The 56,060-nt window shown below is 73.3% G+C and carries 50 protein-coding genes and 1 riboswitch (2 of these 51 running past the window's edge); of the genes, 23 read left to right on the forward strand and 27 right to left on the reverse strand.

Features of this window, described 5'->3' with window-relative positions:
- Window positions 1-442, forward strand: the end of a protein-coding gene (locus tag ACFYST_RS16470) for an ABC transporter permease (RefSeq protein WP_387862902.1). 1,175 nt of this gene lie to the left of the window's left edge; the window shows 442 of its 1,617 coding nt (coding positions 1,176-1,617); its start codon lies off the left edge, out of view; the stop codon is at window positions 440-442.
- Between the two features lie 81 nt (window positions 443-523).
- Here ACFYST_RS16470 and ACFYST_RS16475 read toward each other — a convergent pair whose 3' ends face one another.
- The 3 genes from ACFYST_RS16475 to ACFYST_RS16485 form a co-directional block, all read right to left on the reverse strand.
- On the reverse strand, window positions 524-2,026 hold the full coding sequence (locus ACFYST_RS16475; RefSeq protein WP_387862905.1) for an alpha/beta hydrolase: 1,503 nt from the start codon (window positions 2,024-2,026) through the stop codon (window positions 524-526).
- Between the two features lie 131 nt (window positions 2,027-2,157).
- Window positions 2,158-2,634, reverse strand: coding sequence for an OsmC family protein (locus ACFYST_RS16480; RefSeq protein WP_387862908.1), 477 nt, complete (start codon window positions 2,632-2,634; stop codon window positions 2,158-2,160).
- 4 nt (window positions 2,635-2,638) lie between these two features.
- Window positions 2,639-3,280 (reverse strand): GntR family transcriptional regulator, encoded by a 642-nt coding sequence (locus tag ACFYST_RS16485; RefSeq protein WP_387646213.1) that lies wholly within the window; start codon window positions 3,278-3,280, stop codon window positions 2,639-2,641.
- Between the two features lie 149 nt (window positions 3,281-3,429).
- Here ACFYST_RS16485 and ACFYST_RS16490 point away from each other — a divergent pair, with 149 nt between their 5' ends.
- Window positions 3,430-5,070 (forward strand): DUF4190 domain-containing protein, encoded by a 1,641-nt coding sequence (locus ACFYST_RS16490; protein WP_387646211.1) that lies wholly within the window; start codon window positions 3,430-3,432, stop codon window positions 5,068-5,070.
- A 117-nt stretch (window positions 5,071-5,187) separates the two neighbouring features.
- Here ACFYST_RS16490 and ACFYST_RS16495 read toward each other — a convergent pair whose 3' ends face one another.
- The 5 genes from ACFYST_RS16495 to ACFYST_RS16515 all read right to left on the reverse strand — a co-directional run bounded on the left by ACFYST_RS16495 (window position 5,188) and on the right by ACFYST_RS16515 (window position 11,856).
- Window positions 5,188-6,573, reverse strand: a complete 1,386-nt coding sequence (locus ACFYST_RS16495) for a cobyrinate a,c-diamide synthase (RefSeq protein WP_387646209.1) — start codon at window positions 6,571-6,573, stop codon at window positions 5,188-5,190.
- A 4-nt stretch (window positions 6,574-6,577) separates the two neighbouring features.
- Window positions 6,578-7,174, reverse strand: a complete 597-nt coding sequence (gene cobO, locus ACFYST_RS16500; RefSeq protein WP_387646657.1) for a cob(I)yrinic acid a,c-diamide adenosyltransferase — start codon at window positions 7,172-7,174, stop codon at window positions 6,578-6,580.
- A 5-nt stretch (window positions 7,175-7,179) separates the two neighbouring features.
- Entirely contained in the window at window positions 7,180-9,225 is a 2,046-nt protein-coding gene (locus ACFYST_RS16505) for a putative cobaltochelatase (protein ID WP_387863030.1), read from the reverse strand.
- A gap of 44 nt (window positions 9,226-9,269) precedes the next feature.
- On the reverse strand, window positions 9,270-10,817 hold the full coding sequence (locus ACFYST_RS16510; protein WP_387646207.1) for a cobyric acid synthase: 1,548 nt from the start codon (window positions 10,815-10,817) through the stop codon (window positions 9,270-9,272).
- Between the two features lie 97 nt (window positions 10,818-10,914).
- Window positions 10,915-11,856 carry a cobalamin biosynthesis protein gene (locus ACFYST_RS16515; RefSeq protein ID WP_387862911.1) on the reverse strand — a complete coding sequence of 314 codons (942 nt, stop codon included), beginning with the start codon at window positions 11,854-11,856 and terminating at the stop codon, window positions 10,915-10,917.
- Window positions 11,857-11,909: 53 nt separating this feature from the next.
- Window positions 11,910-11,992: riboswitch (cobalamin riboswitch) on the reverse strand.
- A gap of 175 nt (window positions 11,993-12,167) precedes the next feature.
- Between ACFYST_RS16515 and ACFYST_RS16520 the strand changes: the two genes are divergently transcribed.
- From ACFYST_RS16520 to ACFYST_RS16540, 5 genes are all read left to right on the forward strand, one after another.
- On the forward strand, window positions 12,168-12,677 hold the full coding sequence (locus tag ACFYST_RS16520) for a hypothetical protein (RefSeq protein ID WP_387862914.1): 510 nt from the start codon (window positions 12,168-12,170) through the stop codon (window positions 12,675-12,677).
- 94 nt (window positions 12,678-12,771) lie between these two features.
- Window positions 12,772-13,407, forward strand: a complete 636-nt coding sequence (locus ACFYST_RS16525; protein ID WP_387862915.1) for an RNA polymerase sigma factor — start codon at window positions 12,772-12,774, stop codon at window positions 13,405-13,407.
- The gene (locus ACFYST_RS16530) at window positions 13,404-14,459 is read left to right on the forward strand and encodes a CU044_5270 family protein (RefSeq protein WP_387862918.1); all 1,056 of its coding nucleotides are present in this window, start codon (window positions 13,404-13,406) and stop codon (window positions 14,457-14,459) included. The genes ACFYST_RS16525 and ACFYST_RS16530 overlap by 4 nt, the downstream gene beginning before the upstream one ends.
- A 154-nt stretch (window positions 14,460-14,613) precedes the next feature.
- Window positions 14,614-15,723 (forward strand): alpha/beta hydrolase, encoded by a 1,110-nt coding sequence (locus tag ACFYST_RS16535; protein WP_387862921.1) that lies wholly within the window; start codon window positions 14,614-14,616, stop codon window positions 15,721-15,723.
- Window positions 15,724-15,929: 206 nt separating this feature from the next.
- Window positions 15,930-17,426, forward strand: coding sequence for a hypothetical protein (locus ACFYST_RS16540; protein ID WP_387646191.1), 1,497 nt, complete (start codon window positions 15,930-15,932; stop codon window positions 17,424-17,426).
- Between the two features lie 115 nt (window positions 17,427-17,541).
- On the opposite strand, the gene ACFYST_RS16545 is transcribed toward ACFYST_RS16540, so the two are convergent.
- The 9 genes from ACFYST_RS16545 to ACFYST_RS16585 all read right to left on the reverse strand — a co-directional run bounded on the left by ACFYST_RS16545 (window position 17,542) and on the right by ACFYST_RS16585 (window position 28,951).
- Window positions 17,542-18,420 carry a CDP-alcohol phosphatidyltransferase family protein gene (locus ACFYST_RS16545; RefSeq protein WP_387862924.1) on the reverse strand — a complete coding sequence of 293 codons (879 nt, stop codon included), beginning with the start codon at window positions 18,418-18,420 and terminating at the stop codon, window positions 17,542-17,544.
- Window positions 18,407-19,084, reverse strand: coding sequence for a phosphatidylserine decarboxylase (locus ACFYST_RS16550; RefSeq protein WP_387646187.1), 678 nt, complete (start codon window positions 19,082-19,084; stop codon window positions 18,407-18,409). The genes ACFYST_RS16545 and ACFYST_RS16550 overlap by 14 nt, the downstream gene beginning before the upstream one ends.
- A 433-nt stretch (window positions 19,085-19,517) precedes the next feature.
- Entirely contained in the window at window positions 19,518-20,720 is a 1,203-nt protein-coding gene (locus ACFYST_RS16555) for an acyl-CoA dehydrogenase family protein (protein WP_380486031.1), read from the reverse strand.
- A gap of 136 nt (window positions 20,721-20,856) precedes the next feature.
- The gene (locus ACFYST_RS16560) at window positions 20,857-21,354 is read right to left on the reverse strand and encodes a MaoC family dehydratase (protein WP_387646653.1); all 498 of its coding nucleotides are present in this window, start codon (window positions 21,352-21,354) and stop codon (window positions 20,857-20,859) included.
- A 2-nt stretch (window positions 21,355-21,356) separates the two neighbouring features.
- Window positions 21,357-22,316, reverse strand: coding sequence for an HpcH/HpaI aldolase/citrate lyase family protein (locus ACFYST_RS16565; RefSeq protein ID WP_387646182.1), 960 nt, complete (start codon window positions 22,314-22,316; stop codon window positions 21,357-21,359).
- A gap of 23 nt (window positions 22,317-22,339) precedes the next feature.
- Window positions 22,340-24,364, reverse strand: a complete 2,025-nt coding sequence (locus tag ACFYST_RS16570) for a protein meaA (RefSeq protein WP_387646180.1) — start codon at window positions 24,362-24,364, stop codon at window positions 22,340-22,342.
- Window positions 24,364-25,701 (reverse strand): crotonyl-CoA carboxylase/reductase, encoded by a 1,338-nt coding sequence (ccrA, locus tag ACFYST_RS16575; RefSeq protein ID WP_387862927.1) that lies wholly within the window; start codon window positions 25,699-25,701, stop codon window positions 24,364-24,366. Before ccrA ends, ACFYST_RS16570 begins: the two co-directional genes overlap by 1 nt.
- A 368-nt stretch (window positions 25,702-26,069) precedes the next feature.
- The gene (locus ACFYST_RS16580; protein WP_387646174.1) at window positions 26,070-26,981 is read right to left on the reverse strand and encodes a TetR family transcriptional regulator; all 912 of its coding nucleotides are present in this window, start codon (window positions 26,979-26,981) and stop codon (window positions 26,070-26,072) included.
- A 194-nt stretch (window positions 26,982-27,175) separates the two neighbouring features.
- Window positions 27,176-28,951, reverse strand: a complete 1,776-nt coding sequence (locus ACFYST_RS16585) for a 3-hydroxyacyl-CoA dehydrogenase family protein (protein ID WP_387862929.1) — start codon at window positions 28,949-28,951, stop codon at window positions 27,176-27,178.
- Between the two features lie 367 nt (window positions 28,952-29,318).
- Here ACFYST_RS16585 and ACFYST_RS16590 point away from each other — a divergent pair, with 367 nt between their 5' ends.
- On the forward strand, window positions 29,319-29,885 hold the full coding sequence (locus ACFYST_RS16590; RefSeq protein WP_387862932.1) for a Uma2 family endonuclease: 567 nt from the start codon (window positions 29,319-29,321) through the stop codon (window positions 29,883-29,885).
- A 58-nt stretch (window positions 29,886-29,943) separates the two neighbouring features.
- Here the strand turns inward: ACFYST_RS16590 and ACFYST_RS16595 are convergent, their stop codons facing one another.
- The gene (locus tag ACFYST_RS16595) at window positions 29,944-31,431 is read right to left on the reverse strand and encodes an MFS transporter (RefSeq protein WP_387862935.1); all 1,488 of its coding nucleotides are present in this window, start codon (window positions 31,429-31,431) and stop codon (window positions 29,944-29,946) included.
- 123 nt (window positions 31,432-31,554) lie between these two features.
- Window positions 31,555-32,187 carry a TetR/AcrR family transcriptional regulator gene (locus ACFYST_RS16600; protein WP_387646164.1) on the reverse strand — a complete coding sequence of 211 codons (633 nt, stop codon included), beginning with the start codon at window positions 32,185-32,187 and terminating at the stop codon, window positions 31,555-31,557.
- Between the two features lie 209 nt (window positions 32,188-32,396).
- Here ACFYST_RS16600 and ACFYST_RS16605 point away from each other — a divergent pair, with 209 nt between their 5' ends.
- A complete protein-coding gene (locus ACFYST_RS16605; RefSeq protein WP_387862937.1) occupies window positions 32,397-33,707 on the forward strand; it encodes a glutamine synthetase in 1,311 nt (436 codons plus the stop codon).
- Between the two features lie 21 nt (window positions 33,708-33,728).
- Here the strand turns inward: ACFYST_RS16605 and ACFYST_RS16610 are convergent, their stop codons facing one another.
- From ACFYST_RS16610 to ACFYST_RS16620, 3 genes are all read right to left on the reverse strand, one after another.
- On the reverse strand, window positions 33,729-34,940 hold the full coding sequence (locus ACFYST_RS16610; protein ID WP_387862940.1) for a hypothetical protein: 1,212 nt from the start codon (window positions 34,938-34,940) through the stop codon (window positions 33,729-33,731).
- Between the two features lie 58 nt (window positions 34,941-34,998).
- Window positions 34,999-35,538 carry a SigE family RNA polymerase sigma factor gene (locus ACFYST_RS16615; RefSeq protein ID WP_387646155.1) on the reverse strand — a complete coding sequence of 180 codons (540 nt, stop codon included), beginning with the start codon at window positions 35,536-35,538 and terminating at the stop codon, window positions 34,999-35,001.
- A 117-nt stretch (window positions 35,539-35,655) separates the two neighbouring features.
- The gene (locus tag ACFYST_RS16620; RefSeq protein WP_387862942.1) at window positions 35,656-36,285 is read right to left on the reverse strand and encodes a hypothetical protein; all 630 of its coding nucleotides are present in this window, start codon (window positions 36,283-36,285) and stop codon (window positions 35,656-35,658) included.
- Between the two features lie 178 nt (window positions 36,286-36,463).
- On the opposite strand from ACFYST_RS16620, the gene ACFYST_RS16625 reads away from it, so the two are divergent.
- Window positions 36,464-37,009, forward strand: coding sequence for a GNAT family N-acetyltransferase (locus tag ACFYST_RS16625; RefSeq protein ID WP_387862944.1), 546 nt, complete (start codon window positions 36,464-36,466; stop codon window positions 37,007-37,009).
- A gap of 52 nt (window positions 37,010-37,061) precedes the next feature.
- On the opposite strand, the gene ACFYST_RS16630 is transcribed toward ACFYST_RS16625, so the two are convergent.
- A complete protein-coding gene (locus ACFYST_RS16630; RefSeq protein WP_387862947.1) occupies window positions 37,062-37,736 on the reverse strand; it encodes an NUDIX domain-containing protein in 675 nt (224 codons plus the stop codon).
- Window positions 37,733-38,122 (reverse strand): DUF4406 domain-containing protein, encoded by a 390-nt coding sequence (locus tag ACFYST_RS16635; protein ID WP_387862950.1) that lies wholly within the window; start codon window positions 38,120-38,122, stop codon window positions 37,733-37,735. Before ACFYST_RS16635 ends, ACFYST_RS16630 begins: the two co-directional genes overlap by 4 nt.
- Window positions 38,123-38,172: 50 nt before the next feature.
- Between ACFYST_RS16635 and ACFYST_RS16640 the strand changes: the two genes are divergently transcribed.
- From ACFYST_RS16640 to ACFYST_RS16655, 4 genes are all read left to right on the forward strand, one after another.
- Window positions 38,173-38,931 (forward strand): DeoR/GlpR family DNA-binding transcription regulator, encoded by a 759-nt coding sequence (locus ACFYST_RS16640; RefSeq protein WP_387862952.1) that lies wholly within the window; start codon window positions 38,173-38,175, stop codon window positions 38,929-38,931.
- Window positions 38,932-39,099: 168 nt separating this feature from the next.
- A complete protein-coding gene (locus tag ACFYST_RS16645; RefSeq protein ID WP_387862955.1) occupies window positions 39,100-40,266 on the forward strand; it encodes a damage-control phosphatase ARMT1 family protein in 1,167 nt (388 codons plus the stop codon).
- Between the two features lie 32 nt (window positions 40,267-40,298).
- Window positions 40,299-40,712, forward strand: a complete 414-nt coding sequence (locus ACFYST_RS16650) for a hypothetical protein (protein ID WP_387862958.1) — start codon at window positions 40,299-40,301, stop codon at window positions 40,710-40,712.
- Window positions 40,713-41,024: 312 nt separating this feature from the next.
- Window positions 41,025-42,515, forward strand: coding sequence for a S8 family serine peptidase (locus tag ACFYST_RS16655; RefSeq protein ID WP_387646134.1), 1,491 nt, complete (start codon window positions 41,025-41,027; stop codon window positions 42,513-42,515).
- A 183-nt stretch (window positions 42,516-42,698) separates the two neighbouring features.
- Here the strand turns inward: ACFYST_RS16655 and ACFYST_RS16660 are convergent, their stop codons facing one another.
- Window positions 42,699-43,601 carry a HipA family kinase gene (locus tag ACFYST_RS16660; RefSeq protein ID WP_387862961.1) on the reverse strand — a complete coding sequence of 301 codons (903 nt, stop codon included), beginning with the start codon at window positions 43,599-43,601 and terminating at the stop codon, window positions 42,699-42,701.
- 137 nt (window positions 43,602-43,738) lie between these two features.
- Here ACFYST_RS16660 and ACFYST_RS16665 point away from each other — a divergent pair, with 137 nt between their 5' ends.
- The 9 genes from ACFYST_RS16665 to ACFYST_RS16705 all read left to right on the forward strand — a co-directional run bounded on the left by ACFYST_RS16665 (window position 43,739) and on the right by ACFYST_RS16705 (window position 54,323).
- A complete protein-coding gene (locus ACFYST_RS16665) occupies window positions 43,739-44,179 on the forward strand; it encodes an SRPBCC family protein (RefSeq protein WP_387646129.1) in 441 nt (146 codons plus the stop codon).
- A gap of 133 nt (window positions 44,180-44,312) precedes the next feature.
- A complete protein-coding gene (locus ACFYST_RS16670; RefSeq protein WP_387646127.1) occupies window positions 44,313-45,476 on the forward strand; it encodes a glycosyltransferase in 1,164 nt (387 codons plus the stop codon).
- A gap of 235 nt (window positions 45,477-45,711) precedes the next feature.
- Complete coding sequence (locus ACFYST_RS16675) at window positions 45,712-47,223, forward strand: sugar transferase (RefSeq protein WP_387862963.1); 1,512 nt, start codon at window positions 45,712-45,714, stop codon at window positions 47,221-47,223.
- Between the two features lie 9 nt (window positions 47,224-47,232).
- The gene (locus ACFYST_RS16680; RefSeq protein ID WP_387862966.1) at window positions 47,233-48,600 is read left to right on the forward strand and encodes an O-antigen ligase family protein; all 1,368 of its coding nucleotides are present in this window, start codon (window positions 47,233-47,235) and stop codon (window positions 48,598-48,600) included.
- The gene (locus ACFYST_RS16685) at window positions 48,597-50,309 is read left to right on the forward strand and encodes a lipid II flippase MurJ (RefSeq protein ID WP_387862969.1); all 1,713 of its coding nucleotides are present in this window, start codon (window positions 48,597-48,599) and stop codon (window positions 50,307-50,309) included. Before ACFYST_RS16680 ends, ACFYST_RS16685 begins: the two co-directional genes overlap by 4 nt.
- Window positions 50,302-51,087: a polysaccharide deacetylase family protein gene (locus ACFYST_RS16690; protein WP_387646118.1), complete on the forward strand. Its 786-nt coding sequence runs from the start codon at window positions 50,302-50,304 to the stop codon at window positions 51,085-51,087. Before ACFYST_RS16685 ends, ACFYST_RS16690 begins: the two co-directional genes overlap by 8 nt.
- On the forward strand, window positions 51,084-52,238 hold the full coding sequence (locus ACFYST_RS16695; RefSeq protein WP_387862972.1) for a glycosyltransferase: 1,155 nt from the start codon (window positions 51,084-51,086) through the stop codon (window positions 52,236-52,238). Before ACFYST_RS16690 ends, ACFYST_RS16695 begins: the two co-directional genes overlap by 4 nt.
- 274 nt (window positions 52,239-52,512) lie before the next feature.
- The gene (locus ACFYST_RS16700; RefSeq protein WP_387862974.1) at window positions 52,513-53,145 is read left to right on the forward strand and encodes a Wzz/FepE/Etk N-terminal domain-containing protein; all 633 of its coding nucleotides are present in this window, start codon (window positions 52,513-52,515) and stop codon (window positions 53,143-53,145) included.
- Entirely contained in the window at window positions 53,142-54,323 is a 1,182-nt protein-coding gene (locus ACFYST_RS16705) for a GNAT family N-acetyltransferase (protein ID WP_387862977.1), read from the forward strand. Before ACFYST_RS16700 ends, ACFYST_RS16705 begins: the two co-directional genes overlap by 4 nt.
- Here the strand turns inward: ACFYST_RS16705 and ACFYST_RS16710 are convergent.
- Together ACFYST_RS16710 and ACFYST_RS16715 are read right to left on the reverse strand one after the other, a co-directional pair.
- Window positions 54,300-55,385 carry a glycoside hydrolase family 26 protein gene (locus ACFYST_RS16710; protein ID WP_387646108.1) on the reverse strand — a complete coding sequence of 362 codons (1,086 nt, stop codon included), beginning with the start codon at window positions 55,383-55,385 and terminating at the stop codon, window positions 54,300-54,302. The genes ACFYST_RS16705 and ACFYST_RS16710 overlap by 24 nt on opposite strands.
- A 104-nt stretch (window positions 55,386-55,489) precedes the next feature.
- Window positions 55,490-56,060, reverse strand: partial view of a neutral zinc metallopeptidase gene (locus ACFYST_RS16715; RefSeq protein ID WP_387646105.1) — the 3' portion only. 308 nt of this gene lie beyond the right edge of the window; the window shows 571 of its 879 coding nt (coding positions 309-879); the start codon falls outside the window, past its right edge; its stop codon occupies window positions 55,490-55,492.

Raw genomic sequence — 56,060 nt, forward strand, 5'->3', positions numbered from 1 at the left:
GGGCGGACACCTGCTGTTCCCGCTGCTCGGCACCGCCGTGCTGCTGGCCGCCGCCGGCCTCACCGCCGGGCTGGCGCAGGCCGCCGCGCTCGGCAGCGCCGCCGGCCACGGGACGGGCGACGCCGTCGCCCGGATGCTCGGTGCCACGCTGGTCCAGCTGCCCGCGGTGTGGCTGACCGCCGCCGTGGCGCTCGCCGTGTACGGCCTGCTGCCGCGCTGGACGGCGGCCGGCTGGGCCGGCTTCGGCGTGTTCGTGCTGGTCGCCTGGTTCGGCCCGATCCTGCAACTGCCGCAGTGGGTGCTCGACCTGTCGCCGTTCACGCACCTTCCGCACCTGCCCGGCGGTACGTTCACCGCCGCGCCGCTGCTGTGGACCACCGCGCTGGCCGCGCTCGCCGCCGGGGCGGGCCTGGCCGGGCTGCGCCGCCGCGACCTGGGCTGACGGACCGGGCGCGGCCCGACGCACCGCCACCGGCCGGACGAACCCCGGACGGACGGGTGCTGATCGGGCCGCGCACCGGCCTCACCCGGCCTTCGGGCAGAACGCGTCCCGGGCCGGGCGGCGGCCGGTGGCCAGGAACTCCGACACCAGCGCGTCGCCGCAGGCGTTCCCGTGGGACAGGTAGGAGCCGTGGCCGCCGGAGTCGACCGTGACCATCCTGGCCCGGTCGCCGAACGCCGCGCGCAGCTTGAGCGCCCCCGCGTAGGGCGTGGCCGGGTCGCGCAGGTTCTGCACCATCAGTACGTTGGACGGCCCGTCGCCGGTGACCCGGACCGGCGGCTCGGCGGGCTGCCAGTGCCAGAACGCGCAGGCCGAGGCGTTCACCGGCATGCCGGCCGTGAGCGGGTGCGCGACCCGGTCGGCGGCCACCGCCGCGGCGTACGAGCCGAGGTCGCGCGGCCAGTTGACGTCGTTGCACAGGGTGGCGACCGTGACCGCCGTGGAAGCCTGCATCTGCGCAAGCTCCGCCGCGTCCGGCGCGGGCCCCTGCTCGGGCAGCGGGCGGTGGCCCTGGGCGGCCTGGATCAGAGCGGCCGCGGCGGGGAACTTGGCGTCCGCGTACAGGCTGTTCAGCAGCGTGCCGCGCACGCCGTTGCCGTCCAGTACGCCCGGGTTGTGGCCGGGCCAGGGCAGCGGGGCCGCGTCCAACTGCTGGGCGGCCGTCAGGTAGGCGGTGCGGACCTGCTCGGGGGTGTCGGCGATCCGGAACTCGCCGGCCGTGGGGGAGGACGCCCAGGCCGCGAAATCCGGGAAGCGGTCCTCCGCGCCGGTGGCGAAGGCGGCCAGCCAGCTGCGCTCGGCCAGGACCGGATCCGGGTTGTCGTTGCTGTCCAGCAGGATCCGGTCGGTGCGGTCGGGGAACATCGTGGCGTACGCGGCGCCCGCGTAGGTGCCGTAGGAGACGCCCCAGGTGGAGATCCGGCGCTCGCCGAGGGACTGCCGGATCCGGTCGATGTCCCGCGCCTCGTTCCGGGTGGTGATGCTGCGCAGCACCGGGCCGCCGTTGGCCGCGCAGCGGTCGGCGATGCGTTGGCCGGTGGTCAGGTTGGCATCGCCGCCGTGCCCGTCGGGCGCGGGCCAGGGCAGCAGCTTGCCGGGCGCCAGGTCGGCGTAGTCGAGCCCGCAGGAGACCGGACTGGAACGCCCGACGCCGCGTGGGTCGAAGCCGATCAGGTCGTACCTGTCCAGCACCGACTGGGGTAGCCGTTTCGCGGCGCTGCTCGGCCCGTTCAGGCCGGAGCCGCCCGGCCCGCCCGGGATCAGCACCAGCACGCCGCGCCGCTGATCCGGCTTGGCGGCGGTGATCCGGGAGATCGCCAGCGTCAGTGACGGCCCGTCGGGTTGTCGGTAGTCGACCGGGACCGTCACCTCGGCGCACTGCTGCCGCCCGTCCGCCGCCCCGCCCGTGCAGGCGGCCCAGGCGGGCCGGGCAGGGGCGGGAGCGGCGGCGGCGAGCGGTGCCGTCAGGCCGAGCAGGACGGTGGTGGCGGCGGCGAGGGCGGCGCCTCGTTGAGTGATTCGCATGACCACGAGTCTTCGCCGTTGTCACGTCCTGATCGATCCGGCAGGCCTCCGTCTTTTTCCTGGAGTCAGCCTCAGCGGAAGTACTGTAGCCAGCTATACCAAGGAAGTTGACGGAGCATCAAGGAGGTGCGTCAGGAGGCGGCGCGCACCGTGATGACCGGCTCGTGGCGGACCGGGAAGTTCACCGAGGACGCGATGAAGCAGTCCCGGCCGGCCGGGCCGTGCAGGGCCTCGGCCTGCTCGCGCATCGACTCGTCGGCGATCTCCACCCGGGGCCGCAGCATCGCCTCGGTGAAGTGGCCGCCGCCGCCCGCGGTCTCCATGGTGGCCTCCGCCTCGTCCGTGTAGGACAGCACCACCACGCCCTGGCGCGCGCAGTGCGACAGGTACGACAGCATGTGGCACTGGGCGAGCGCGGCCAGCAGGAACTGTTCCGGGTTCCACCGCGAACGGTCGCCGCGGAACGTCGGGTCGGCGCTGCCGAGCAGCGTCGGCACCCCGTCCGAGGAGATGTCGTGGGCGCGGGAGTACGAGCGGTAGGTGTCGGTACCGGTACCGAGGTTGCCGGTCCAGTCGACACGGACCGCGTAGTGGTGGGACAGGGCCATCAGGTCACTCCTTCTCGGGCGGCCGGGCGGCGGCGCAGGTGTCCAGGACGTGCCGCCGGGCGGCCGCCCCGGCAGCGGCCGGATCCCCGGCGATCACGGCGGCCAGCAGCTCACGGTGCTGGTCGTCCACCAGGGCGGTGCGGTCGGGCGCGTGCAGGGAACGGTGGGTGGAGACCTGGATCTGGTCCCACAGCCGCTCCAACGAGTGCAGGGCGACCGGGTTGGCGGAAAGCTCCGCGACCCGCCGGTGGAACTGCCGGTTCAGCCGCACCGCCTCCGTCAACTCGCGTTCCACGGTGGCCCGGTGCGTACGGTCGGCGAGCGCCGCCAGGTCGGTCAGCTCGGCCGGGGCCAGCCGGCCCGCCCGCTGCCGCTCGGCCGCGAGCTCGGCGGTCAGCGCCTCCAGCGCGGCCCGCACCCGGTAGACGTGCGACAGCTCCTCAGCGGACAGCTCCACCACCCGGACGCCGCGCCCGGCGGCGGCCAGCAGGCCGTCCGCGGTCAGCGCCCGGAACGCCTCCCGGACCGGAGTGCGGCTCACCCCCAGGGTCTCCGCGACCTCCACCTCGCCCAGCCGCGCCCCCGGTGGGTAGCGGCCGTCCAGGATCAGTTCCCGCAGGCTGCGGCGGGTGCTCTCGGTCTGCACGGCGGCAGCGTAGTGCGATGCATGCATTGCATGCAATGGTCACGCTCACGGTGCTGGAACTTCGGCGCGGAACTCGTTGGGAGAGCGACGGACCGGTCCGCTATATTCGCGCAGCCGTCGAACAGTTCCACGCCCCAAGGGGGAAACCCATGTCGTTCGACCAGGAGCGCTCCGGGGAGGCCGTCCCCGACGCCGCCCGGGACGACTCCCCGACCACGCCCGCCACGCCCACGGTTGACGCCGCAGACGCAGCGCCAGCGGCCGCGGTCTCCTTCAGTAAGCAGCCGGCCGCGCCCGAGTCGGCCCCCGCCGCGGAAGCGGCGGACGCGGAGAGCGCTGACGCCGTCGCGGTCGGGCCTGCCGTGGATGCACCGGCGGCGATCTCGTTCAGCAAGCAGTCCGACGCGCCGGAGCCCGCGCCCGTCGACGCACCGGCTGTCACCACCACGCCAGTTGACGCGCCGCCGGCCCCCGCCGCGCCGCCGGCGCCCGCGAACCCGTGGGCGCCGCCCGTCGCGCCGCCGCCCGAACTCGGCGCCGCGCCGGCCGGTGCGCCGGTCCCGCCCGGTGCGCCGGTGCCGCCCGGGGCGAACCCGTGGGGCGCGGCCCAGACCGACGCGACCGCCGGGGGCAACCCGTGGGCGCCGACGGGTGTTCAGCAGCCGTGGGGGACGGGCGGGTACCCGCCACCCGGCATGCCCGGCGCGCCGACCGGGCCGATGATGATGTACCCGCAGCCGCAGCGGTCGCTGTACACCAACAACCTGGCCATCGCCTCGCTGATCACCGGCATCGTCTGCTGCTACTTCGGCTTCATCGGCATCGGCCTGGGCATCGGCGCGCTGCGCCAGATCAAGCGGACCGGTGAGCGCGGCAAGGGCCTGGCCATCTCCGGCATCGTGACCGGCAGCCTCGGCATGGTGCTGTTCGTGCTCTCGGTGATCGGCGGCACCTTCAGCGTCCAGGACTTCGAGGACGACAGTTCCACGCCCTCGCACGTCACGTCGACGTCGAACGCCGCCACGCCGGACTCGCCGTTCCGGCTGCGGGTCGGCCAGTGCTTCAACCGGGCCATGACCGGTTTCGCCAAGCCCGTGGACTGCACGTCCTCGCACCACGGCGAGGTCTACTGGACGCAGCCCACCAGCAAGCAGGACGGCAAGTACCCGGGCGAGGACGCGCTGAAGGCGGAGGCCGACGAGGTCTGCCCGGCGCACGTCGACACCTATGTGGCGGACACCTGGACGATTCCGGACTCGGTGTCGACCTTCTACTACTTCCCCGACCGGCTGGGCTGGAACACCTCCGGCAGCCGCCGCATCGTCTGCTTCCTGGGCAACGAGGACAAGTCGTCGCGCACCGGATCGCTGCAGAAGTACCCCAGCACCCTGACCACCGACCAGCGTCAACTGCTGGACGCCACCAACCAGTTCGACCGTGCCTGGATCAACGGCCCGGACGAGGACACCAAGGTCGAGGACGACCCGCAGGCGTTCCGGGCCTGGGCCAAGGACATGAGCGTGGCCGCCACCAAGCAGGCCACCATGCTGAAGGCCGCGCACTGGAACACCGCCGACAAGGCGACCGTCGACCGCCTGATCGCGAAGTCCATGACCGCGTCCGACCACTACCTGGCGGCCTACCGGTCCACCGACAACGCCACCCTCCGCCGTGAACTGGGCGTCGCCGAGGACAACTTGGGCGACGAGGAGATCATCTCGCTGCGCCGCGCGCTGGGCCTGGCGACCGCGCAGGAGGAGCCGTCCAAGAAGGGCAGCCAGCCGGTCTGACCGGCCGCCCCCGGCCGTCCCCCGGCCTGACCGGCCCGGTCGGCCGCGCGAGCCCGGCTCGCGCGGCCGATCCGTCGTCGGCTCCCGTCAGCTCCTGGTAGCTCCCGGCGGCTCCCCTCAGCTCCCGTCGTGCGAGGCGGCCCAGGCGGCGGCGTGCCGGACCAGCCGGGTCGGCAGGGCGGGGGCGCCCGTCCAGTGCAGGTGCAGGTAGGAGGCGTGCACCGAGCCGTGCAGGTGGCCCTCGGTGTGCGGGCCGGTGGGGGTGCGCCAGCCCCAGGCGGGGGACGGGCCGGCCGCCGGGTCGGTGACGGTGCGGTGGAACTCGTGGCCGCGCACCCGGGACCCGGCCGCGGCGAGCGGCGAGTCGGCGAGCGCCACCGCCTCCCGGTAGCCGAGGGTCAGCCGGGGCGTCATCCGGGCCGTCGTGTCCAGCACCCCGCACATCGGCAGGCCATCCAACTCCCGCCCCAGGTAGAGCAGTCCGGCGCACTCGCCGACCACCGGGGCGCCGCTCGCGGCGAGTTGGGCGACCGCCGCCCGCAGGGAGGCGTTCGCGCTGAGCTCGGAGACGTACACCTCCGGGAAGCCCCCGCCTATCACCAACGCCGAGGTCCGCTCCGGCAGTTGCTCGTCGTGCAGCGGGTCGAAGGGCACCACCTCGGCGCCGGCGGCGGTCAGCAGTTCGGCGTTCTCCGCGTACGAGAAGGAGAACGCCGCGCCGCCCGCCAGCGCGATCCGCGGCCGGGGACCGACCAGCGGTTCCACCTCGGCCGCCGGGTCCCACGCCGTGCAATCCAGCGGCGGGGCGGTCCGGGCCAGCGCCAGCACTTCGTCCAAGTCGACGGAGGCGGCGACCAGTTCGCCCATCTCGCGGACCGCCCGCAGCGCCTCCGCCGAACGTTCGACGGCCGGCACCAGGCCCAGGTGTCGGGACGGGGTGTCCACCGCCTTCGCCCGCCGTACCGCGCCGAGCACCGGCACCCCGGAGCCCTCCTCCAGGGCCTCCCGCAGCAGCGTCTCGTGCCGGTCCGAGGCGACCTTGTTGAGGATCACCCCGGCGAGGCGCACCTGTGGGTCCCAGGACGCGAAGCCGTGCACCAGCGCCGCCACCGAACGGGACTGCGAGGAGGCGTCCACCACCAGCACCACCGGCGCCCGCAGCAGCTTCGCGACCTGCGCCGTGGACGCCAACTCGCCGCGCCCCGCCGCCCCGTCGTACAGGCCCATCACGCCCTCGACCACCGCCACGTCCGCCCCGGCCGCGCCGTGCGCGAACAGCGGGGCGATGCGCTCCGGGCCGCTCATCCAGGCGTCCAGGTTGCGGCCCGGACGCCCGGCGGCCAGCGCGTGGTAGCCGGGGTCGATGTAGTCCGGGCCGACCTTGTGCGGGGACACCTTCAGCCCGCGCGCGGCCAGCGCCGCGATCAGGCCGGTCGCCACCGTGGTCTTGCCCGCGCCGGAGGACGGGGCGGCCACCACCAGCCGGGGAATGCTGTCGTTCAAGGGTCTACCACTCAATACCGCGCTGGCCCTTGCGGCCCGCGTCCATCGGATGCTTCAGCTTGGTCATCTCGGTGACCAGATCGGCCAGTTCGAGCAACTGCTCGGGCGCGTTGCGGCCGGTCACCACCACATGCTGGCTGCCCGGTCGGTCGCGCAGCACCTCCACCACCTCCGCCACGTCGATCCACCCCCAGTGCAGCGGGTAGGTGAACTCGTCCAGTACGTAGAACCGGTACGTCTCGGCCGCCAAGTCCCGCTTGACCTGCTCCCAGCCCTCCCGGGCCGCCTCCTCGGACGACTCGATGTCGCGCTGCACCCACGACCAGCCCGAGCCCATCTTGTGCCACGCCACCGTGCCGCCCTGCCCGGACTCGCCGAGCACCCGCAGCGCGTTCTCCTCGCCGACCTTCCACTTCGCCGACTTGACGAACTGGAACACCCCGATCGGCCAGCCCTGGTTCCAGGCCCGCAGCGCCATCCCGAACGCCGCCGTGGACTTCCCCTTGCCCGGGCCGGTGTGGACCGCCGTGATCGGCAGCGTCCGCCGCTGCCGGGTGGTCAGTCCGTCGTCCGGGACGTTCTCCGCAACTCCCTTGGGCATCCTGCTCACGCCGCCTTTCGTGTCGTAGAGGTCGTAGAGGTCGTAGAGGTCGTGGAGGTCGTAGCAGTGGAGGTCATCGCCGTCCGGGCCTCGCGCACCAGCGCGGCCACGCCCTCGGCCCGCAGCTCGTCCAGGCTCACCGCGTCACCGTTCAGGTGCGCCGCCAACTCCCGTGCCAGGCCCAGCCGGACGGGGCCGGACTCGCAGTCCAGCACCACCGCGGCCACCCCCTGCGCAGCCAGCAGCCCCGCCGCCCGGTGCGACCGCGCCACCGCGTCGCGCGTGCCGGTCGCCCGGCCGTCGGTCACCACCACCAGCAGCGCCCGCCGGTCCGGGTCGCGCAGCCGCTCCACCCGCAGCACCTCGTGCGCCCGCAGCAGGCCCGCCTCCAGCGGCGTCCGCCCGCCGGTCGGCAACTGCTCCAGCCGGGCCGCGCCCACCTCCACCGAGGAGGTCGGCGGCAGCGCCAGCTCCGCGCCGGAGCCCCGGAACGTCACCATGCCGATCTTGTCGCGCCGCTGGTAGGCGTCCATCAGCAGCGACAGCACCGCGCCCTTGACCGCCGTCATCCGCTGCCGGGCCGCCATCGACCCGGACGCGTCCACCACGAACAGCACCAGGTTCGACTCCCGCCCCCGGCGCACCTGTTCGCGCAGATCGTCCCGCCGCAGCACCAGCGCCCGGCCGGCCCGCCCGCGCGCCACCTGGTGCGGCGCCGCCGCGCGCAGCGTCGCACTCAGGTGCAGCCGGGTCAGCCGGCCCTGCGGCCGGCGCGCCCGCACGGTGTGCCCGGCGTCCGTCTCGGCGGGGGAGCGCCGTCCCTGCGCGCCCCGGCCGGTGCCGTCCACCTTGAACAGCCGTGTCCGGTAAGGGTGTTCGGACGCCACCGGCGACGACTCCCGGGAGCCGCCCGGCCGTTGCTGCGGCGGCGCGGGCGGGGCCTCCGAACTCGCCTCCTGCGCAGGAGGGGTGGGGTCGGACGGTGCGGGGGAGCCGCCGCCGTCCGGACCGTTGCCGCCGTCGCCCGGACCGTCGCCGGGGCCGTTGCCGTCGTCGTCCGGGCCCTCGCCGTCCGGTTCCTGGTGCTCGGCCAGCGTCCGGTCCAGCTGCTCCTGGTCCAGGCCCGGCGCGTCGAACGGGTTGCGCCGCCGCCGGTGCGGCAGTGCCAGCTGGGCGGCCTTGCGGACGTCCTCCTCCAGCACCTCGGTGCGACCCGCCCAGGCCGCCAGCGCCACCGCGGTGCGGGCCATCACGATGTCCGCCCGCAGGCCGTCCACCTCGAACGCCGCGCACACCGCCGTGATCTGACGCAGCGCCAGGTCGGAGAGGTCGACGGACGGCAGCAACTCCCGTGCCGCGCCGATCCGTTCGGCGAGCTCGAGCTCGCGCCCGGCCCAATTCGCCGCGAAACCGGCCGGATCGGCGTCGTAGGCGAGCCGGCGGCGCACCACCTCGGCGCGCTCGTCCGCGTCCCGGGTGGCCGCGATCTCCACCGTCAGGCCGAACCGGTCCAGCAGCTGCGGCCGCAGCTCGCCCTCCTCCGGGTTCATCGTCCCCACCAGCAGGAACCGCGCCGCATGCCGCACCGACACGCCCTCGCGCTCCACGTACGAACGCCCCATCGCCGCCGCGTCCAGCAGCAGGTCCACCAGGTGGTCCTGGAGCAGGTTCACCTCGTCGATGTACAGCACGCCCCGGTGCGCCTTCGCCAGCAGCCCCGGCTCGTACGCCTTCACGCCCTCGGCGAGCGCCCGCTCCAGGTCCAGCGAGCCGACCACCCGGTCCTCGGAGACGCCGACCGGCAACTCCACCAGGAATGCCGGACGTTCTGCCGCGCCTTCATCGGAGTGCGGGCCATCCGGGCACTGTGCGTCCGGCGACGCCGGGTCGCAGGCGAACCGGCAGCCGGCCACGGTGGCGATCGACGGCAGCAGCCCTGCCAGCGCGCGCACCATCGTCGACTTCGCGGTGCCCTTCTCGCCCCGCACCAGCACGCCGCCCACCGCCGGCGACACCGCGTTCAGCAACAGGCCCAGCCGCAGGTCGTCCATCCCCACGACAGCCGTGAACGGGTAACGGGCATCGGTCAGTTCAGTCACTTCGACCTCTCCATCTCCACCGGAGCCGGGGCTCCGGGCGGCACGAACGGCAGACCTGCCGGCGCCCCGTTCTCGATCAGCTTCCACAGCGCGTCCGTGTCGGCGTGCTCCGCCACCAAGTCGCCCAGTGCGTCCAGCCGTTGCTCCCGCGCCGCCGCGAACGAGGTGTCCGGCGCCGGGACGAACGCCCGCCCCGCGGCGCGGGCCACCTCGGCGAGGAACGCCCGGCGGAACGCGTCGTTCTCCAGCACCCCGTGCCAGGTCGTTCCCCACACCGGCCCGACCCGGCAGCCGTCCAGCGCCCGGCCGTCGGTGTCGGTGACGAACGACTCGCCACCGTCCACCGACACCACCCCGTGGTGGATCTCGTAACCCGCCACCCGCTCACCGAGCGCCACGCCCGTCGGACGCGCCAGCACCTTGTCCGCGCCGAACACCACCCGGGTCGGCAGCAGCCCGAGCCCGTCCACCGTGCCGGCCCGGGACTCGACCGCGTCCACGATCTCCCGGCCCAGCATCTGGTACCCGCCGCACACGCCCAGCACCGGCAGCCCCGCCGCGACGCGCCGCGCGAGCGGCTCCACCAGGCCCTGCGCCCGCAGCCAGGCCAGGTCCGCGACCGTCGCCCGCGTCCCCGGCAGCACCACCAGGTCCGCGTCCGCCAGCTCCTCCGGACGGGTCGCCCAGCGCACCAGCACACCCGGCTCCTGCGCCAGCGCATCCACGTCCGTGAAGTTCGACAACCGCGGGAACCGCACCACCGCGACCCGCAACACCTCCGCCCCCACCGGCCCACCTGCCGCCGGGCGCTGCGCGACCGACGCCAGATCCAGCGAATCCTCCGCGTCCAGCCACAGCCCCTGGAGCATCGGGAACGTCCCCAGCACCGGACGCCCCGTCAACTGCCGCAGCATCTCCAACCCCGGTGCCAGCAGACGCGCGTCACCGCGGAACTTGTTCACCAACCAGCCCGCGACGAGCGACTGGTCGTCCGCCGACAGCAGCGCCAGCGTCCCGAACATCGACGCGAACACCCCGCCGCGGTCGATGTCCCCGACCACCACGACCGGCAGCCGGGCGGCCGACGCCAGGCCCATGTTGGCGATGTCCCGGTCCCGCAGATTGATCTCCGCCGGCGAGCCCGCACCCTCGCAGACCACCACGTCGAACCGCGACCGCAGGTCCGCCAGACACTCCAGCGAGCGCTCCAGCAGCACCGGCTTCCGGTCCCGGTAGTCCAGCGCCCCGACCTCCGCCACGGCCCGCCCCATCAGCACCACCTGACTCCGGCCGTCCGCCCCCGGCTTCAGCAGCACCGGGTTCATCGCCGCCTCCGGCTCCACCCCCGCCGCCTGGGCCTGCATCGCCTGCGCACGCCCGATCTCCGCCCCGTCGGCCGTCACGAACGAATTCAGCGACATGTTCTGCGCCTTGAACGGCGCCACCCGCACCCCCTGCCGCCACAGCCACCGGCAGATCCCCGCCGTCACCACACTCTTTCCGGCGTCCGAGGTCGTCCCGGCCACCAGCAACGCGCCGTTCACCGGCGACCTCCTTCGAATCGGGCGAAAGCCCAACAGTCGTCGAACTCGCCGTTCCGCACGGCCAGTTGCACCCACCGCGCGGGCAGCGCGGCCGGGTTCACCCGCGCCGCCGTCCGGCCAGAGCCGCCCGCGCGGCGAGCGTCACGCCAAGCGCGAGCACGCCGACCCGGCGGGAGAGGCGACAGGCGCGGTCGATGTCGGCCGGGCCGACCGGCGGCAGGCCCGCGCCCAGCACCGGCCGGTGCTCGACCCGCTCGCCGTAGCGCAGCGTCCCGCCCAGCTGCACGCCGAGGGCACCGGCGAACGCGGCTTCCGCCTGGCCCGCGTTCGGGCTCGGGTGCGCGGAGCCGTCCCGGCGCCAGACCCGCCAGGTCCGGGCGGGGGAGTCGGACGCTGCGACAGTCAGCAGCGCGGTGAGCCGGGCGCCCGGCCAGCCCGCGAGGTCGTCGAGACGGGCCGAGGCCCAGCCGAAGCGGTGGTAGCGCGCCGACTTGTGACCGACCATCGCGTCCAGCGTGTTCACGGCCCGGAACGCCAGCAGCCCCGGGACGCCCGCCAGACCGCCCCACACCAGCGCGTTGACGACCGCGTCGGCGGTGTTCTCCGCGACGGACTCGACCACCGCCCGGGCCACCTGCTGCTCGTCCAGCCCCGACGGGTCGCGCCCGCACAGGTGCGGCAACCGCTCCCGAGCCGCCGTCAGATCCTCGGCGGCCAGCGACCGTCCGATGGCCCGGGCCTCCCGGGTGAGCGACGTCCCGCCCAGGACGGTGAACGTCGCACCCGCGGTCAGCGCCGCCGCGGCGAGCGGCGAGCGACGGACGGCCCGCGCGACGAGCGCCGCCCCGCCCCCGACGGCGCCGACGGCGAGTGCGGTGTGCAGGGCGCCCGCCCCGCGGTGGTCGCGCCACAGCCGGCGCTCCAGCCGGGCCGCGGCAGTGCCGAACAGGGCGACGGGGTGTCCGCGCCGGGGGTCTCCGAGCCGGGCGTCCGCGAGATACCCCGCGACCGCGCCCACCAGGTACGGGGCAGCCCGCATGGCGTTGTGTCCTCACTCAGGGTCCGCGCCCTGGATCGACGGAACGAAGGCCAGAGTCTCCTGACTTCCGGTCACCCCCGCGCGGGGTGAACGGTCACAGTGGCGGGACCGCGCCGGACTCGAACCGGCTTCCTCTGCTTGCCTCCGTTTGGCCCGAAGATCCCACCACGCCCGCTTCGGGCCAGTCAACCGAGGCGCCGGACGAGTTGGTCACACCCCGCCCACTGCTGGGGCCGAGGTCAGCGCGCCTCCGACGGGCCCTAGGATGCAGCCACATTCGACGCCCGGACGGGCGGGGCGGGGGAGGAATCGTGCGACAACTGGTCCGGCGCACCGTGCCGGTGGCCGCGGTCCTGGCCGCCCTGGTGGCGCTCTCGGGGTGCACGGTTGCGAGCGATGCCGTCGCCGGGATCTCCGTGAACGAGGACGGCCGGCCGCTCGGCGTCATGCTGGTCTGCGGCCACCGGATCGACGGAGCGACGCTCTCCACCAGCGAGGGCAGCCACCAGGAGACGATCGGCACCTGGACCGCCCGCACCGCCCTCGAGCCCGGGCTGACCACCTGGACCCTGGACGCCCCCGCCGACGGCTGGGAGACAGGCAAGTCCGCCACCCCGCTCGACGCCGGCACCACCTACCACCTCCACGGCTGGACCAAGGACAACTCCCGGTCGTCGACCGCCACTTCCTTCACCCCCGAGGACCTGAAGCAGCTCACCCCGGGAACCGTCCGCTACGACGGCACCGCCTCCGACGGCAGCGGCACCACGCTCACCGTCCCCGTCGCGGAGTTCCAGGCCTCGGCCTGCCGGAAGCACTGACCGCGCCCGGGCCGAGCCTCATCCGCGCCCTCGCCGGCCCCAGTTGGTGACCTGCGTCACGGGAACCGGTGCGCCTGCCCGGACAAGGCATGACGTGAACCATCCACACTCCCGGCTGCGCGCCGGGAATCCCGAAGCGTTCCGTGACCTGTTCCGGGACCACTCCTCGCTGGTGTACCGCCACGCCGTGCGCGTGACCGGGAACTGGACCCTGGCCGAGGACGTGGTCTCGCTGACCTTCCTGGAGGCCTGGCGCCTGCGCGGGAAGCTCCGCGACGAGGGCGACAGCCCGCGCCCCTGGCTGATGGGCATCGCCGTGAACGTGCTGCGCAACACGACGCGCGCCGCCCGCCGCCACAGCGCGGCCATGTCCCGGATGCCGGCCGCCGACGTGGTCCCCGACTTCGCGGACGAACTCGTCGGCCGGATGGCCGACTCCGAGGAACTCGCGGCCGCCCGCAAGGCCCTGGCACGGCTGCGGCGCTCGGAACGCGAGGTTTTCGCGCTGTGCGTCTGGTCCGGGCTCGGCTACGCCGAAGCGGCCACCACCCTCGGCGTGCCCGTCGGCACCGTGCGCTCGCGCCTGTCCCGCGCCCGCACCCGACTGCGCAAACTCGCGGACGAGGAACTGCGCGCCGCGAGAAAAAACCCGGAACCCCTCCCGATCCCCGGACAAGTACAGGGCAGCCGCGACACCGCGGCCCGGCCGCACAAGGAGACGCACCGATGATCCGCAACCTGCGGCGGCGCAACGAACCGCTCGACCACGCGGAACTGGCCCGCCTCCTGCCCGCACCGGCCGACCCCCGCCTGGCGGCCGACCGCCAGCACCTGCTCGAGGAGCACCTGATGAGCGAGATCCACCGGTCCGACCCCACCCCCGCGCCCGCCCCGGCCCGGCGCCCGCTGCGCCGCACCGCACTGATCGCGGTGCCGGTCGCCGCGGCCGCTGCCCTCGCCGTGGTCGTCTCCTTGGCCGGCTCGCCCGACACCACGACGGTGGCGGCTCCGAAGCTGGTCAAGGCGCCCGTCGTGCAGATCGACGAGGGGAGCACGGTCAAGGTCACCTCGACGGTGCGTGAGCTCGCCGCCGCCGCGACGGCGAACCCCACGCCCCAGCCCGGAGCGGGCCAGTACATCTACATCAAGAGCCGGGTCTCCTTCCTGGCCTCCAGCTTCAACGGGGACACCGGGGAGTCCGCCACCTGGGTCCAGCCGCTGCACGACCGCGAGGCGTGGAAGTCCCCCGACGGCACCAAGGGGTGGCTGGACGAGCCGGGTTACCAGGCCAAGGGCGGCATCGAGCTGGGCAGCGACGAGCCCCGCAACGATCTGACCTACAAGTGGCTCGCGGCCCAGCCCGCCGACCCCGACGCGCTGCTGAAGTTCGCCTACTCGACGGCGAGCGGCAACCACGACCGTGACCAGGAGGCGTTCAACGAGATCGGCTCCATCATCCGCGAGCAGCTCGTGCCGTCCGCCCTCGCCGGCGCGCTCTACGAGGCGGCCGGCAAGATCCCGGGCGTCGTGGTGGTCGAGCACGCGCAGGACGCCTCCGACCGCGACGGGATCGCGCTGGCGCGGCTGGACCCGCAGACCGGCGAGCGGTCGGAGTGGATCTTCGACCGGGACAGCCACCAGTACATCGGCAGCCGCGGCGTGCAGATCCGGGAGGTCAACGGCGTCAAGCCCGGCACCGTCGTGGAGCGCACCAGCATCGTCACCCGCGCGGTCGTCGACGCCAACAAGCAGCGCCCCGGGGCCGGCCAGAGCAAGGCCTGACACCCCCGCACCGGCCGGGGCCACCACCCCGGCCGGTACCGCCGGTGAAGGGCGAAGCCCGCGAACGTCACCCCCAGCGGGGCCCCGGCTCGCCGTCCGCCGCCCGGGCGGGTGCACTGGAGGCAAAGCACCCGCCAGCCCCCGGGAGACCGCCATGCGTTGGGGAACCGCCGCCGTTGTCGCAGCCGCCGCCGCAGGGACCGGAGCGGCGGCGTTCCTGCTGCTCGGCCGGAAGGTGTCGGACCAGGTGGTGCAGCCGGGTACGGCCGCGCCGCCGCGGGTCGAAGTGCTGGAGCTCGGGCCGGGCCGGGTGGCGCTGACCGCGGCCCCGGACACCGTCCGGCGCGGGCATTACGCGCTGGAGTGGGACGAGGGCGGCCACGCCGTGGTCGGCGAGGTGCTCGGTTCGGGCGGCGGGCGGGTCACCCGGCGGCTGGAGCGCGCCGAGTACGGGACGCTCGCCGTCGGCACCGAGGTCCGGATCACGGCCCGGGTGCTGACCGGCGACCCGCGCTCCGCGCTCGGTCTGGACTTCGTGGAGACCGCCGTGGTCGGCGAGCTGGGGGCGTTCCCGGCCTGGCGCACCCCCGGGATCCGCGGCACCTGGGCGGTGCTGATCCACGGCGCGGCCGCCGACCGTTCGCAGGCGCTGCCCGTGCTGCGGCTGCTGCACTCGCTGCGGATGCCCACGCTGACGGTCACCTACCGGGGCGACGCCGGCGCCCCCGCGTCGCCGGACGGGCTGGCGCACTTCGGCGAGACCGAGTGGCAGGACATCGACGCGGCGATCCGCACCGCGCTCGACCTCGGCGCGGGCAAGGTGGTGCTGTGCGGCTGGTCGATCGGCGCGACCATCGCGCTGCACACCGCCGCGCACTCCGCCCACCGGGGGCAGATCGGCGGACTGGTGCTGGACTCCCCGGTGCTGGACTGGGAGGAGTCGGTGCGCCGGGCGGCGGGGTGGTTCGGGGCGTCCCCGATGCTCGCCGAGCTCGGCACCCTCGCCGCGCAGGGCCGCACCGGCGTGGACCTGGCCGGCTTCGCCCGGATCTCGTCCGGCGCCGACCTCGCCTCCCCCGCACTGCTGCTGCAGAGCCCGGACGACCCGCTCACACCGTGGGCGGCGGCCCGGCGGTTCGCGTCCGATCGGGACGACCTGGTGAGCCTGCACCCGGTGCCGCACGCGCAGCACGCGGCGCTCTGGAACGCCGACCCGGCCGGGTACACCGAGGCGCTGCGCCGGTTCCTCACCCCGCTGCTGTGAGGGCCGGGCGGGAACCGGAAGCGGGCCCGCCGCGTCCTCATATCGGAGTGATCACGCTTCACGCCATGTCCATGCCGGAAAGTGGAGTTGTTCGTCCCGCTTTGGCCCGGCTTGTCCGTCCGTCGTTCGAAGGGTTCGGACAATACTCCGAGACAGCCCGGCAGCCGATGTGACAGAAGGCCCGTGCAAGGGGAAGACTGCACGGCGTGACGTCTCGGAACCCGCGCGACCGTGATGCCCCGCACCCGCCCCACCGCACCGGTGCGACGGTGACCCGTCTGCCCGGTACGGCCGTCGGGCGTGCGGAGGGCACCGTACCCGCAGCCAACCGCCGCCGGGTACCCGCCAAGCCCGGACGAGGCCGAGTGCCCGTCCCGGACGGCTTTCCCGCACCCGCCGAACTCGCCCCGCTGGCCCGCCGGATGCTCGCCGACGCGGTCCGCGTCGCCCGCTGGGCCGGCGAGCTCACCGAGGTCGACAAGCGCGGCGAACTCCTCCCCGAGGACGCCCGCGCCGCCGGCCGCGCCCTCGCCATGACGGTCGGCGCCGCCGCCAACGCCTGGGGTCAGGCGCTGCTGGTCGGCCTGGTCGAGCTCCGCGACGGCGGCGCCGGACCTGGCTGGCGGCTGCACGCCTGGGAACGCGACGACGAGGCCGTGGTCCGCGGCTGGTCCGCGCTGTTCGACGCCTGGACGCTGCTCGCCCCGGTGCCGCCCGCCGCGCTGCGCGGGGTGTTCGCCCAGCTGGCCGGCCAGGCCGTCGACCAGGCCCCGCAGCTGCTGTCCTTCCTGCACCTGGTGGACGGGCCGGTCGCCGACAGCGAACTGCTCGAACTGCTCCGCCGCGGCCTCGACGAGCGCCGCCTCGGCCCGAGCAGCGGCACCTTCCCGCTCTCTCCGGTCCCGCACGCCGCCTCCGCGGTCTCCGCGGTCCGCGGCACCTGCCGGGAGCCGCAGATCGACACCCCGCACTCGTCGGCCGACGTGGCCGCCGTGCTGGACTGGATGCTCGACGGCCTGGCCGCCGTCGGCGCGCTCGGCCGGCAGGACGAGGCCGCCGAGCTCTCCCCGCTCGGCCACTGGGCGGTGCGCGCCAAGCTGGAGGAGATCTGCACCGTCGCGCAGACCGCCGCCGGGCACATCGAACAGAGCGCCCTCGAACTGCTCAGCGCCTGCGCCGACTACAGCCCAGGACCGGCCCGCGCCGAGTTCCGGGCCTGGGTCGCCGCCCGCCCCGCCGACCGGGCCGTCGCCGAACTCCTCGAAGCCGCCCGCGGCGAGGACGCGCTGGTCCGCGGCCTGGCCTTCGAGGCACTGCGGGTGGTGGCCGGCTCCACCGCCGAGCAGGGCGTCCGGGGCGCCGTCGAGGAGCCCGTTCTGCGGCCCTACGCGCTGCTCTGGCTGGCCGAACAGCTGGACGAGGGGGGCGCCTCCCCGGCCGACGTGCTGGGCGCGGAGGACGCCGCCTGGCTGTGGGTGGACACGGCGGCCGCCGTGCTCGACCACGGCGAGACCGACCTGCTGGTCGGCCACGTCGAGGGCGCCTCTGCGGGCGAACCCGTCCGCCTGTTCAACCGCGCCCGCCAGTCCGGCCACCCGCGCGCCGCGAGCGTCCTGACGGCCGTCGCCTCCGTCCACCCCGACCCGGCAGTCGCCCGCGCCGCCCGCCGCAGCGCCTTCTCGGTCCACACCGGCGGGGCCTGATTCCCGAGCCCCGCAGGGGCGCGGGGAACTGCGCGAAGGGGAACACGACAACGAGGAAGCCGCCCTCCCGGAGAATCTCCAGGAGGGCGGCTTCCTCGCGTATCGGGCTTCGGGGCTAGCCCCGGTTCTCAGCGCGGCGGGCGCGGACCACGCCGACCTTCTCGCCGACCTTGCGGCGGATGACCAGCAGCGGCGCCATCGCGGCCAGCGCGATCTGGGCGAGCGCGCCGATGTGCATCAGGGTGTCGCCGCCGGGCAGACCCGCGGCCCAGGCCGCCAGGCAGCCGATGGAGACCACGATCCAGGCCACCGTCGCGGTGGCCAGCAGGCCCTGCGGCTTGGGGTACTCGATCCGGCTGACCATCAGGTAGGCCACGCCGAAGATCAGCAGCAGGCCGGGGACGAACGGCGGGTCGAGCAGCACGATCGCGATGACGGTCATGGCGCCCATCGGGCAGGGCATGCCCTGGAAGATCCCCGGCCGCATCTTCACGGCGGAGAACCTGGCAAGCCGCAGCACCACCGCCAGCAGCACGGTCAGCGCGATGAACGCGGACAGTTGCTGGTTGGAGCCGGTGGAGACCAGGCCCCAGACCGCGACGAAGTACGCCGGCGCGATGCCGAAGCTGATCAGGTCGGCGAGGTTGTCGAGCTCGGCGCCGAGCGCGGAGGAGCGCAGCTTGCGCGCCACCAGGCCGTCGAAGAGGTCGCACATGGCGCCGACCAGCAGCAGCGTGACGACGGTGGCCGCACTGTGCTTGACGGGCGCGTTCGACTCACCGGTGAGGTGCGGCATCAAAATGCCGGTGGTGGTCGAGTAGATGGCCAGGAAGCCGCAGACGGCGTTTCCCAGCGTCAGGAAGTCGGCGGTGGACAGGTGCTGGGGGGAGCGGGGCGCGCGGAGTTCGCGGTCCCGCGCCCAGCGGCGGCGGCGCAGGTCGGTGGATTCCTCGTCACCGAGGCCCACTAGGGTTTCCGGATCAGTCACGGTCAAGGCGAGTCACCCCGGCGGTGGTCTTCTGGCCGACCGTGACGCCAACCTCGACGCCCGCCGGCAGGTAGGTGTCGACGCGGGAGCCGAAGCGGATCAGGCCGACCCGCTCGCCCTGCTCGACCTTGGTGCCGGCGTCCATGTACGGGACGATGCGGCGGGCGACGGCGCCCGCGATCTGCACCATCTCGATGTCGCCGAGCTCGGTGTCGAAGTGCCACACGACGCGCTCGTTGCGGTCGCTGTCCTTGTTGAACGCCGGGACGAATCCACCGGCGATGTGCTCGACGGACGTCACGCTGCCGGCCAGCGGCGCGCGGTTGACGTGCACGTTGAGCGGGCTCATGAAGATCGCGACGCGGGTGCGGCCGTCCGGCCACTCGTCGATGGACTGGACCACACCGTCGGCCGGGGAGATCACTCTGCCGGCGCCGATCTCACGCTCGGGGTCGCGGAAGAACCACAGCATGCCCGCGCTGAGCGCGCAGGCCGGCACGGCCGCCAGGGCCCACTTGCCGGAGCGCCGGGTGAGGGCGGTCGTCACGGCGGCGGTGGCCAGCGTGGGAACGAACCAGGGGGTGGCACCGCGCGCAATGGTCACGCGGGGACGCCGACCCTCGGGGGCGAAACCCTGGGCGGAGGTGTGAGGGGACGGGCTGATGGGCATCGAGGACCTTTTGTCGCGGGCCCCGCGCGGGAACACTGAATGGCCCCTGGACGAGGGCCACCGCGGGGATCGAGTTGTGTGGGACGGCTGCTGTCCCGGTGGATGCTATCGGGACCTGCCGGTATCTGGGCAAGCCGCCTGCTAGTCGAACTACGCCTGCCTGCCGAGTCGGGCACCTGCTATGTGTACGACCGTAACCGGACTGGGTCCGGTTCCCCAAGAGGTCCCGGGTCACGGGTGATTCACGTCTCAGTGACACGCCGGTCACAGGCAGTGCGGGGAAGCGGCCGCCCGGCGCGTACCTGGGGAAACGCGCCGGGCGACCGCATCAAGTGCCGTGCCCGCCTGGTCCGGCTGACCAGGCCGGGGCTGGCACGGACGGGCCGGCGGCGGGCCCGCACGCCCGCCTTTCCGGCCCGGTATCAGGACGGTCTCAGTCGGCGAGCCGGTACTCCTCGAGCAGACGGCGTCCCACGATCATCTTCTGGATCTCCGCCGTACCTTCACCGATCAGCAGCATCGGGGCCTCCCGGTACAGCCGCTCGATCTCGTACTCCTTGGAGAAGCCGTAGCCGCCGTGGATCCGGAACGAGTCCTCGACGACCTCCTTGCAGTACTCGGAGGCCAGGTACTTCGCCATGCCGGCCTCGAGGTCGTTGCGCTGCCCGCTGTCCTTCTTACGGGCGGCCATCACCATCATCTGGTGCGCGGCCTCGACCTTGGTGGCCATCTCGGCGAGCTTGAACTGGATCGCCTGGTGCTCGGCGATCTTCTTGCCGAAGGTGGTGCGCTGCTGGGCGTACGCGATGCCCAGCTCGAACGCCCGGCGGGCCACGCCGCAGCCGCGGGCGGCCACGTTGACCCGGCCGACCTCGACGCCGTCCATCATCTGGTAGAAGCCCTTGCCGGGGACGCCGCCGAGGATCCGGTCCGCCGGGATGCGGACGTCCTGGAGCACCAGCTCGGTGGTGTCGACGCCCTTGTAGCCCATCTTCTCGATCTTGCCGGGCACGGTGAGGCCGGGGACGGTCTCGTTCGGCCCGAAGCCCGGGGTCTTCTCGATCAGGAAGGTGGTCATGTTCTTGTAGGGCGTGTTGCCGCCCTCGTCGGTCTTGCACAGCACCGCGACGACGCTGGACGTGCCGCCGTTGGTCAGCCACATCTTCTGGCCGTTCAGGACGTAGAAGTCCCCGTCCTTGACGCCCTTGGTGGAGATCGCCGAGACGTCGGAGCCGAGGCCCGGCTCGGACATCGAGAAGGCGCCGCGCAGCTCGCCGGCGGCCATCTTCGGCAGGAAGTAGTCCTTCTGTTCCTGGGTGCCGTGCGCGTTGATCATGTGCGCCACGATGAAGTGGGTGTTGACGATGCCGGAGACCGACATCCAGCCGCGGGCGATCTCCTCCACCACCAGGGCGTAGGTGAGCAGCGACTCGCCGAGGCCGCCGAACTCCTCGGGGATGGTCAGCCCGAACAGGCCGAGCTGCTTCATGCCCTCGACGATGGCGGTCGGGTACTCGTCCTTGTGCTCCAGCTCGGTCGCGACCGGAATGATCTCCTTGTCGACGAACTCCCGCACGGTGGCGAGGATGTCCCGCTGGATCTCGGTGAGGCCGTCGGTCTGTGCGAGGCGTCCCATCGTGCGGCTCCGTGACTGCTCAAGAGGGTTGGGGGTTGGGGGGCTCCGCGGCGCGTGGCTGCCGCGGAGCCCCCGGGAACCGGGTAGGGGCTGGGCCGATGACGGCGGCCCGCCCGTCCGGGGTCTGGAAGGGGCGTCAGGCCAGCGGCTCGGGGCGACCGGGCTGCTCGCCGCCGCGCTCCTTGATGTACGTCTCGGTCGGCACCATCACCTTGCGGCGGAAGATGCAGACGACCGTGCCGTCCTGCTTGTAGCCCTTGGTCTCGACGTAGACGATGCCGCGGTCCGGCTTCGAGGTGAGGTTCTTGTCGAGAACGGTGGTCTCGCCGTAGATGGTGTCGCCGTGGAAGGTCGGCGCGATGTGGCGCAGCGACTCGATCTCCAGGTTGGCGATCGCCTTGCCGGAGACGTCCGGGACGGACATGCCCAGCAGCAACGAGTAGATGTAGTTGCCGACCACCACGTTCTTGCCCTGCACGGTGGTGGTCGCGTAGTTGGCGTCCATGTGCAGCGGGTGGTGGTTCATGGTCAGCAGGCAGAAGAGATGGTCGTCGTACTCGGTGACGGTCTTCCCGGGCCAGTGCTTGTAGACCGCGCCGACCTCGAACTCCTCGTAGGTGCGTCCGAACTGCATGGTCACGCCTCCGGGATCTCGAACTTGCTGGTGCGCTGCATGCCCGCGGCACGGCCCTTGCCGGCGATGACCAGGGCCATCTTGCGGCTGGCCTCGTCGATCATCTCGTCGCCGAGCATCGCCGAGCCCTTGGCGCCGCCCGCCTCGGAGGTGCACCAGTCGTAGGCGTCGAGGATCAGCTCGGCGTGGTCGTAGTCGTCCTGGCCGGGCGAGTAGATCTCGTTCGCGGCGGCGACCTGGTCCGGGTGCAGCACCCACTTGCCGTCGAAGCCGAGGGCGGCGGAGCGGCGGGCGACCTCGCGGTAGCCCTCCTGGTTGCGGATCTGCAGGTAGGGGCCGTCGATGGCCTGCAGGTCGTTGGCGCGGGCGGCCATCAGGATGCGCATCAGGATGTAGTGGTAGGCGTCGGCGCCGTAGCCGGGCGGCTGCTCGCCGACCACCAGGGACTTCATGTTGATGGAGGCCATGAAGTCGGCCGGGCCGAAGATGATGGTCTCCAGACGCGGCGAGGCGGCGGCGATCGCGTCGACGTTGATCAGGCCCTTGGCGTTCTCGATCTGCGCCTCGATGCCGATCTTGCCGACCTCCAGGCCGACGGTCTTCTCGATCTGGGTGAGCAGCAGGTCCAGCGCGATCACCTGCTGGGCGTCCTGCACCTTGGGCAGCATGATGCAGTCCAGGTTCTGGCCGGCGCCCTCGACGACGGTGATGACGTCGCGGTAGGTCCAGTGCGTGGTCCAGTCGTTGACCCGGACGACCCGGGTCTTGCCGCCCCAGTCACCGTTGTTCAGGGCGTCCACGATGGTGTGGCGGGCGCCTTCCTTGGCCAGCGGGGCGCAGGCGTCCTCCAGGTCCAGGAAGACCTGGTCGGCGGGCAGGCCCTGGGCCTTCTCCAGGAAGCGCGGGTTGCTGCCCGGTACGGCCAGGCAGGAACGGCGCGGACGGAGGCGGTTCACAGTCATTTTGAGAGGTGTTCCTTCCGGGGTCAGCTGGTCGCGGCGGTGGTCGCGGCCCACGGCTGAAGCCTGTTGGCCAGCCGGATCTCGTCCACGATCCGGCCGATGATGGTGGTGATGCCGAAGTCCTTGGGTGTGAACACGGCAGCGACTCCGGCGGCCTTGAGGGCCTCGGCATCCGCTGCGGGGATGATTCCACCCACGATCACCGGCACATCCTCCACCCCCGCGCGGCGCAGCCGCTGCAGGACGTCGGGCACCAGCTCGGGGTGCGCTCCGGAGAGGATGGACAGGCCCACGCAGTGCACGTCCTCCGCGACAGCGGCGGAGACGATCTGCTCGGGCGTCAGACGGATGCCCTGGTAGACCACCTCGAAACCGGCGTCGCGGGCCCGGACGGCGATCTGCTCGGCGCCGTTGGAGTGCCCGTCCAGGCCGGGCTTGCCGACCAGCAGGCGGAGCTTGCCGGTGCCGAGCTCGGCGGCGGTGGCGGCCACGGCCTCGCGGACGGCGGCGAGTTCGCCGCCCGGCTCGGCGGCGACCGCGACCGGCGCGCCGCCGACCCCGGTGGGGGCGCGGTACTCGCCGAACACCTCGCGCAGCGCGAACGACCACTCGCCGGTGGTGGCGCCGGCCCGGGCGCAGGCCAGGGTGGCGTCCATCAGGTTCTCCTCGGTGACGGCCACCTCCTTGAGGCGGGCCAGCGCGGTCTGCACCGCGGCCTCGTCCCGACTGCCGCGCCAGGCCTCCAGGTTGGCCAGCACGGAGCGCTCGGACGCCGGGTCGACCACCATGATGGCGGTGTCCAGGTCGGCGGTGAGCGGGCTTTCCTCGGTGGTGTCGAAGCAGTTGACGCCGACGATCCGGTCCTCGCCGGCCTCGATCCGGGCCCGCCGGGCGGCGTGCGAGGCCACCAGGTTGGACTTCAGGTAGCCGGACTCGACGGCCGGGATCACCCCGCCCATCCCCAGCACCTTGGCGATCTCCGCCTCGGCGCCGGCCAGCAGCTCCTCGGTCTTCTCCTCGACCACGTGCGAGCCGTTGAACAGGTCGCCGTACTCCAGCAGGTCCGACTCGTACGCCAGCACCTGCTGGATCCGCAGCGACCACTGCTGGTCCCACGGCCGCGGCAGGCCCAACGCCTCGTTCCAGGCCGGGAGTTGGACGGCACGCGCGCGGGCGTCCTTGGACAGCGTGACGGCCAGCATCTCCAGCACGATGCGCTGGACGTTGTTCTCCGGCTGCGCCTCGGTCAGGCCCAGCGAGTTGACCTGCACGCCGTAGCGGAAGCGCCGCTGCTTGGCGTCCTCGATGCCGTAGCGCTCGCGGGTGACCTTCTCCCAGAGCCGGGTGAAGGCCCGCATCTTGCACATCTCCTCGACGAAGCGGACGCCCGCGTTGACGAAGAAGGAGATCCGGGCGACCACCTCGCCCATCCGCTCGGCCGGGACCTGCCCGGAGTCGCGGACGGCGTCCAGGACGGCGATCGCCGTGCACATCGAGTAGGCGATCTCCTGGACCGGGGTGGCCCCGGCCTCCTGCAGGTGGTAGCTGCAGATGTTGATCGGGTTCCACTTCGGGATGTGCGCCACCGTGTAGGCGATCATGTCGGTGATCAGCCGCACCGACGGGCCGGGCGGGAAGACGTGCGTCCCGCGCGACAGGTACTCCTTGACGATGTCGTTCTGGGTGGTGCCGGTGAGCTTGGCGATGTCCGCGCCCTGCTCCTCGGCGACCACCTGGTACAGCGCCAGCAGCCACATGGCGGTGGCGTTGATGGTCATCGAGGTGTTGGTGCGCTCCAGCGGGATCCCGTCGAACAGGGTCCGCATGTCGCCCAGGTGCCCGACCGGCACGCCGACCCGGCCGACCTCGCCGCGGGCGAGGACGTGGTCGGAGTCGTAGCCGGTCTGGGTCGGCAGGTCGAAGGCCACCGACAGGCCGGTCTGGCCCTTGGCGAGGTTGCGCCGGTACAGCGCGTTGGAGTCGCTCGCGGTGGAGTGGCCGGCGTACGTGCGCATCAGCCAGGGGCGGTCGCGTTCCTGAGCAGCCATCAGATGTCCCGGAAGAGATTGATCTTGTCGAGGTGCTTGGCGCGGAACTCGTGGTCGCGCACGCCCAGGCCCTCCTGCGGGGCCAGGCAGAGCACGCCGACCTTGCCCTGGTGCTTGTTGTGGTGCACGTCGAGGGCGGCCTGGCCGGTCTCCTCCAGCGTGTACACCTTGGACAGGGTCGGGTGGATCTTGCCCTTGGCGATCAGGCGGTTGGCCTCGAACGCCTCGCGGTAGTTGGCGAAGTGCGAGCCGACGATGCGCTTCAGCGACATCCACAGGTAGCGGTTGTCGTACTGGTGCATGTAGCCGGAGGTGGAGGCGCAGGTGACGATGGTGCCGCCCTTGCGGGTGACGTAGACGGACGCGCCGAAGGTCTCCCGGCCCGGGTGCTCGAAGACGATGTCGACGTCCTCGCCGCCGGTGAACTCGCGGATCTTCGCGCCGAGGCGCTTCCACTCGCGCGGGTCCTGGTTGTTCTCGTCCTTCCAGAACTTGTAGCCCTCGGCGGACCGGTCGATGATCGCCTCGGCGCCCATGGCCCGGCAGATGTCGGCCTTGGCGTCGTTGGAGACCACGCAGATCGGGGTGGCGCCGCCGGCCAGCGCGTACTGGGTGGCGTACGAGCCGAGGCCGCCGCTGGCGCCCCAGATCAGCACGTTGTCGCCCTGCTTCATGCCGGCGCCGTTGCGGCTCACCAGCTGGCGGTAGGCGGTGGAGTTGACCAGGCCCGGGGAGGCGGCCTCCTCCCAGGTGAGGTGCTTGGGCTTGGGCAGCAGCTGGTTGGTCTTCACCAGCGCGAGGTGGGCCAGGCCGCCGAAGTTGGTCTCGAAGCCCCAGATGCGCTGCTCCGGGTCCATCATCGTGTCGTTGTGGCCGTCGGCGGACTCCAGCTCGACGGACAGGCAGTGCGCGACGACCTCGTCGCCGGGCTGCCAGGCGTTGACGCCGGCGCCGGTGCGCAGCACCACGCCCGCCAGGTCGGAGCCGACCACGTGGTACGGCAGGTCGTGGCGCTTCGTCAGCGGGGAGAGCCGGCCGTAGCGCTCCAGGAAGGAGAAGGTGGAGACCGGCTCGAAGATCGAGCTCCACACGGTGTTGTAGTTGACGGCGCTGGCCATCACGGCGACCAGGGCCTCGCCCGGGCCGACCTCGGGCAGCGCGACGTCGTCCAGGTGGAGCGACTTGCGCGGGTCCTTGTCGCGGCTGGCGAGGCCGGCGAACATCTGCTCCTCGTCCTTGTGGAGCGTCACGGCCCGGTAGGACTCGGGCAGCGCGAGGCCCGCGTAGTCGGCGGACGTGGCGTTGCCGCTGAGGATCGCGTCGAGAATTTCCTGCATGGCTGCCTCCGAAGGCGTACCTGTGCGAGGGTCACAGGGCGTCTGGGGGAGCCGGGAGCGGACACCGGCTTCGCTGAGGGTCTGAGGATGGGTACTGCGGTGGTGCGACGGATGGGTGGAGTCGCGGGTGCACGTCCCCCAGGTGGGAGGACACCGGACGACGGCGCGCCGAGGTGGGGAGCCGCGGCGCCGCGACCGGTGGCAACAAAGTAGTGGCACCCTGTGCCACTCGTAAAGACACAGGGTGCCAACTTCTGGCGTGAGCCAGGACACGCGGCTCAGGGGGTTGACGGGAACACGCGAAGGCCCGTTCCCGAAACCGGGAACGGGCCTTCGATTCTGTCTGTCACCTGCGGAAACTGCCTGGATTACAGGGCACTTCGCCCGGCCAGCGCGGCCCGGATCGAATCCACCACGGTCTCCAGCGGGGCATCCGTGCGGGCCACTGTGATCAGCACCTCACCGCCCGGGCTGGCACTCAGTGCGCTCACGGCCGCCGGGTCCTCCGGCGGCACTCCGTCACCATTGGCACCCGGTGCCAAGGTGGTTCCGCGGCGGCGGGCACCGCTCGGCGGGGTCGGCCAGAACGTCCCCCGGATCACCTCGAAGGAGTGGTCGAGCTGCGCCTCCACGTCGCCGTACCCGCCGGCCCGCAGCCAGCGCCGCAGCACGTGGTTGTGCGCCGCGACCACCGCTGCCGCCGACACCTCGGCCAGCATCGAGTCGTCGTCCCCGCCGCGCTGCCAGCCCGGCGGGGTCTGCTCGGCCGCGTCGAACCGGCCCAGCAGGTACCGGGTGAACAGCCGCTCGTACCGGGAGACCACCGCGATCTCCCGCTCGCGCAGCGCCGGAACCTGCCGGATCAGCTGGTAGCGGGCCACCGACATGTCCGGGGTGGAGGCGTACATCCGCAGCACCTCCTTGATGCCCCGGCACACCACGTCCAGCGGGTGCTCCTCCGGCTCCGCGCTGGCCAGCAGGTCCGCCACCCGCACCAGGGTGTCGTCGTGGTCCGGGAAGATCGCCTCCTCCTTCGACCGGAAGTACCGGAAGAAGGTGCGCCGCGCCACGCCGGCGGCGGCCGCGATCTGATCGACCGTCGTCTCCTCGTACCCCTGGGTGGCGAACAGCTGCATGGCCGCTGCCGTGAGGTCCTGGCGCATCTGCAGCCGCTGGGCGGCGGCCCGGCGACTGCCCGGCCCGGACTCCACCCCCGACCGCGACTGGTCCGGCCCGGCGGCCGGCTGCTGCTGCTGGGAAAGCGAGGTCTGGCGATCCATGTCCGGAACGCTACACGCACCCGGTGCCGCCGCCGCCGGCCTGGCCCTGCGCACCGGCACCGAGGGCGGCACCACGGCGGGCCGCGGCCACCGCGAGGAGACCGCGCCGGACCCCCACGGGGGCCTCGGCGCAGCCGGGTTGACGCCCCCGGCGGGCGACGGCCGCGGGCTCGGCGAGGACGCCGGACGGCCGGTCATCGCCGCGCGTGGTCGCGGAAACCGCGGCCGGTCTTGCGGCCCAGGCAGCCCGCCGCCACCAGGTGCTCCAGCAGCGGCGCGGCCGCCAGACCCGGCTCCCGGAACTCTTGGTGCAGCACCTTCTCGATGGTCAGCGACACGTCCAGGCCCACCACGTCCAGCAGCTCGAACGGGCCCATCGGGTAGCCGCAGCCCAGCTTCATCGCGGTGTCGATGTCGTCCACCGTCGCGTAGTGCTCCTCCAGCATCCGCACCGCGTCGTTCAGGTACGGGAACAGCAGCGCGTTCACGATGAAACCGGCCCGGTCGCCGCACTCCACCGGGTGCTTCTTCACCTTCCCGCACAGCTCCAGCACCGTCGCCGTGACGTCCTCGGCCGTCAGCACCGTGGAGACCACCTCGACCAGCTTCATGGCCGGCGCCGGGTTGAAGAAGTGCATGCCGATCACGTCCTGCGGACGGCCGGTCGCCGTCGCGCAGGAGATCACCGGCAGCGAGGAGGTGGTGGTGGCCAGCACCGCGCCCGGCTTGACGATCTTGTCCAGGGTGGTGAACAGCTCGCGCTTCACCGCGAGGTCCTCCGCCACCGCCTCCACCACCAGATCGACGTCCGCCAGATCCTGGTAGCCGCCGGTCGGGGTGACCAGCGCCAGCGCCGCGTCCCGGGCCTGCTCGGTCAGCCGGCCCTTGGCCACCGAACGCTCCAGCGACTTCGCCAGCTGCGCCTTCGCCCGCTCCGCCTTCTCCTGGCTGCGGGCCGCCAGCAGCACCGGGAAGCCCGCCTTCGCGAACACCTCCACGATGCCGGTCGCCATCGTCCCGCTGCCGCACACGCCGACACTGCGCACCTCGCGGCCGGCCGGACGGGCCTTTGCCTCCGAGGCCTCCTCGGCGATCACGTGGGACGAACCCGGGGCCTCGTACGTGTAGAAACCGCGGCCCGACTTGCGGCCCAGCAGACCCGCCGCGACCAGCTGGCCGAGGATCGGCGCCGGGGCGTGCAGCCGGTCCCGGGACTGCTCGTACATCGCCTCCAGCACGGTGCGGGCGGTGTCCACACCGATCAGGTCCAGCAGCGCGAGCGGGCCCATCGGCAGGCCGCAGCCCAGCCGCATCGCCGCGTCGATGTCCTCCCGGGTCGCGTACCGGGACTCGAACATCGCCGCCGCCTGGTTCAGGTACGCGAACAGCAGACCATTGGCGATGAAGCCCGCCCGGTCGCCCGCCGCGACCGGCTCCTTGCCCAGGTCGCGCGCCAACTCGGCGACCTGCGAGGCCGCCTGAGGCGACGTCAGCACGGTGCGGACCACCTCGACCAGCTTCATGGTGTGCACCGGGTTGAAGAAGTGCACCCCCAGCACCCGCTCCGGGCGGGCGGTGGCCGCCGCGATCCGGGTCACGCTCAGCGCGGTGGTGCCGGTCGCCAGCACCGTCTCCGGCGGGCAGATCCGGTCCAGCTCGGCGAACAGACCACGCTTCAGCTCAAGGTCCTCCGGGACCTCCTCGATCACCAGATCCGCCTGCGCGGCCGCCGCCAGGTCGTCGCCGACCTCGATCAGCGCGAGCAGCGCGGCGCGCTCCTCGGCAGTCAGCCGCTCACGCGCCACCGCCCGGGCGGTGGACGCCTCGATCCGGGCCAGCGCCCGCGCCGCCTGCGACGGACCGGCCTCCACGCCGATCACCCGCCGGCCACTACGGGCCACCGCCACAGCCACCCCGGCACCCATGGTGCCCAGGCCGACCACGGCAACAGTGGGGAAGGGACGCTCCATTGACCAGACTCCTTAGTCATGGGCCCGCGCCGACGGCCCCCGCCACCTGCCCGGCATGCCGGGGGTACGACGGGGGAGGGTGCGCCGACGGCGCGGGAGAAAAGGGGAACGGAAGAAGAACAGCGGCGACCCCGCGCTACGGACCGGTCCGCTCCGGTTCCGTCGAGGGGCAGTGCCGTGGTGCTCAGGCGCTCCGACAGATCATGAAGCGACGCCGACGCGCACACACACAGAGAGAAGAACGCAGCCACCCGGTGCGGCTCCCGAAGCCCGGCGCTGGCGCGTGCCGACACTGTAGCCCAGCTACTGGCGGGTAGGAAGAGGCAAACGCGCTTCGCGCGACGGCGGTTGCCCCTACCTTGCCCGCATGACCAGCGAACATCCGCAGATGTTCCCCAGCCAGTTCGAAACGATCGCGGAAGCGGCGGAGAGACACGACGTGACATTCGAGTTCGTCACCGGAAGGCTCCGGGTCAAGCCGATGCCCGACGGCGACCACGCCGAGATCGTCATGTGGCTGATCGAGTGCTGCATGACGCAGCGGCCGGATCTCCGCCTCTACCCCGGGCGGCGCGTGCTGCTCTCCGGTGACTGCCGCACCAAACCCGACGCAGTGCTTTCCCACCGGCGCGCGTTCGCCGCCCAGGGGGAGTGGTCCGATCCGGCGGAGGTGCTGATGGCGGTCGAGGTGACCTCCCACGATCCGCACGCCAACAGGTGTGACCGGGAGGAGAAACCGGTGGCCTACGCCAAGGCCGGCATCCCGGTTTTCCTTCTGGTCGACCGGGAGGCCGGGGCCGTCACGGTGTTCAGCGAGCCCGGGGGTGGCCGCTACGGAAGCGTCGTGACCCTCACCCACGGGCACACCGTGGAGGTGCCGGAACCGGTGAACGTCACTCTCGACACCGAAGTCCTCAAGGAATTCGTCCGCTGACACGCGAAACGGCCCGCCCGGAGGGTTCCGGGCGGGCCGTTCGTTGTGCGGTGTCGGGTCAGTGGGCCATGACCGGGACGGCGTCCTCGATCTCGGACTTGGACGCGTGGTGTTCGGGCTTGCCCGCGTTGATCAGGGTGAAGGCGGTGAGGGAGGCCAGGGCCAGGATGCCTACGGCCCACCAGATGGCGGTGGAGTAGGAGTGGACCTGGGCCTGGAGGGCGAACAGCTGCGGGTCGGTGGCGGTGGCGGCGTGGGCCTTGGCCCACTCGGTGCCGGCGCTGTGGGCGACGGTGCTGAGCAGGGCGGTGCCGATCGCGCCGCCGACCTGCTGGGAGGTGTTGACCATCGCGGAGGCGACGCCCGCGTCGCGGGGCTGGACGCCGTAGGTGGCCAGGCTCATGGCGGGCATGAAGGCGGTGCCCATGCCGAGGCCCATCAGGATCAGGCCGGGCAGGATCTGCCAGTACGAGGTGCCGACCTCGATCCGGGTGAGGATCAACAGGCCGAGCGAGGCGACCAGGAAGCCGGGCGCCATCAGGTAGCGGGCCGGGATCCGGGTCATCAGGCGGGCGCCGATCTGGGTGGAGCCGGTGATCATGCCGGCCACCATCGGGAGGAAGGCCAGGCCGTTGACGACCGGCTTGTAGTGCAGCACGCCCTGCATGTAGAGGGTGAGGAAGAGGAACAGGCCGAACATGCCGATCACGGCCATGCCGAGCGAGAGGTAGACGCCGCCGCGGTTGCGGTCGGTGAGCACGCGCAGCGGCAGCAGCGGGGCCTTGACCCGGCTCTCGACCACGACGAACGCGGCGAGCAGCACCGCGGCGGCGACGAACAGGCCGATGGTGGAGCCGTCGCCCCAGCCGGCGCTCTCGGCGCGGGTGAAGCCGTAGACCAGGGAGACCAGGCCGGTGGTGACCAGCAGCACGCCGGGGATGTCGAGGCGGTTGCGGTTCAGGCTGCCGGCGGGCTCGCGGATGACCAGGACCGCGCCGGCGATGGCGACCGCCGCGAACGGGATGTTGATGTAGAAGGTCCAGCGCCAGTTCAGGTACTCGGTGAGGGCGCCGCCCAGGATCAGGCCGAGCGCGCCGCCACCGCCGGCCACCGCGCCGTAGATGCCGAACGCCTTGGCGCGCTCCTTGCCGTCCGAGAACATCACGGCGAGCAGCGACAGCGCGGCGGGGGCGAGCAGCGCGCCGAACACGCCCTGGAGGGCGCGGGCGCCGAGCAGCATGGCGGTGTTGACGGCGGCGCCGCCGATCGCGGAGGCCGCGGCGAAGCCGACCAGGCCGAGGATGAAGGTCCGGCGGCGGCCCCACAGGTCGGCGACCCGGCCGCCGAACAGCAGCAGTCCGCCGAAGGCCAGGGCGTAGGCCGTGATGACCCACTGGGTGGTGCTGTCGGCGAAGCCGAGGTCTTCCTTGGCGCTCGGGAGCGCGATGTTCACCACGGTCGCGTCGAGGACGACCATCAACTGGGCCAGCGCGATGAACATCAACGCCTTCCAGCGGCGCGGATCCGGCTGGAGGGTTTCGGACATGGAGGTACCCACCTGTGAGTGCGAGAGAGCGTACGAAGCGTGCGAAAACTGGCAGGCGGCCCGGTCGGGCGCCTGTCGGAAGAATGGGAGTGCCGGGGGTCGGCGGCCTGGAACGGCGGGGTTTCAGGCGCGCTGGCTGAGGTCCTCCATGGTCACGGCGTGGCCGGGCAGGGCGGACGGGGAGAGGGTGCGCAGTCCGTCCAGCAGGATCTGCAGGTGACGGTGGACCAGCGGGTGCAGGTCGAGGCAGTCGGCTCCGGGGAGCGGGCGGGTGAGCTGGGCGACGGCGACCACCAGGTCGCCCGCCCCGATGTCGGTGCGGAGCAGTCCGTCGGCCTGCGCGCGGGTGATCAGGTCTTCGGTGGCCTGCTTCATCTCGGCGCGGGCGTCGGTGAGTTCGGGGTCGTGCGGGTCGATGGTGCCGGACAGCAGGGAGCACAGCGCGCCGATCCGTTCGTCGGCGGCGGCGTGCACGAAGCGGCTGAGCGCGGCGAAGGAGTCGGGCTCCTCGGCGGTGGCCGCGTGCGCGTGCGCCACGATCCGGTCGATGACGGCGAGCGACACCTGGTGGATCAGCGTCCGGCGGTCGGCGAAGTTCCGGTACAGCGTGGCGTTGCCGACGCCGGCCCGGCGGGCGATCTCGTCGAGCGGGGCCATCGCCCCGTGGTCGACGAAGGCCTCGCGGGCGGCGGCGACGATGCGCGCCCGGTTGCGGGTGGCGTCCGCGCGCCGGCGGGGAGCGGTGACGGTGGTCATGGTGCGGTGCTCCCTTCGAGCGGGCGGAGAGGTTCCGGAAGAGCGGGGAGGGACTCCCCGTTTCTGCTTGGACAGGGTTTCAAACGGGGACTTGGTCCCCGGAATTTCATCATTCGATGTGACTCGCATCACGTTTGAAACCTCCACGGACGGGTGACCTCTCGGCCGAGTCGCCCGGGCGCCGCATCGCCGCAGGCCAGCATGGGCGCATGAGCACCGTGAAGCCGCGCACCGAGCGCGCCGCCGAGGCCCGATTGGCCGCCACCCGGATCGAGGCCGAGGGCGTCGACGGGGTGATCGTCAGCTGGGTCGACAACGCCGGCGTCACGCGGGTCAAGTCCGTGCCCGTCCGCGGCCTGGAGAGCGCCGCCCGGTGGGGCGTCGGCGCCTCGCCCTGCTTCGACCAGATGCTGGTCGACGACTCGCTCGCCCCGTCCGGCAGCGCGCTCGGCGACCTGCGGCTCGTCCCCGACCTGGCCGCGCTGCGCCGGCTCGCCGCCCAGCCCGGCTGGGCCTGGGCGCCCGGCGACCGCTGGACCCAGCAGGGCGAGCCGCACCCCGGCTGCCAGCGGCAGTTCGCCCGCCGCACCGTCGAGGCACTGGCCGAACGCGAACTCACCGTGCAGGCCGGCATCGAGGTCGAGTGGATCGTCGAGGGCGGCGAGGCCGGGCCCGCGTACGGCATGCGCCGGATGATCGGCAACAGCGACTACCTGCGCGACCTGCTGCGCACCCTGCGCGAACAGAAGCTGACGGTGCTCCAACTGCACCCCGAGTACAGCGACGGCCAGTTCGAACTGTCCGTCGCCCCGAGCGGCCCGGTCGAGGCCGCCGACACCGCCCTGCTGGTCCGGCACACCGTGCAGGCCGTCTCGCTGCGGCACGGCCTACGGGCCAGCTTCGCGCCCGTCGCCACCCCCGGCGGCGTCGGCAACGGCGGCCACCTGCACCTCAGCCTCTGGCGCGACGGCCAGAACCTCGGCCACGGCGGCAGCGGCCCGCACGGCCTCACCCGGGAGGCCGAGGCGTTCCTCGCCGGAGTGCTCGCCGAACTGCCCGCACTGCTCGCGCTCGGCGCCCCGTCGGTGGCCAGCTACCTGCGGCTGGTCCCCGGCCACTGGGCCGGCCCGCACCGCTGCTGGGGGCTGGAGAACCGGGAGGCCGCGCTGCGGCTGATCACCGGCTCCGCGCCCGAACAGGCCAACGCCGAGGTCAAGTGTTTCGACGCCGCCGCCAACCCCTACCTTGCCGTCGGCGGCGTGCTGGCCGCCGGCCTGGCCGGCCTCGGCGACGCGCTCCACCTGCCCGCCGAGACCACCGGCGACCCCGACGGCGTCGCCGAACGCCTGCCCACCACCCTCGGCCAGGCCGTCGACGCGCTGCGCAAGTCCGAGGTGCTGCGCGCCGCGATGGGGGAGTCGCTGTGGCAGTCGGTGATCGACGTCCGGGAGGCGGAGATCGCCCGGTTCGCCGAACTCGGGCCGGGGGAGATCGTCGAGGCGCTCCGCTACCGGTACTGACCCGAGGCCGGCAGGCGCGGCTCACTTCGGGTGCGGCACCGTCCAGCCCGGGCAGGTCGCGATCGCGGTCAGCTGGTCGAGCGTCAGCAGCGGGGGCCGGCCCGCGTCGGGCGAGCCCGCGCCCGCCGGGTTGACCGCCGTCACGCGGACCCGGTGGCCGTCACGGCCCAGCACGTCGACGATCGTCTCGGTGGCGCCCTGGGCGTTCGGGACGGGGCGGCCGGTGACACTGCGCACGCGGGCGCCGTCCGGCTGCGTGGGGGCGTCCGCGAACCAGGCCTCCACCGACGGGTCCGCCTGCTCCTCCACCACGGTCAGCTCGACCATCCGGTCGCCGGCGGCCAGCATCGTCCGCTGCATCGGGCCACCGGGGCCGGTGCTGGACACCACCTGCAGGCCGGCCGGCAACAGGTCGGGCTGCTGCACCCGCTCGGGCGGGTCCTTGGGTGTGACTGCCGGTCGGAGCATCGCCTTGAAGGTGCGCCAGCCGGGGTCGGTGGCCAGCGCCCGGAGCCGGTCGACGGTCAGCAGCGGGTCCGGCCGGGTCGAATCCCCGGCGTGCGTCGCGGAGTTGAACGAGGTAGCGGTGACCCGCGTCCCGTCCGGGGCGTCCACCTGCACCTCGGAGTACCTGTGCGGGGTCGGGCCCGGGTCCGCGCCGGTCCACTGCGTGACGGCCACCTTGGTGCCGTCGTCCTCGGCCGTCTGCACGCACGTCACGCCCTCGATGTCGTAGCCGGGGCACGAGTGCGTCGGTCCCCACCCGGTGGTGTTCGTGATGTCCAGCGTCAGCAGGCTCGGCCCCCGGCCGTCCTCCAGGGTCAGTTGCGCGTTCGCGGAGCCGAACGGGGCGAGCGTCGCGCCGAACGTCGAACCGCTGGAGCGGACGATCCGCAGGCCCGCCGGAAGCCGCTCCGCCACCGCCGACACCAGGTGCGCCTCCTCCGGGATCCCCGCGTCGGACGGACGCGACTCCGACGGGGTGGGCGCGACGGACGCCGCCGGGCCGACGCTGTCCGTGTACAGGGCGTTCGGCAGGACGACCGCGGTCACCCCGCTGACGGCCAGCACCGCGGCGGCCGAGCCCAGCGCCAGCCGGCGACGGTGGCGGCGGCGGCCCCGGGCCGCGCCGACCATGGCCAGCAGCGGGGTGTCCGGGACGAAGCTGTCCCCGGTCTCGCGGAAGACCTGGCAGAGCCGGTCCTCGAAGTCTTGCTCGGGCAGTGCGGGCATGCGTGATCACCGTCTCCGGGAACGAAAAGGAAAGAACAGGGGCGGTGCCGGCGGTGCGTCAGTGCGCGGCGAGGTCGGTCAGGCCGTCGCCCAGCAGGACCCGCAGCCGGGCCAGCGCCCGCGAGGACTGGGAGCGGACCGCGCCCGGGCGGCAGCGCAGGATCGTCGCCGTCTCCTCGACACTGACGTCCTCCCAGTAGCGCAGCACCAGCACCGCGCGGTCCCGCGGCGCGAGTTGGGCCAGCGCCTGGAGCAGCGTCATCCGCAGGGTGCTGTCGTCGCCCGTCGGGTCCGGCAGGTCGGGGAGATCGGCGGTCGGACGCTCGCGCGAACTGCGCCGCCGGTGGTGGTCGATGAACTGCCGGTACAGCACCCCCTGCGCGTAGCCCGCCGGATTCTCTATCGCCCGGCCGCCGAACAGCCGCCCCGGCCGGCGCCACACCACGTACATGCGGCTCAGCGTCTCCTGCACCAGGTCCTCTGCGAGGTGGGTGTCACCACCCGTCAGCAGGCACGCCGAACGGTACAGCGGGGCCGACCGGTTGGCGGCGAACTCCGCGTACTCCAGGTCGCCGCTGCGCACTGCTGCTCCTGCCACGTCGATGTTCTCCCCGGCCGTGCATCTTGTTCACCCGTCAGACGTGACGGGATGCCGAGAATGTCACGGGGTCGGCGCGGAAATTTTTTCGGGGAGCTCAAAGACCCGGGGCGGGTCTCAGCGGGCCGGCCGCTCGCCCGCGCCGCGGCAGAACGGGCACGTCCGGCTGCCCTGGCAGTCGCCGCAGCGGACCCGGCCGTCGGTCCGCCCGCCCCAGGTGACGCCGTCCATCACCCAGCCCCGGCCCCAGCAGCGGTCGCACGCGCACCGCCCCTCGCACTCCGGGCACAGCTCGTAGCCCGGCTGGACGTCCTCCGGCGCGAGCAGCGGCTCGGGGCGGACGAACACTTCCGGCTCGTACAGCGCCATCGGCTCCAGATCGGCCCGGCACAGCGTCAGGCCGCGCACCGGATTGATGTGCAGCCGGATCGTCATTCCGTCCCGCCAGGCGTGCAGTACCGCCGAGCCGGTCTCGGTGTACTCCACCGTCCGCTGCCAGTCGGCGAGTTCGGCCTCGGCCCGGGCCAGCAGGCCGGGGTCGGCCGGCTGCGGGTCGAGGACGATCTGCCGGTGGTGGGCGAAGCTCAGCGGATTGCCGAACGCGGTGATGTCCGGATACTCCGGCAGCACGGCCGGCGGCGCCATTCCGGGCGCCAACGCCTCCAGCACCGCCGCGAATTCGGCGTACAGCCGCTCGCCGCGTCGCTGCAACTCCTCCCGCGCCCCGGGTATCTCCTCGCCCGACATCGCCCGCCCCTCGCCTCGAAGTGCTGTCAACTGGCCGGGGGCGTCCGGGTGTTGCTCGGTACGCGCGCCGGGCGGGGCCGATTCTAGTGCCGGTGCCGCCGGGCGGGGCGTTTTGGCGAGCTGCGGTGGTTCGCGGAACGGCCGGACGGGCTGCCGCGGCGAGTGGTACGAAGATCGAATGACGAGCTACTGGCTGGGTGAACGCATACGCCTGCGGGCGGTCGAGACCGAGGACGGGCCGCGGCTGGCCCGCCTGTCCGAGCAGGAGGAACGCCTCGGCGACCTGCTCAACCCCCCGCGCTCCACCGAGGGTTGGCAGGCCCTCGCCCGCGAGCACGCCACCGCCGACCCGTCCGGCGACACTTACACCCTGATCGTCGAGTCACGCGCCGACGGTGCCCCCGTCGGCTCGGTCGGCGTCCACCGCGCCGACCCGCGAAACGGCTGGTTCGAGTACGGCATCACCATCGCCGCCGAGCACCGCCGCCGCGGCTACGCCGGCGAGGCCGCCCGGTTGGTGATCCGCCACCAGTTCGAGGAGCGGCGCTACCTCAAGGCCACCGCCAGGGTCTTCGCCCACAACCACCCCTCGCTGGAGCTCCAGCACCGCCTCGGCTTCACCGAGGAGGGCCGCCTGCGCCGGCACGTGCTGCTTGCCGGCCGCCCCACCGACGTGGTGCTGCTCGCGCTGTTCGCCGAGGACTTCGCCGCATCGCCGAGCTGAGCGGCCTGCTGCTGAGCGGTCTGCACGTTTCTGCACGATTCCGGGCGCCGGATCAACGGACCGGCGGCGGCGCGAACGGCCCGTGCAGGGCCGCCCACTGCAGCAGCAGGATGGTCTTGCCGTCGGCGATCCGCCCGTCCCGGGTCATCGCGAGCGCCTCGGCGAAGGGGAGTTCGAGCACCTCGATGTCCTCGCCGTCCTCGGCCAGCCCGCCGCCGGGGCCGGTGCGGTCGGCGGGCCGGTAGGGGGCGGCGTAGAAGTGCAGCCGCTCGGTCACCGAACCCGGGCTCATGAACGCGTCCAACACGTGGGTGAGCGGGCCGAGTTCGACGCCGAGCTCCTCGGCGCTCTCCCGGCGGATCGCGGTGGCCGGGTCGTCGTCGTCCAGCAGGCCGGCCGCGGCCTCGATCAGCATGCCGTCGGGGTGGCCGTTGACGTACGCCGGGAAGCGGAACTGCCGGGTGAGCAGGACGCGGCCGCGTTCGGTGTCGTACGGCAGCACCACCGCGCCGTTGCCGCGGTCGTAGGTCTCGCGCTGCTCGGTGGTCCAGCGGCCGTCGCGGCGGCGGTGGTCGAAGGTGGTGCGGCGCAGCACGTGCCAGCCCTGCGAGGTGAGTTCGACCTGGCGCACCACCACGTCCGGATTGCCGCGCAGGTCGCGCCCGGCCCGGTCGAGGCCGGTGCGGCCGCGGTGGTCGGGGACGTCGATGCCCGGGCGTCCGTTCATCGGTCCACCTGCGGTGCGCGGCGCGGGAGTTCGGACACGTCGTGGTAGACCGGCAGGCCGCGGCGGCGGGCGGTGGCGACGTCCTGGTCGGCGCCGGCCGAGTCGCCGGGCAGCCGGAGCACGGCGTCGCAGCGGGCGAGCAGCCGGTCGGCGGCCGGGTACAGCACCTCGTCGGCGAGCGGGTCGGTGGGCCCCGCGCCGGCCGAGCGCAGCACGGGCAGCGCGATCCACTCGCCGATCACCGGCAGGTGTCCGGCCGCGAAGACCGGCCAGGCGGCCGCCTCCAGCCGGGCCAGGTTGGCGGCCATCGCCTGCGGGTCTCCGTCGGTGCCGGAGCGGTACGGTCCGGCGATCAGGACGAGCATGGGTGTGTCGGTGTCGGTCATGAGGCGCTACCATACACGCAGAAACGTGCAAGAACAGGAGAGAACGAGAAATGCTGGCTGCTGAACGGCGCGACCACCTGCTCGCCCTGCTGGCCCGCGAGGGCAAGGTGGTGGCCAAGGACGTCGCCGCCGACCTCGGCATCTCCGAGGACAGCGTCCGCCGCGACCTGCGCGACCTCGCCGCCGAAGGACTCTGCCAGCGGGTCTACGGCGGCGCGCTCCCCGCCTCGCCCGCCACCGCCGGCTACGCCGAGCGGCAGTCGGTGACCCCCGACGGCAAACGCCGGGTCGCGGCCGCGGCCGTCGAACTCGTCCGTCCCGGCAGCGCCGTGATCCTGGACGGTGGCACCACCGCGCTCGCCGTGGCCGGCCTGCTCCCGCCCGACCTCGACTGCACCGTGATCACCCACAGCCCCACCGTGGTGGCGGCCCTGCTCGAACACCCGCGGGCCGAACTCTTCCTGCTCGGCGGCCGGATCTTCAAGCACTCCGCCGTCGCCTGCGGAGCCGCCGCCGTCGAGGCCGCCCAGAACGTCTCCGCCGACCTCTGCCTGCTCGGCGTCACCGGCGTCCACCCCGACGCCGGCCTGACCACCGGCGACGCCGACGAGGCCGCCATGAAACGAGCCCTCGCCGCCCGCGCCGCCGAAACCTGGATCCTCGCCTCCGCCGAAAAGATCGGCGCGGCCTCCCCCTTCCGCGTCCTCCCCTGGGGCCGCATCACCGGCCTGATCACCGACGCCCCTCCGACCCACCCGGCCCTGGAACGCCTCACCGCCGACGGGGTCGAGATCCTGACGGCCCGTTGACGGCTTCGCGGCCGAGCCGGATAGGCCCTCGGCCACGACACCTCGTCTAGTGCCGCGTCAGGCAACCTTCGCCCCGTCGCGACGCCAAAGGCTGCCTGCCGCGGCACTAGTCTCGGCTGGAGCCGACGGGCCCGCTGCCCGCCGATGACGAGAGAGACGAGCCCCGATGTGTCGAACGCACCCGTGATTCGCGCCGACGTCCCCGGGTCCTTCGCCTGGGGCGTCTTCCACAAGCGCCACCCCGAGCTCGTCCGGCAGGTGCTCGACGCGCTGCCGTACGGCCCCGCCGAGCGGGCGGCGGTCGAGCGGCTGCTGGTGGAGAGCACCACCGGCGTCCTGGAGCCGCTGCGCGCGGACGCGCCGGACGCCGCGCGGTGGCTGGCGTGGGGCGAGGGGCTGTGGGGGCGGCCCTGGGGGGAGGCGCCGTTCCTGTGGGCGGAGAGCTACTTCTACCGCCGACTGCTCGACGCCACCGGGTACTTCGGGCCCGGCGCGTGGCAGGGCGTCGACCCGTTCGCGCCGTTCAAGAACGCCGAGCTGGCCGGTGCGGCGGTGGACGAGGAACTGGCCGCGCTGAGCGCGCTCGACGGCCTGCCGGAGACCCGCCGGGCGGAGGCGCTGCTGTCGTCCGCGCTGTGGGGCAACCGCGCGGACCTCAGCTTCGGGATCACCGCGGAGACCACCGGGACGGCCGCCGCCGACCTGGTCTCCGACGACAGTGCGACGCTCTGGACCGCGCTCGGACGGGCGACGGGCGGGCAGGTCTGCGTCATCGCGGACAACGCCGGCCGGGAGCTGCTGCCGGACCTGGTGCTGATCGACCACCTGCTGACCGGCGGCCCGGCTGCGCAGGTCGTCCTGTACGTGAAGCCGCAGCCGTACTTCGTCTCGGACGCGACGACGGCCGACGTCCTCGCCTCGGTCGAGCGCCTGCGCACCGCGCCCTCGGCCGCCGCCGGGGCGGTCGGCGGGCGGCTGTGGCGGGCGATGAACAGCGGAGCGCTCGTCGTCCGCACGCACCCGTTCTTCTGTGCGCCGCTGCCGTTCCACGACATGCCGGCCGACCTCCGTACCGAGCTCGCCGCCGCGACGATGACGATCCTCAAGGGCGACCTCAACTACCGCCGCCTGGTCGGCGACCGGCTCTGGCCGCCGACCACGCCGTTCGGCGAGACGGTGCGTCACTTCCCGTCGCCGGTCGCGGCCCTGCGGACGCTGAAGTCGGATGTGATCGTCGGCCTCGACGCCGCGACCGTCGCCCGGCTCGACGGCACCGGGACCTCGTGGCGCACGGACGGCCGCCACGCCCTCGTCCAGGTCGACGCCCGCCCGTAGATCCTGCCGTTCCGCTGCCCGGAGGAGCCCAAGTGCCCACCCCCGCCGACCGTCTGGCCGAGGCCCGCGCCTCCACCGACCCCGCCGCGCTGCGTGCCCTCACGGCCGTCGGCCTGCCGTTCGTCGACCAGGCGCTCGCCGAGAACCCGCACACCCCGCCGGACGTGCTGGCGCGGCTGGCGGAGGTCCGGCACAGCGACTGGAACGACAACCGGCTGCTGTACCTGCTGGCCGAACATCCGGGCGCGGACGGGGCGGTGCTGGACGCCGTGCTGGCGGCGGTGGCCGAGTGCCTCGCGGCGGGACGGCGGCCGTTCGCCGCCGTGCTCGCGCTGGCGGCGCGGCTGGACGTTCCGGCCGAGCGGGTGCGGGCGCTGGGGCGGTCGGCCGGGGCCTCGGCGCGGCTGCGCGCCGGGTTGGCCCGGGTGCTGGCGGAGCGTTCGTAAGTTCACTCCGGTGACGGTGCGGGTCGGCCAAGTCCGGTAGTGCGGCGGCGAAGAGCGCGGTGCAGAAGCTGTGGGGCGCAGGCCGACATCGCCACCGCGCCGGCCGCCCACGGCGAGCTGTTCGGCGGCCGAGCCGGCACCGGCGGAGCGGGGCGGGTGACCGACCGGCAGTGGGTCGGACACTCGTTCGGTCTACGACGATTGCTTTACTACCTCTTGATTTTTGTCATATCGGCTGAATAGTCTCCCGGCCATTCGCGTGTCTTCGATCACACCGATCGCGTCCGCCGACAGTCGGGAGAGTCAACCCCCATGAGCGTTCCCCGCATCCGTCGCTCCGCCCTCCTCGCCGCAGGTCTCGCGCTGGTCACCGCCGGCGCCCTCGCCGGACCCGCGGCAGGCGCCGCCACGGCGGCCACCGCGTCCGCCACCGGCCAGCCGATGAACTACGTGGTCAACACCAAGGCCAACCACGGGCAGACCAAGAAGGCCGAGCGCGAGATCCAGGCGGCCGGCGGCAGCGTGATCGCGTCGTACGAGCAGATAGGCGTGGTGATCGCCCGTTCCAACGACCCCGGCTTCGCCGCCAAGCTCCGCCAGTCGAAGACCATCGACTCGGTCGGCGCCAGCCGCACCGCGGGCATCCAGGCCGGCGGCATGGAGACCACCGTCGAGGTGTCCGACGTTCCCACGGGCGCGACCGCCGACGGCAGCGAGCCGCTCTGGGCCAACCAGTGGGACATGCGGCAGATCGGCGTCGACCAGGCGCACAAGACCACGCTCGGCAGCCGTGACGTGGTGGTCGGCGTCCTCGACTCCGGCATCGACGCCACCCACGAGGACCTCGCCGCCAACGTCGACCCGGCGCTCTCCGCGTCCTGCCTCAGCGGCAGCCCCGACACCAACTGGAAGTCCTGGCAGCCCACCACCAGCACCCACGGCACCCACGTGGCCGGCACCATCGCCGCCGCCAAGAACGGCAAGGGCATCGAGGGCGTCGCCCCCGGCGTCCGGCTGGCCGCCGTCAAGGTGGTCGACGACGGCGGGTTCATCTACCCCGAGTACGCGATCTGCGGCTTCGTCTGGGCCGCCGAGCACCACTTCACCATCACCAACAACAGCTACTACGTGGACCCGTGGATGTTCAACTGCGCGGGCGACCCCGACCAGGGCGCGGTCAGCGAGGCCGTCCGCCGGGCCGTCGACTACTCCCGCCGTGGCGGGGTGCTGAACGTCGCCGCCGCCGGCAACGAGAACATCGACCTGGCGCACAAGACCGTCGACGTCAGCAGCCCGGACGACACCACCCCCGGCGGCCGGCCGATCGACGCCAGCTGCCTCGACCTGCCCGCCGAACTGCCGGGCGTGATCGCGGTGTCGGCGATCGGCGCCAAGGGCGACAAGTCCTACTACTCCAGCTACGGCCTGAACAAGGTCGCCGTCGCCGCCCCCGGTGGCGACGCCACCGTCTTCCAGACGCCCGACACCCCCGACCGCCGCGGCGGCATCCTCTCCACCCTCCCCGGCAACAAGTACGGCTACAGCTCGGGCACTTCGATGGCCACCCCGCACGTGGCCGGCGTCCTCGCGCTGCTCGCCTCCAGCCACCCGGGCGCCGGCCCGGAGAAGCTGCGCAGCCTGCTGGTGAAGCAGGCCGACCCGCACGCCTGCCCGGCCGGCGTCTTCAACCCCGGCGGCACCGGCGCCTACAAGGCCACCTGCGAGGGCACCGACGCCAACAACGGCTTCTACGGCGCCGGAGTGGTCAACGCCGCCAAGGCCGCGGACGCCTGGCGCAACTGACCTCGCGTCAACACCCGGTGCGTGGGCGGCTCGCACGTCGCCCACGCACCCGCGTCAACCCCGGTGCGTGGGCGGCTCGTTCAGCGCCCACGCGCCTGCGTCAACCCCGGTGCGTGGGCGGCTCACTCCTCGCCGACGTGCCGGGAGCCCGGCAGGCTCACGCGTGCCGCAGCCGACCGCGGGTCAGTTCTCCTCGCCGACGTGCCGGGACCAGTCCGATTCCACCGAGGCCAGGCCGGCCCGGTTCGGCACCTGCTTCAGCCAGGCCGGCCGGGCCGCCGTGCGGGCCGCCGCGGCCCGCTCCTCGGCGGCGCGGATCTGCTCCGGGGTGGCGAACCCCTCCGGCAGCCAGGCCGCCGAGTTCGTGACCCGGGCCGCCAGGTGTTCCACGTACGCGGCCCGGACGGCGGCGGGCGAGTCGAAGCCCGGCTCGTCGGCCAGCCAGGCGTCCGGCACCAACTCGGTGATCTCGGCCAGTAGTTGGGACGTCACCAGGGGCGCCAGCGCGGCGTCTGCGGCGGCCACGTCGGGGCCGTAGCCGCCCAGCGCGTGGCCGCTCAGGTCGTAGCGCTTGTGCACCGAGGCGTGGGCCGAGGACCAGCGGTGGTGGAAGATCAGCCCGGCGCCGTTGTCGATCAGCCAGAGCTTCCCGTGCCAGACCATCAGGTTCGGGTTGTGCACGCTGCGGTCGACGTTGCCGGTGAGCGCGTCCAGCCAGACGATCCGGCCGGCCTCGGCGGGGGAGACCTCGATCATTCCCGGCTTGAAGTCGCGGGCGCCCGGCAGCAGGTCCATGCCCAGGTTGCGGCCCGCGCTGGCCTTCAGCAGGTCCTGGATCTCCTGGTCCGGCTCGTTCGCCGCCACCGCCGGGTCGAAGTCCACCAGCACCAGCGGCGGCACCCGCAGGCCCAGCCGCCGCGCCAGCTCACCGACGATCACCTCGGCCACCAGTGCCTTGACGCCCTGCGCCGCACCGGTGAACTTCACCACGTACGTGCCGAGGTCGTCGGTCTCCACCACCCCGGGCACCGAACCACCCGCCCGCAGCGGATCGACGTACCGCAGCGCCGTCACTTCATCCAGCATCCGCCCACCCTAACGCGTGGCCTGATGCACCCTCGTTCCCGGTTTGGCGGGGGCAGGCCGCGATGGTTGGCTTGGCGGCGACGCCGAGTGCAGATGTGCAGAGGCGCAGATGACCCGGACCGAGGAGAAGTGAGCGAATGGGCAAGGTGCACGCCACCACCGAGCGGACGTACGGGGCCGACCCGGCCCGGGTGTACGAGGCGCTGGCCGACTACGCGGTGACCCGGCCGAAGTTGCTGCCCGCGCAGTACAGCGAGTACGAGGTGCGGGCCGGCGGCACCGGCGCGGGTACCCAGGTGCACTGGAAGCTCCAGGCCACCGAGAAGCGGGTCCGGGACTGCCTGTTCACGGTGACGGCGCCGACCCCGGACACCCTGGTGGAGACCGACGCCAACTCCTCGATGGTGATCACCTGGACGGTCGCGGCGGCCGGCGAGCACGGCAGCAAGGTCACGGTCGAGGCGACCTGGACGGGGGCGACCGGCATCGGCGGCTTCTTCGAGCGGACCTTCGCGCCCAAGGGCCTGAACCGGATCCACGACCAGGTGCTGGCCAACCTGGCGGCCGAACTCGGCTGAGCCTCACTCACCCCCTCCGAGGCTATTCACACACCCGTACGGCGCATCAGCCGTACGGGTGTGCCCGTTCCCCGGGACGGGTGAAGCGGCCCCGGCCGGGCGTGGTCGTCAACTTAGGCTCCGGGCCGTGCAGATGACGATCCTTCATGTCTCCCAACCGACCGACGGCGGCGTGGCCCGGGTGGTGGTCGACCTGGTGCGCGGGCAGCGCGCGGTCGGCTGCCGGGTCCTGGTGGCCTGCCCGCCCGGCGGCCGGCTCGCCCAGGAGGCCGCCGCGGCCGGCGCCCGGGTGCTGGACTGGCCGGCCGAGCGCTCGCCCGGGCCGGGCACCGTCGGCGAGGCCTGGCGGCTGCGCCGGATCATCCGCGGCGCCGCGCCGGACGTGCTGCACCTGCACAGCGCGAAGGCGGGGCTGGCCGGCCGGCTGGCCGCCCGCGGCGCCGTGCCCACGGTGTTCCAGCCGCACGCCTGGTCGTTCGCCGCCGTCGAGGGCGCCCTCGCCGAGGTCAGCCTGCGCTGGGAGCGGCACGCCACCCGGTGGGCCCGGATCGTGCTGTGCGTCAGCGAGCAGGAGAAGGCGGACGGCGTGGCGGCGGGGCTGGTCGCGGACTGGCGGGTGGTGCCGAACGGCGTGGACCTGGCGCACTTCGCGCCCGCCGACCAGGCGTCCCGGCGGGCCGCCCGGATGGCCCTGGGCCTGGAGCAGTACGTCCCGCTGGCGGTGTGTGTGGGCCGGCTGTGCCGACAGAAGGGCCAGGACGTCCTGCTGGACGCCTGGGAGCAGGTGCAGCGCCGGCTGCCGGAGGCCCGGCTGGTGCTGGTCGGCGGCGGTCCGGACGCGGAGGCGCTGGCGGGCCGGGTGCGGGCGCTGCCCGATCCGTCGCGGGTGCGGCTGGTGGGCGATGTGGCGGATCCGCGGCTGTGGTTGGCGGCCGCGGATCTGGTGGTGCTGCCCTCGCGCTGGGAGGGGATGGCGCTGGCGCCGCTGGAGGCGATGGCCTGCGGGCGGCCGGTGCTGCTGACCGATGTGCCGGGGGCGCGGGAGTGCGTGCCGCCGGGTGAGCTCGGCCGTTCGGTAGTGCCGCCGGAGAATTCCCGTGCGATGGGCGAACGGTTGGCCGAATTCCTGTCGGATCGGATCGAATGCGAACGGCGCGGTGTTCTGGCCGGGTCACACGTGGCTGAAAATCACGATATCCGGCAAGTAATCTCGCAGGTGGCGGCGATTTACCGGACTATTGTTCGGACCCGGGTGGTCCCGGCGGGTCGCACATCCCGTGTCCCGCAGTGGTTCTGATCGTTTGTCAGGCCGTGAACGCCCGCCCGTGCAGGTGTGGCCTTCCCTTCTGGATGTCCGATTATTAGGCGGGTGGAATGAAATGGCATGTCAGCTCTCTGCGCGTGCAATGGCGTTCGGTAATGTCTGATTCTGCCTGCTTCATCCCCATTTTCTGTCAGGGGAATGGTCGACCGCCGTGCTCGGCAGCAGGTGATTTCCCGGACGGGTTCACAGCAGGGGAGTTCGTGCGCCGATGACCATTGACCACGAGAGCGTGCCGCGGTCCGCCGACGTGCTGGCGGGTACCGGTCGCCGCGGCAACCATCACGGCGCGGGACTGCTCGACCGGCCGAGCTCCCGGGCGCTGCCGACCAGGACCTACGCCGGCGTCGGCCGCCACCGCGGCCGGCTGCACTCTCGGGTCGCCCTGCCGCTCGCCCTCGCCACCGCCGACACCCTGGCGGTCGCACTGGCCGCCGCCGTCACCGCCCCGGCCGCCACCCGGCCGGTCGCCACCGCCCTCCTGCTGCTGCCCGCACTGCTCCCGCTCAACCTGGCCGGCGGCCTCTACCGCAGCCGGCTCAGCCTCTCCGCCCTCGACGAGTTCCCCGCGCTGGCCGCCCGCGCCGCCGTCGCCACCGCGTTCGCCGTCACCGTCGACGCCTGCCTGACCGGCCACTGGACCGACCTCGGCGCGATGGGCCCGCTGCGACTGCTCGGCCTGCTGCTGCTGATGCTCCCGCTCGCCGCCCTCGGCCGCGCCTACGTCCACCACCTGACCCGCCGGGCCCGCCGCCGCCGTCCCAGCCCGGTGCTGATCCTCGGCGCCGGCCAACTCGGCCAGCGGATCGCCGACGTGCTCACCGCCCGCCCCGAGTACGGCCTGCGGCCGGTCGGCTACCTCGACGCCGACCCGGTGCTGCTGCCCCCCGGCGGCCCACTGCCGGTGCTCGGCGGCCGCGAGGTGCTCGGCCGGGTGCTGCGCCGCTACCGCGTCCACCACGTGCTGGCCACCGGCGGCGCCGCCGACGACGCCGACACGCTGGCCGCGATGCGGCACGCCGCCCGGCTCGGCTGCCAGGTCTGGCTGCTGCCCGGCCTGCGCGAGTTCGACTCGGTGCAGGGCACCGGCGACCACCTGTGGGGTTTCCCCTGTCTGCGGCTCGGCGCCCCCGCGATGCGCCGCCACGGCTGGGCCGTCAAACGCGGCTTCGACATCGCCGCGGCCGGCCTCGGCCTGCTGCTGATCTCCCCGCTGCTGGCCGCCTGCGCCCTCGCGGTGCGCTGGGAGACCGGCCCGGGCGTGCTGTTCCGCCAGCAGCGCACCGGGCTGGACGGCCGGGTGTTCACCCTCCTCAAGTTCCGCACCCTGCGTCCCAGCAACGAACACGAGTCCGCCACCCGCTGGAACATCGCGCAGGACCACCGGATGGGCACCGTCGGCAAGTTCCTGCGCAAGGCCTCGCTGGACGAGCTCCCGCAGCTGTGGAACGTGCTCCGCGGCGACATGAGCCTGGTCGGCCCGCGCCCCGAACGCCCCTACTTCGTCGTGCGGTTCGGCCAGGCCTACCCCGAGTACGCCGACCGGCACCGCGTCCCGTCCGGGCTCACCGGCCTGGCCCAGGTCAGCGGCCTGCGCGGGGACACCTCCATCGAGGACCGGGCCCGGTTCGACAACCGCTACATCGAGGGCTGGACGCTGTGGCAGGACGCCAAGATCCTGCTGCGCACCGCCGCCCTCGTGGTCCGCCCGGACGGGAGCTGACCGCAGGCCGTGGCCGTCACCCTCCGACTCCCGCCCGCCACGGGCCGGTTCACCGGCCGAGCCGCACCCCGGCAGCGCCGGCTCGCACCCCGGCCGAGCTGGCTCGCCGCCGCCACCGTGCTGCTGGTCTGCGTCCCCACCGGCGAGAAGGACGTCACCGCCGCCGTCCACGTCACCCCGGCCGACCTGGCCTCGCTCGCGCTGGTCGCACTGACCGCCGTCCAACTGCTGCGCGCCCGGCTGCCCCGGCTCGACCCGGCGGCCGCCGTGCTGTTCGGCGGCGTGGTGCTGGCCGCCGCCGCGGCCACCGTGCACTCCGTCGACCCGTCGGCCAGCCTCACCGGCTTCGTCCGGCTGGTGCAGATCTTCGTACTGGTGCCCGCCGCCGTGCTGCTCGCCGTCCGCGACCGCGACGACCGGCGGCTGGTGCTCGGCTCGTTCGTGCTGGCCGCGCTGATCGAGGGCGCGGTCGGCGCCACCCAGTACCTGACCCGCACCGGCGCCTCCTACACCGGGCAGCCGATCCGCGCCGTCGGCACCTTCGGCGCGCTCGACATCATGGCGATGTCCGGCGTGGTCTCGTTCGGGCTGCTCGCCGCCCTCGGTCTTGGCCTGGCCGAACGCGGCCCCGGCGGCAGCCGCGCGCTGCGCCGCGCGATGTGGGCGAGCGCCGCGTTCCTGGCCTTCCCGCTGGCGGTGTCGTTCAGCCGGGGCAGCTGGATCGCCACCGCGGTCGCCGCCTCCGTGCTGCTGCTGCGCGCCGACGCCCGGCTGGCCGTCAAGGGCGTGCTGGTCGGCGCCGCCGCCGCAGTGGTGCTGGTCGGGGGGCTCGGCCTCGGCGCGTCCGGCGTCACCGAGCGGCTCAGCTCGATCGGCTCGGTCTCCGCCGCCCCCGACCAGTCCGTCTCCGACCGCTACGACCTGTGGGCCACCGCCGGCCGGATCTGGCAGGACCACCCGGTGGCCGGCGCCGGACCCAAGGCGTTCCAGCAACTGCGCGACAGCCACGCCCCGCTGAGGCTCTCCTCCGGCAGCGACGCCGCGGACTCCACCATCGGCTTCCAGCGCGAACCGCTGCTCTCCCCGCACAACATGTACTTCCTGGTGCTCAGCGAACAGGGCCTGCTCGGGGTGGTCGCCTACCTCGCGCTGTTCCTGACCCTGCTGCTCGGCTGCCTGCGCCGCGCCACCGGCCCCGGCCTGGCCGCCCTCGCGCTGCTCTGCTGGGTGCTCTGGGACTTCCTGTACGCCGACATCGGCGGCACCACCACCGTGCTGACCTCCGTGGTGCTCGGCCTCGCCGCCCGCACCGCGCTGCCGGGGCCCGACTCCCGGGCCGCGAACGGTCCCGACTCCCGTGGAGCGAACGGCACATGACCACAGACCAGCCGGTGGCGCAGGTCACCACCGGCGTCCCCGTACCGGCCCCCCGCAGCGAGGGCGACGACGCCGCACCCCGGGGCGGCTTCCTGGCCAAGGCGTTCGGCGTGACGGCGCTGCTCAGCGCGGCCGGCTCCGGCCTCGGCCTGCTCCGCGACCTGCTGCTGGCCCGCTACTTCGGCGCCAACCAGGGCACCGACGCGTTCCTGGTCGCCTGGACGGTGCCGGAGACCGCCGCGCCGCTGCTGATCGAGGACGCGATGGCCTTCCTGATGGTCCCGGCCTTCAGCCTGGCCCTGGTACTGCGCGAGGAACGCCCTCAAGGTCCGGACCCGGTACGGCAGTTGACCCGCTCCACGCTGCCCTGGCTGCTGCTCGCGCTGTGCGCGCTGTCCGGCACCGTCGCGCTGTTCGCCCCGCAGCTGGTCGACCTGCTCGCCCCCGGCCTGGCCGACCCGCGGCTCGCCGTCACCTGCACCCGGATCACCGCGTTCACCGTGGTGCCGTTCGGCGTGGCCGGCTACCTGGCCTCCGCGCTGCGCGCGCTGCACGCCTTCACCGCGCCCGCCGTCATCTACGTGATGTACAACCTGGGCATCCTGGCGCTGCTGCTCAGCGGCCACCGCCTGCTCGGGGTGCGCTCCGCCGCGCTCGGCGTGGCGCTCGGCAGCCTGCTGATGGCGGGCGTGCTGGTGGTGCCGTTCGCCCGCAGGCTGCGCGTCCGCAAGCGGCGGGCCCGGCGGCGCGGCGCCGTGCGCGGGCTGGTGCTGATCCCGCTGGCGCTGCTGCCGGTGGCCGCGTTCTCGCTGACCCGGCAGTCCCAGGTGTTCATCGAGCGCTACCTCGGCTCGGCGCTGCCGCCCGGCACCATCTCGCACCTCAACTACGCCGCGAAAGTCAGCCAGTTGGCGATGACCTCGGCGATCCTGATCGTCACCGTGACGTTCCCCGTGGTGGCCCGGGCGATGGCCGCCGGCGACCTCACCGCCGCCCGCGACCGGGTCGAGAAGGACCTCGGTCAGGCGGCGGCGCTGGTGCTGCTCGGCACCGCCTTCCTGCTGTCCTGCGCACCCGCCGTGGTCTCGCTGCTGTTCCAGCGCGGCGCGTTCGGCCCCGCCGACACCGAGGCCACCGCGGCCGTCATCCGGGTGTACAGCTTCGGCCTGCCCGCCCAGGCGATGATCGGCGTGATGGTGCGGCCGTACTTCTGCGTCCGCCCGGTGGTGCGGCGCGCCGAGGCCCCGCGCGCCGAGGGCGACCGGACCACCTGGCTGGACTGGTACCCGGTCGGCGCGATGACGCTCGGACTGGTCGTCACCTTCACCCTCGGCGTCACCCTCACCCCGCACTTCGGGGCGCCCGGCCTGGCCGCCGGAAACGCGGTCGGGATCACCTTCACCGCGGCGCTGCTGATGCGCGGCCTGATGCTGCGCGGCATCGCCCTGCGGCTCGGCCTGGTGCTTGGCGGGCAGGCCCGGCTGCTGGCCGCCGCGATCACCGCCGCCGCGGCCGGCTCGCTCGCCGTCCGGGCGGCCACCGCGCCGCTGCCCGCCGCCCTGCTCGGCGGCGCCACCGTCCTGCTGGTCTTCGCGGCCCTCGGCACGCTGTTCGGCGTCCCCGAGGTCCGCGGACCGGTCCTGGCGATGCTCGCCCGGGCCCGGCGACCGCACGCCCCCTCACCCGCCGAAGGGAAGCCGCATGGTTGAAACCTGTCTGCCGGCGCAGGTGCTCGCACCCCGGCTCGCACCCTGGATCCTGATGTACCACTCGGTCGCCGAGGAGGACGAGGATCCCTACCAGCTCACCGTCAGCCCGGAACGCTTCGCCGAACAGATGGACTGGCTGCACCGCTCCGGCCGGCGCGGCGTCAGCGTCCGCGAACTGCTCGACGCCCAGGCCCTCGGCCGGGAGTCCAAACTGGTCGGCCTGACCTTCGACGACGGCTACGCCGACTTCGCCCGGCACGCCGTCCCGGTGCTGCGCGAGTACGGCTTCACCGCCACCGCGTACGTGATGCCCGACCTGCTCGGCGCCGCCAACCACTGGGACGTCGAAGGCCCCCGGAAGAAACTGCTGACCGTCGACCAGGTCATCGAACTCGCCGCCTCGGGCTGGGAGATCGGCTCGCACGGCCTGGGCCACCAGGCCCTGTCCGGGCTGCCGCCCGCCGCACTGGAACGCCAGACCAAGGAGAGCCGCCGCGACCTGGAAGACCTGGTCGGTGGCCCCGTCACCGGCTTCTGCTACCCGTACGGCGCCGTCGACCTGCCCGCCACCCGGGCCGTACGGGACGCCGGCTACGACTACGCCTGCGCCATCGAGCACTCCTCGCTGACCGGCCGGCACGCCCTGCCGCGCAGCTACGTCGGCGACCGCGACGGCGCCTGGCGGCTGCGCGCCAAGCGCAGCCGGCACCGCTGGCGCGAGGCCGTCACCGGACTGCGCTGGGCCCCGCCGAAGCCCGCCGCGGGGGAGCGGTGGTGAAGGTCCTGCATGTGGTCACCGGCCTGCACGCGGGCGGCGCGGAACGCCAACTCGCGCTGCTGCTACGGCATTTGCCGAAGGACCAGCGGCACGAGGTGGCCACCCTGACCAACCCCGGCACAGTGGCCCGCGAACTGCGCGCCGACGGATTCACCGTCCATCACCTCGCCATGCGCGGCAACCGCGACCTCGGCGTGCTGCCCCGGCTCACCCGGCTGATCCGGGCCGGCCGCTACGACCTGGTCCACACCCACCTGTACCGGGCCATGCTGTACGGCCGCCTCGCCGCCCGGCTGGCCGGGGTGCGGGGCGTGCTCGCCACCGAGCACTCGCTACAGGCCGGCGAGATCGAGGGCCGGCCCACCTCGGCCGGCGTCAAGGCGCTGTACCTGGCCGCCGAACGGCTCGGCGGCACCACCCTGGCGGTCTCCGGCCAGGTCGCCGCCGTGCTCGACTCCTGGGGCGTGCCCGCCCACCGGGTCCGGCGGCTGCCGAACGGCATCGACGCCGCCCGGTACCGCTTCCCACCCGCCGAACGGGCCGCCCACCGCGCCCGGCTGCGCGCCGAACTCGGCATCCCCGCCGACGCGTTCGTGGCCGGCGGGGTCGGCCGGCTGGTGCCCGGCAAGCGCTTCCACGTTCCGCTGGAGGCGCTCGCCGCGCTCCCGGCCGGCACCCGGCTGCTGCTGGTCGGCGAGGGCCCCGAACGGGCCGAACTCACCGCCCGCGCCGAGCAGTTGGGCGTCCGCGAACGGCTGGTGCTCGCCGGCGAACGCGACGACGTGCCCGAACTGCTCACCGCGATGGACGTGCTGGTCTCGCCGTCCCGCGCGGAGACCTTCGGACTCGCCGCCCTGGAGGCCCTCGCCGCCGGACTGCCGGTGCTGCACTCCGCCTGCCCGGCACTGGCCGAACTCCCGGTCGGCGCCGCCCCGCACGCCCGCCTGCTGCCGTCCGAACCCGCCGCCTACACCCGCGAGTTGACCGCCGCCGCGGCCGCACCGCCCGGACCCGTCCCGGTCCCGCCCGCCGTCGCGCACTACGACATCACCCGGATCGCGGCCGAACTGGCCGCCCTCTACCGGGAGTCCGCCGGCGCCCTGCCCGGCCCCCGGGCCGGAACCGCGCGCCGCCGCGCGGGCGCCCACTGACCCCCGCCATCCCGTCTCTGGAGCCCCCCGATGCCCGCACCACGCCGCCGCTCCCGCGCGCTGGCCCGCCGCTGGTGGCCGATGGCCGTCGCCGTCCCGCCAGGTGCGGCGGCCCGCCTCCGCTGACCCCGTTCTCTGGAGCCCTCCGATGCCCCTACTACGCCGCCGCTCCCGCGCGCTGTTCCGCCGCTGGTGGCCGATGGCCGTGGCCGTCCCGCCAGGTGCGGCGGCCCGCCCTCGCTGACCCCGTTCCCCTCGTTTCCTGGAGTCCCCGATGCCTGACCCACGCCGCCGCTTCCGCGCGCTGGCCCGCCGCTGGTGGCCGATGGCCGTCGCCGTCCCGCTCGGTGCGGCGGCCGGCACCGGCTACGCCGTCGTCTCGCACCCGTCCTACGCCTCCTCCGCCTACGTGGTGGTGGTCCCGCAGAACGCCGGTGAGAACGCCAGCGCCGTCAACTTCGCCCAGGCGTACGGCCGGCTCACCGGCCAGCCGCAGGTGCTGATCGGCGCCGCCGCCGAGACCCACCACTCGGTGGCCGCGCTGGCCGCCCTGGTGCGCGGCACCACCTCCCCGGACGCCCCAGTGATCGAGATCACCGGCACCGGCCCCCGCCCCGAGGACGCCGTGCAGAACGCCGGCGCGGTCGCCCGGTCGCTGATGGCGTTCGGCAACTCCGGCAGCAAGGAGACCGGCGTCAAGCTGGTCCAACTGGCCGCCGCCGCCGAACCCGACGCCCCCGCCTCGCCGTCCGCCACCCTGGACACCGCGGTCGGCGGCGCCGCCGGCGTGCTGCTCGGCACCCTGGTGATGCTCACCCGCCGGGGGCCCGGTCCGGACCCCGGCTCCACCACTGCCGTGTTTCCCACCCAGGCCGAGACCCCGCGGACCGAAGGGGTGTACCGATGAAGCTCCGCCAGCCGCCCGCCACCGCCGCCAAGGTCCCCGCCCAGGCCGACCACGCCGCCGCCGACCGCCACCACTGGACCGCCGAAGTCCTGCGCGGCGACGACGCGTTGGACACGGTCGCCGACGACTGGGACGACCTCTACCGCCGCTGCTCCACCGCCACGGTCTTCCAGTCCGCGCCCTGGCTGCGCTCCTGGTGGCAGGGCTACGGCCGCCCGGGCGCCCTGGTCCTGGTGCTGGTCCGCCGCGACGGCCGGCTGGTCGCCGCCGCCGCACTGCGCCGCCAGGGCCCGTTCGGCGGCCTGACCAACCTGGGCGCGGGCCTGGTCGACTTCACCGATGTCCTGCTGGACGACGAGTGCGCCGACCGGGCCGCCGCCGAACTCGCCGCCGCACTGCCGCTGCGCCGCCCCTGGCACAGTCTGGACCTGCGCGAGGTGCACCCCGAGGCCGCCCTGCAACGGGTGTTCGCGCACTGGCCGGGCCGCCGGCACCGGTTCGCCGACTCGATGTGCCAGTACCTGCCCGCCGTCCCGATGGACCAGCTGCTCAAGCGGCTGCCCGGCAAGACCGCGCAGCGCAGCCGGGTCAAACTGCGGAAGATCGCCGAGGCCGGGATCCGGGTGCACACCGCCACCGCCGACGAAGTCCCGGACACCGTCAGCGAGTTGCTGCGCCTGCACCGCCTCCAGTGGCAGGACCGCGGCGTCACCCCCGAGCACCGCACCGAGCGCTTCGCGCACCACCTCACCGAGTCCACCGCCGCACTGGTGGCCACCCGCCGGGCGGCCATACAGCGTTTCGAGCTCGACGGGCAGCTGGTCGCGGTCGACCTGATCCTGCTGTGCAACCCGTTCGCCGGCCTCTACATGTACGGCGCCCACCCCGACCTGCGCGAGCGACTGGACATCGCCGGCCTGCTGTTCGGCGGCGCACTGGACGAGGTGCGTGCCGCCGGGATCCCGCAACTGAGCCTGCTGCGCGGCCAGGAGCCGTACAAGCAGCGCTGGCGGCCCGACCAACTGCCCAACCAGCGGCTGGTGTTCGGCCCCGGCCGGCTCGCCCCGTCCGCCGCCGTCCGGGCCCTGCGGGTGCGGGCCCGGACCACCGCCGTGCGGCTGCTGCGGACCAGGCTGCCGAAGCTGAAGGAGGCGCTAGTGCGGGCCAGGCTTCGGTGACGGCATGAGGGCCGGCCCCGCCGCCCCGGACGAGCCGGACATCAACTGCTTGAAGACGTCCGCCGACCTCGGGTTGTCCTGGCACTGCCAGAAGCCGTGCGGGCAGTAGTCGGTGACGGTCTGGTAGGCGGTGTCGTGGGTGCGCATCCACTCGACCATCCGGCGCACGTACTCCGGGTTGTCGCCGTTGCGGAACAGCCCCCACTCGGGGTAGGAGACCGGCTTGCCGCGCTTGGCCGCGAACTCCACCTGGTCCTGCAGCCCGTACGGCTCGCTGACGTACTGGTCGAAGGTGCCGCCCGCGGGCATGTCGTAGCTGTCCATCCCGAGGATGTCGACCACGTCGTCACCGGGGTAGCAACGCGTCCAGGGGATCGCGTCCAGCCCGCGGGTGGGGGTGAAGTCGAAGGCGAAGTGCTGCCCGGGCACCGAGCGCATCACGCCGACGATCCGCCGCCAGTACGCCTTCCACGCGCCAGGGTCGGGCCGGCAGCGCGAGGTGTAGGTGATGCCGTTCATCTCCCAGCCCAGGGTGATGGTGGTGTCGCCGCCGCCCAGTGCCACCAACTTGCGGGCCAGGCGCAGGAAGTGCTGGTCGAACTCGCCCTTGTTGCCGCGGGCCAGCAGGCCGGCCACCTCGCCGTCCGGCACGTTCCCCTCGTTGGGGACCAGCATCGGCACGCCCAGCACCAGCCGCCGGGACTGGTCGGCCTGCCGCCACTGCGACCACAGGCCGAGCACCACCGGCTCGCCCTCGATGTCCCGCCAGCTGTTGCCGGCCAGATAGGTGTGGCCGACCTGCATGTTGGCGTTGTTCAGCCAGGACGCCATCTTCGCGATGTTCGGGATGTACTCGTTCCAGGAACCGACGAACGCGCCGAACGGCACCTCGTGCACGGCCCGCTGGACCGTCGGACGGGGCGCCGCGCCGCGCGGCTGGATGGCGTCCGAGGAGAGCGCCGCGTGCCGCTCGGTCTGGCTGAGCGGCGTGCCCGAGGGCACGCTCGCGGTCGTCATCAGCAGCAGAGCGGCGGCAGCCAGGGTGAGACGGCCGAGGCGCATGGGCTCACTCCGAACGGACTCGGGGACAACTCGGGCGCCTGGAGCGTAACCTGACAGACCATCAGAAATGTCGCATGTCACCCCATCGGGTCATTGCCGCACGGTCATCCGAAGGTGTTGCACTTGGTCATGTCGCCGCTCTGGTAGCCGGTGGTGAACCACTGCTTGCGCTGCTCCGAGGAGCCGTGCGTCCAGGTCTCCGGGTTGGTCTTCCCGGTTGCGCGCTTCTGGATCCGGTCGTCGCCGACCGACTCGGCGGCGTCCAGCGCCCGGGCGATGTCGTCGTCGGTCAGCTTGGTGATCAGCGGACGGCCGGTGGAGGCCTGCGGGGTGGTGGTGGCGTGGTGCGTCCACACGCCCGCGTAGCAGTCCGCCTGGAGCTCGGACTTCACCGAGGCGCTGTCCGCGCCCTGCCGGTCGTTGCCGACCTTGACGCCGAGCAGGGTCTGCACGTGGTGCCCGTACTCGTGGGCCACCACGTAGGCCTCGGCGAACGGGCCGCCCTGGGCGCCCAGTTGGCGGCCCATGTCGTTGAAGAAGCCGAGGTCGAAGTAGGCCTTGTGGTCGCCCGGGCAGTAGAACGGCCCGATCGCCGAGGTCGCCGGGCCGCACGCGGTCTGGACCCGGTCGGTGAACAGAACGCTGTCCGCCTGCGAGTACTTCTTGCCGCGGTTC

The organism is Kitasatospora sp. NPDC004614 (assembly GCF_042873675.1).
Lineage (GTDB): Bacteria > Actinomycetota > Actinomycetes > Streptomycetales > Streptomycetaceae > Kitasatospora.

Excerpts from the sequence above, each read along its gene's own strand:
- ACFYST_RS16475 (WP_387862905.1), bottom strand. The coding sequence starts at position 2,026 with ATGCGAATCACTCAACGAGGCGCCGCCCTCGCCGCCGCCACCACCGTC.
- ACFYST_RS16480 (WP_387862908.1), bottom strand. The coding sequence starts at position 2,634 with ATGGCCCTGTCCCACCACTACGCGGTCCGTGTCGACTGGACCGGCAAC.
- ACFYST_RS16490 (WP_387646211.1), top strand. The coding sequence starts at position 3,430 with ATGTCGTTCGACCAGGAGCGCTCCGGGGAGGCCGTCCCCGACGCCGCC.
- cobO (WP_387646657.1), bottom strand. The coding sequence starts at position 7,174 with ATGCCCAAGGGAGTTGCGGAGAACGTCCCGGACGACGGACTGACCACC.
- ACFYST_RS16505 (WP_387863030.1), bottom strand. The coding sequence starts at position 9,225 with ATGGACGACCTGCGGCTGGGCCTGTTGCTGAACGCGGTGTCGCCGGCG.
- ACFYST_RS16515 (WP_387862911.1), bottom strand. The coding sequence starts at position 11,856 with ATGCGGGCTGCCCCGTACCTGGTGGGCGCGGTCGCGGGGTATCTCGCG.
- ACFYST_RS16530 (WP_387862918.1), top strand. The coding sequence starts at position 13,404 with ATGATCCGCAACCTGCGGCGGCGCAACGAACCGCTCGACCACGCGGAA.
- ACFYST_RS16535 (WP_387862921.1), top strand. The coding sequence starts at position 14,614 with ATGCGTTGGGGAACCGCCGCCGTTGTCGCAGCCGCCGCCGCAGGGACC.
- ACFYST_RS16550 (WP_387646187.1), bottom strand. The coding sequence starts at position 19,084 with ATGCCCATCAGCCCGTCCCCTCACACCTCCGCCCAGGGTTTCGCCCCC.
- ACFYST_RS16555 (WP_380486031.1), bottom strand. The coding sequence starts at position 20,720 with ATGGGACGCCTCGCACAGACCGACGGCCTCACCGAGATCCAGCGGGAC.
- ACFYST_RS16560 (WP_387646653.1), bottom strand. The coding sequence starts at position 21,354 with ATGCAGTTCGGACGCACCTACGAGGAGTTCGAGGTCGGCGCGGTCTAC.
- ACFYST_RS16565 (WP_387646182.1), bottom strand. The coding sequence starts at position 22,316 with ATGACTGTGAACCGCCTCCGTCCGCGCCGTTCCTGCCTGGCCGTACCG.
- ACFYST_RS16570 (WP_387646180.1), bottom strand. The coding sequence starts at position 24,364 with ATGGCTGCTCAGGAACGCGACCGCCCCTGGCTGATGCGCACGTACGCC.
- ccrA (WP_387862927.1), bottom strand. The coding sequence starts at position 25,701 with ATGCAGGAAATTCTCGACGCGATCCTCAGCGGCAACGCCACGTCCGCC.
- ACFYST_RS16580 (WP_387646174.1), bottom strand. The coding sequence starts at position 26,981 with ATGGATCGCCAGACCTCGCTTTCCCAGCAGCAGCAGCCGGCCGCCGGG.
- ACFYST_RS16585 (WP_387862929.1), bottom strand. The coding sequence starts at position 28,951 with ATGGAGCGTCCCTTCCCCACTGTTGCCGTGGTCGGCCTGGGCACCATG.
- ACFYST_RS16590 (WP_387862932.1), top strand. The coding sequence starts at position 29,319 with ATGACCAGCGAACATCCGCAGATGTTCCCCAGCCAGTTCGAAACGATC.
- ACFYST_RS16595 (WP_387862935.1), bottom strand. The coding sequence starts at position 31,431 with ATGTCCGAAACCCTCCAGCCGGATCCGCGCCGCTGGAAGGCGTTGATG.
- ACFYST_RS16600 (WP_387646164.1), bottom strand. The coding sequence starts at position 32,187 with ATGACCACCGTCACCGCTCCCCGCCGGCGCGCGGACGCCACCCGCAAC.
- ACFYST_RS16605 (WP_387862937.1), top strand. The coding sequence starts at position 32,397 with ATGAGCACCGTGAAGCCGCGCACCGAGCGCGCCGCCGAGGCCCGATTG.
- ACFYST_RS16610 (WP_387862940.1), bottom strand. The coding sequence starts at position 34,940 with ATGCCCGCACTGCCCGAGCAAGACTTCGAGGACCGGCTCTGCCAGGTC.
- ACFYST_RS16620 (WP_387862942.1), bottom strand. The coding sequence starts at position 36,285 with ATGTCGGGCGAGGAGATACCCGGGGCGCGGGAGGAGTTGCAGCGACGC.
- ACFYST_RS16625 (WP_387862944.1), top strand. The coding sequence starts at position 36,464 with ATGACGAGCTACTGGCTGGGTGAACGCATACGCCTGCGGGCGGTCGAG.
- ACFYST_RS16630 (WP_387862947.1), bottom strand. The coding sequence starts at position 37,736 with ATGAACGGACGCCCGGGCATCGACGTCCCCGACCACCGCGGCCGCACC.
- ACFYST_RS16635 (WP_387862950.1), bottom strand. The coding sequence starts at position 38,122 with ATGACCGACACCGACACACCCATGCTCGTCCTGATCGCCGGACCGTAC.
- ACFYST_RS16640 (WP_387862952.1), top strand. The coding sequence starts at position 38,173 with ATGCTGGCTGCTGAACGGCGCGACCACCTGCTCGCCCTGCTGGCCCGC.
- ACFYST_RS16655 (WP_387646134.1), top strand. The coding sequence starts at position 41,025 with ATGAGCGTTCCCCGCATCCGTCGCTCCGCCCTCCTCGCCGCAGGTCTC.
- ACFYST_RS16660 (WP_387862961.1), bottom strand. The coding sequence starts at position 43,601 with ATGCTGGATGAAGTGACGGCGCTGCGGTACGTCGATCCGCTGCGGGCG.
- ACFYST_RS16665 (WP_387646129.1), top strand. The coding sequence starts at position 43,739 with ATGGGCAAGGTGCACGCCACCACCGAGCGGACGTACGGGGCCGACCCG.
- ACFYST_RS16670 (WP_387646127.1), top strand. The coding sequence starts at position 44,313 with ATGACGATCCTTCATGTCTCCCAACCGACCGACGGCGGCGTGGCCCGG.
- ACFYST_RS16675 (WP_387862963.1), top strand. The coding sequence starts at position 45,712 with ATGACCATTGACCACGAGAGCGTGCCGCGGTCCGCCGACGTGCTGGCG.
- ACFYST_RS16685 (WP_387862969.1), top strand. The coding sequence starts at position 48,597 with ATGACCACAGACCAGCCGGTGGCGCAGGTCACCACCGGCGTCCCCGTA.
- ACFYST_RS16690 (WP_387646118.1), top strand. The coding sequence starts at position 50,302 with ATGGTTGAAACCTGTCTGCCGGCGCAGGTGCTCGCACCCCGGCTCGCA.
- ACFYST_RS16700 (WP_387862974.1), top strand. The coding sequence starts at position 52,513 with ATGCCTGACCCACGCCGCCGCTTCCGCGCGCTGGCCCGCCGCTGGTGG.
- ACFYST_RS16705 (WP_387862977.1), top strand. The coding sequence starts at position 53,142 with ATGAAGCTCCGCCAGCCGCCCGCCACCGCCGCCAAGGTCCCCGCCCAG.
- ACFYST_RS16710 (WP_387646108.1), bottom strand. The coding sequence starts at position 55,385 with ATGCGCCTCGGCCGTCTCACCCTGGCTGCCGCCGCTCTGCTGCTGATG.